Genomic DNA, 57671 nt, shown 5'->3' on the forward strand with positions numbered 1-57671 from the left:
ATCTCCTCTTTCTACTGTTTGAACTGTAGAGACTGATTCTTTTACAGCTTGGTTATCTTGTTCTAAACCTTGTTTAGTAGCAAGGATGTTTTCATTGATAGCTTTTGAGATTTGACCAAACTCATCATTAGTTTTTATATTAATAGTAGAGACATTCTTTGTTTTATGATTGATGAAATCAAAGAATGAGTTAAGACCAGTTTGGATGGTGGTGAGTGGGGAGAGATAACGAGAAATCACCAAATAAAGCAAAGAGAAAATTACCACGATCATAATACAAGAAACGACAATTTGAAGGTAAGTCATCTTATGAATCGGATCTTTTACTATGCTTGAAGGTTCTCCTATGCAAATCGTAGAGTCTTTGTATTTTGCACATATAGCAAATCTTTCGCTATTATCTCTTTCTCTTAAATATTCAAAAGGTTCAAAATCTGCTTTTTGCTTAGACAAGGCCGCAATTTGAGCGATGCTATAACCCTCTTTCAGCTGCTCTTTATCAGTTGCGACAAAAATCTTACCGTTTTTATCAAAAGCAAAAGTTCTTCCTGGATTTACTTCATATTCTTTCTGCAAATCTTTAGTAAGAATATCTATAGCCAAAACACCTATAAATTTACCATCTTTATAAAGAGCTTTAGAGTAAGTAAAGCAAGGAAGATTAGATGTAACATCAATATAAGAAGGAGAAATATATACTTCTTTAGTTTTTAGAGCTCCTTGATAATAATCTCTTGTTCTTGCATCATAATTATCTGCTTTGCCATAAATTCCAAAGTCTAATCCTTTAGCATCTGAATCAGTATCGGATACTACTAATTCTCCATTAGGTTGAGCAATATAAACCGCTAAAAATCCTCCAGCATCTCTTAAAACTTTAAGATCTTCACCTATATTATCCATCAAAGCTTGCTGGGAGCTAAGTTTGTCATAAGGCAAACTTAAAATATTTTTGCTATAACTTTCTACAGCCTCTATATTTTTTTCCTCAAATGATGAAACAGAAGTTTTAGCTACCTTAATATAGTTAGTTTCAGCCTCAATAACTTCAGTATAGATCAAATCTTTTAAAAAGAAATAATTAATAACTCCTAATGCAATAAGTCCAATCATAGTGATCAAACCAGCTATAGAAGAAACTTTAAATTTTAAATTATTCATACAAACTAATCCCCTTCTTTAATTATTTTCGATAGTAAATTACATAATATTAAAATACCTTCTTAGTAAATATTATACTAAATTTAAACTTAATTTCAGTATAATAAAACCTACTCGATCAAACCAATAAGGTCATTTTATGAAAAAAATATTTCTTTTATTTGTTGTTTTGGGTTTTTTTAGTTTTATAGAAGCTACAAATTTACATAAAAAAAATAATTCAGATACTATTTCTTTAGTTAGCGTAAGTATAGCTCCACAAGCTTTTTTTGTGGAAAAAATCGCAGGAGATACACTTAAAGTCAATGTTATTTTACCTTCCAATGCTAATGAACATCATTTTGAATTCAAACCGAGTATTATGAAAAAACTAGAAAAAAGTGATATTTATTTCACTATAGGTTTGGAATTTGAAAAAGTTTTTTTGAATAAATTTCACCATAATTTTCCTAAATTAGAAATTGTCAATATGCAAAAAAATATATCTTTACTAGATTTTAAAGACTCTCATCATCGTAATCAAAAAGATCCACACACTTGGCTAGATCCGATACTAGTACAGACTATGGCTGTAAATATATACAATACACTAATTAAAAAATATCCTAAAAATAAGGATCTTTATAAAAAAAATTTGGATCAATTTTTAGCAGAACTTGATAGTCTTAATTTGCAAATTTCATCAAAACTTGAAAAATTGAAACAAAGAGAATTTGTAGTTTATCATCCCTCTTGGGCATATTTTTCCAAACGTTACCATTTAACTCAAATTCCTGTAGAAATTCTAGGCAAGGAACCAAAAATCAAAGATTTGCAAAAACTCATTACTCTAGTAAAAGAAAAAAATATCAAAATTATCTTTGTTCAAAATGGTTTTCCCGAAAAAGCGGCAAAAACTTTAGCACGCGAATGTGATGCAAAAATTTTTGAAATCAATCATCTTTCAAAAGATTGGGAAAATGAGCTTTTACGTATTAGTGATGCTTTAAAAGCAAAATAAGAAAAGGTGATTTGTGGAATTTTTTTGCATTAGAAATCTTAATTATTCTTATAACCAAGAATATGTTTTAAAAAACATCAATTTAAGTTATGATAATAAAGATTTTTTATCTATAATAGGTCCAAATGGAGCTGGAAAATCTACACTTGTAAAGCTAATTTTGGGACTTTTAAATTCTAAAAATGCTATCTGCTTTAGTGGAATTAAAAGAAATGAAATCGGCTATGTACCTCAGCATACTTTAGCAAATCCAAATTTTTTTCCTAGAGTTATCGATATAGTTCTTATGGGGCTTGTTAATAAAAAAATATTTGGTTTTTATAGTAAAAATGATAAAGAAAAAGCAATGATGGCTTTGAAAAATGTCAAGATGCAAGATTTTTGGGATAAAAAAGTCAATGAATTAAGCGGAGGGCAAAGACAACGTGTATTTATAGCAAGAGCTTTGGTGGATGAGTGTAAAATGCTTATTTTAGATGAACCTACTGCAAGCGTTGATAGCAAATCGGCAATTCAAATTTTTGAACTTTTAACTTCTTTACACGAAAAAGGTATAGGGATTTTGTTAGTTTGTCACGATATCAACCTAGTGCTAACTTTTAGCGATAAAATCGCACACCTTAATAAAGAACTTTTCTTGCACTCAAATCAAAAAGAAAAAGAAAAAAGCGATTTTTTAAAACATTTATACGAAAATCACTCTCATTTTTGCGATGTAGAAATGAGCTTAAATTCATGCTTATGTGATACAAATTGTTACTATAAGGAAAGTTGCCAAAATAAAGAAAATTGCTTAAAAAAGGAAAGTGATGTTTGAAATTTTTCATTTTACCATTTTTCAAAATGCTCTTTTTGCGGCAATTTTAGTCAGTATTGCCTGTGGGATTATAGGAACTTTGATTATGATCAATCGACTTTTTTCAATGGCTGGAGGCATTACGCATGGAGCTTTTGGGGGTATAGGGATTGCTTTTTATTTTTCCTTGCCTATTTTACTTAGCACAAGCATTTTTACTCTGATTTTAGCTTTTATCGTTGCCTTTTTAGTTAAACATTACGAGCACAGAAGCGATAGTATCATCGCTGTAATTTGGGCTTTTGGTATGGCGATTGGTATCATACTTATAGATTTAAGTCCTGGATACAATACCGATCTTATGGCTTATCTTTTTGGAAATATTTTAGCGGTTGAAAATCAAGATTTGTATTTAATGGGCTTAGTTGATGGAGTAGCGATTGTCTTAATGCTTTTATTTTATAGACAATTTGAAGCTATAAGTTTTGATAATGAATTTGCAAAAGTGCGTGGGATCAATACAATTTTTTTTCATTATCTTTTGATCGCACTGATGGCATTTTGTATCGTCATTTCTATCCGTCTTGTGGGACTTATCCTTATTATGGCTTTGCTTAGTATTCCTAGTTTTATCGCTGAAAATTTTAGCAAAAAACTTGGTTTTATAATGATTTTATCAAGCTTTTTAAGTGTAATTTTTTGCTTAGGAGGGCTTTTGCTGAGTTATTATTTCGATCTTTCTAGTGGAGCTTGTATTATTATCGTTGCTTGTTTTGGTTTTTTAATCAATTTAGGCGTGAAAATCGTTTGTAAAAGGTAAAGGTGCAAATAAGATTTTTAACTTTATACGACCTTCTAAGAAATTTAAAAAATCACTCGCTTTGAAAAAATACTCATCCTTTTTGCTTTTCTCTTTTAATTCTAAAGTCCTTCCACACAAAGGATAAATAAGCCAAACCTCTTTTACCTTGAATTTAGCGGCATATGCAAACATTTGATAAAGATCGCTTTGTGAAATAGAATATTGTTTTTTATCATTACTATCGCTTAAAATTTTCCATTTGGTATCTGCGATTATATGATCTTGGATATAAAGATCTGGTTTAAGCAAAAAACAATCTTCGCTGTTATTTTTATTCATTAGAAATTTAGTTTTATCTTGAGTCTTAATCTTAACTTGCTCATTGGCTATTTTAAACATATGAGCTACATAATCTTCAAAAAGTTTTTCCATAGGAAAAAGCAAAGCAAAGGCTTCATTGCTTCCTTTATAAGGAGTAAAAGTTTCTTTTTGTAAAAAAATCCTACACCAAGAAAGCAAAGTTTCATAATAATCAAAATGTCTTGAAATTTTATACTCAAAATCTTTTTTATAGTTTTTAGATAATTGCACCTCATCAAGCATTTGCAAGGATTTTGTGACTTTAAATTTATGTATAGTTGTTTTAGATTTTAAAAACTCAAGTGTAGATTTGATCAAACGATTTGGCGGAATATCTAAAATAAACTCATCACTTTCTGTAAAAAATCTTTCTTTATGGATAAGATTGTGTTTTAAATTTTCGCTAAAAAGCAATTTTCCCTTTAAAAAAAGCCCTATTATCTTCTATACTCACATAATCTTTTTTAATCCTTTTTTAAAAATCAAATCCAATTCTTCTAAAAACATAGAAATAAAAATTTCAAATAAAGGCATTTTAGAAGTTTTCAAAGATGAAATATGACTTTAAAATAATAATTTTACTTTTGTTTGCATTTAATCAAATCAATAAATTCTTCATAACTATCTAAAGGCATTATATCAATACTATAAATTAAATTATCTATTTTATTAATAATTACACTATCAAAACCTAAAATTTGAAGCTTATTATAAGTAGCCAATTCCCCTTCTTTTAGTTGCAAAGTGGTTCTTAAAAGCCAATTTGCAAGTGCTTTATTGGGATTACTCATTAAAGCTTTTGAATTTTGCTGACAAAGCTTTACATTTAATTTCTCGTTATTTGGAGTTGTAAGCGTAAAAGGACTATCTCTATCAGGAAAGAAATTTGGACATAGTTTATGAATTTCTGCAGGTATTTTTACATAAATTTCGCTAATGTCTCTTAATCTTCCGCTTGCATTCCATTGATTTAATCCACTTTTTTGCGGAATATATTTTTCTTCTTTTTGAAAACTATAAAGTGGTAAAATTACATAATCAACACCAGCAACTTTAGATTTTACTTTATTCTTATTTAAAATATCGTCTTTTAATGAAAGTAAAATATCAAAAGGATCATCTAAAATTTCTATTTTAAGCTCATTATAATTTTCATCTATATAGAATTTTCTTTGCAAAACACTTTTAGAATAATTAAAATAATATTCATTAATACCATCCGTAAAAGAAAGGCTGGATTTTGAATTTTTTAATATTTTAATTTTATCTAAGTTTATTTTTTCATAATCACTTTGAAAAAATATAAATCTATCTTTACGCCTTGCTATAATATGATAAAATGCTTTATTGATACCATAAAGACTATTTGCCAAATCTATTCTTTGATTTCTATATTTTGCGAGTTCTAAAACAAGCTCTTTCAAGTCTTTTATATTTTTTAAATTTGATGATAATTTATTAAATTCTGCGATTTTTTCTATACTATTATTTTTTTCACAAATAAAAGTTTTAAGCCCGATTCCTATATCATTAATCTGTGCATCATAAGCTGTATCCGAACGACTTAAATTTTTAGCATTAAAACAGCTACAAAATAAATTTTCCATTATTCTATAATGTAAAAATGGTATTTCATTTTCACTAAAAAGCTTAGAAAGGGAACCTAAAATACCCAATAAGTTAGCATAGTTTAACTTTTTTTCTTTATCTAATGAATAAAAATCTATCACTATAAAACCTTAAGAATTTGCTTTGCTATGCGTTTTACTAATGGCAATGTAATTGAATTTCCAGCTTGCATATATAGTTTTGAAAATGCTATATTTGGTAATTTTAAAGTATTGTCATAACCTTGAAAATTAAAACATTCTCTAGGTGTCAATTTTCGTATCCCAAAATCATCTAAAATCAAAGGAACATTATGGCCACCTGTCCCCATATTTGCAGTTAAAGTCGGACAAAGATTTGATTTGTTTTCACGGACATAAATACGTCTTAATTGATAAATCGTATCTTTTTTTAAAATTTCTTTTTTTAATTGTTTATAATACTGACTTTTATTATTATAATAAAATTTATCATCTTGCTTACTATGCTCTAAACAATCTTTAATTGTTTTTGTTAATTTAATAGGTTTTGGAAAAGAAAAGTCATTATAATTTTTAACTTTATTTTTATTAAAAGCAACTATAAAAATTCTTTCTCTATTTTGTGGTATATTTGCGTGGGTAGAAGAATTTAAAACTTCACTAAAAACATAATAACCTAATTTCTCTAAGGAAGTTTGAATGGTTAAAAATGTTTGTCCTTTATTGTGAGACTTTAAATTTTTTACATTTTCTAAAAAAATTACCTTTGGCATATGCTTTTTAACTATATTTGCGATTTCAAAAAATAAAATCCCTCTACTATCATCAAAACCTTTTCTAAGACCTGCTATACTAAAAGCTTGACAAGGAAAGCCTCCACACAAAATATCAAATTTAGCAGGAATTTTATCCTGAACTTCTTTTTGTGTTATATCGCCAAATAATGGAGTGTTTGGATGATTTAAAAGATAGGTTTTTTGTGCATTTTGCTCAATCTCACTGGCAAAAACACATTCAAGTTCCTTAAAAGCAAAATGAAACCCACCTATACCTGCAAAAAGATCAACAAAACTTGCCATTTCACCACTCCACAAAGGTTCTAGCTTTTTTTATATCATTAAATTTAAGAGTAATTTTTTTATTGTCTAAGGTTTGTAAATTTATATTTTCATTTTCAACGCTAAGAATTTTTGCCTCGATCTTTTCTTTTTCATTGGTTGTGATTTTTACAAGCTCATTGATACTTTTTTCAAAATGCTCTATTTTACTAAGCTTTCTTTCAAGTCCACAGCTTGAAACTTCTAAAAAATACTCTCCACTTACAGGCGGTTCCACATCAAAAATAGGCGATAAAATCTCACTAAGCCTAGCACAATCATCCAAATTTATCCCCGCTCTTTCGCCTTTTTCATTTAAAGGATTCATCACATAAATTCGGTAAATTTTTTTTCCATTTTCACTGACTAATTCACTATCATAAAGCTCTAAATTTGCTTCTTTGCACAAAGCCTCAAGATTCATTTTTTTCCTTTTTTATCTTTTCAAAAAGTGCTTCCATGTGATTTTGATACTCGAGTCTATCATCAAATTTAAAATGAAAATTTGGACAGCGATACCAACCTTGCTCACTCATACAATAATTTTGCAAAGCCCTTGATGCTTTTTTTAAAGTGTTAAGAATTTTTTCTTGCTCGTGGGTATTAAAAAACATCTTATCAAGATACACAAAAGCATCGTATCTGCCTTTTTTACATTCCACATCCACAACGCAAAGATTTTTTAAATTCTCATCATCCAAATTTGCTAAAGCTTCAGGGATAAGCTCTTTTAAAATGCTTTCTGTGCGTAATTTTTTAATCTCGGCTGGATTCATAGACTTACTTTTTCTTCAACTTCTTTATAACTTTCTATATAATCACCCACTCTCATATCATCACACCCTTGTATGCCAACGCCACACTCATAACCTTTTGCAACCTCTTTGACGTCATCTTTAAAACGTTTTAAAGAACTCACGCTTCCTTCAAAAACCACAACGCCTTCTCGTATGAGACGAATTTTAGCTCCTCTGTTGATCACGCCTTCTGTAACCATACAACCCGCAATTTGACCCAATTTTGGCACATTAATCACTTGTCTGATTTCAGCTTGACCCAATTGCTCTTCAGAAATTATAGGGCTCATCATACCACCAAGCAAGGCTTTAACATCATCTAAAAGATTATAAATAACATTATAGGTTTTTATTTCCACACCCTTGTCTTTAGCGCGTTCTTTAATCTCTCCTGTTGGACGTATATTAAAACCAAGCACGATAGAATTTTCACTCGCACTAGCAAGTTCAATATCACTTTGTGTGATTCCACCTACCCCGCTATGGATGATATCAACTTTAATTTCATCATTTCTTAATTTTTCCAAACTTGCTTTTAAAGCTTCAAGCGTTCCTTGAACATCTGCTTTTAATATAACTGGTAAAGCTTTGATATTGCCTTCTTTGATCTTAGCTCCAAGCTCATCAATGCTGACTTTTGTAGATTTGCTAAGCTCTTTTTGGCGATTGTATTCGTAACGTTTAGCCGCATACTCTCTTGCTTCTTTATCAGTTTTAACAGCGATTAAAATTTCACCTGACTGTGCCACTTCACTTAAACCAACTATCACTCCACATTCACCTGGCTTGATCTCTTTAAGTGCTTTACCTTGATCATCACTCATAGCCTTTATTTTTCCATAAGAAACACCCGCTACAACCGTATCGCCTACTTTTAAAGTTCCATTTTGCACTATCACAGTAGCAACAGCACCACGGCCTTTTTGTATGGAAGATTCTATAATACTTGCCTTTGCATAATTTTTAGGATTTGCCTTGAGCTCCAAAATATCAGCTTGCAAAAGCACGATTTCAAGTAAATCTTCTATACCCATCCCCGTTTTAGCAGACACACCTACAAATTCATAACTTCCGCCCCAATCTACTGGCATGATATCAAGTTCGGCAAGTTGTGTTTTTACCATATCAGGATTTGCGCCCTCTTTGTCCATCTTATTAATCGCTATAATAATAGGCACATTAGCAGCTTTTGCATGATTGATCGCTTCTTTTGTTTGAGGTTTAACCCCATCATCAGCAGCCACAACGATAATAACGATATCGGTGATACTCGCACCCCTTGCACGCATTGCTGTAAAAGCTTCGTGGCCTGGAGTATCGATAAATGTTATTTTACGATCATTTTTTTCCACCATATAAGCGCCTACATGCTGAGTAATTCCTCCTGCTTCACCACTCGCAACACGAGATTTTCTAATAAAATCTAGCAATGAAGTTTTACCATGATCAACATGTCCCATTATCGTAATAACAGGAGCCCTAGTAATCAAATCTTTTTCATCATCTTGCGTTTCATAATCTTTTACATAATCAAATTCTTCTGCCTCATCAGTGATTGTAATTTCTATACCAAATTCAGAACCTAAAATCTCAATAGCATCTTCATCTAAAAAATCATTCTTGGTTGTCATCATACCGAGCATAAAAAGCTTTGAAATCACTTCGCTTGTGCTTTTGCCTATTTTATCAGCAAATTCATACACTCTAATTTCTTTAGGAATTTCAACATTTGTAATGGCTTCATTTTCTTTTTTTTCTACTTTTTTAGGTGGTTTTTTGCGACTTCTTCTTTGAATTCCGCCTTCAGCAAAATTGACAGAATTTCCAACAGCTTGGCGTAAAAAATTGGGTTGTTTTTTGATGGCATTATTTGGCTTTTCTTCAACTTTAACACTAAAATCAGGTAAAACAACCTCATCTTCATCGTCTAAAGAAATTTCAGCAAAATCTTGATTTCCTAAAAGATCCATTTTTTGAGTATTTTCTTTTTTTGTGGCGACAAAAGGTTTTTTATCTTTTTTCTTTTTCTTTAAACTCTCATCTGCATTTGAAAATATAGTTTTTAAACTTATATGCTCTTCGCTCGCAGGAGTGGTGATTTTTACCTCTTCTTTTTCTTTCTTTGCACATTCTTCTTCATCTTTTTTCTTTTTGACAATTACAAGACCTCTTTTTTTTGCTAAAGTGGCACTAGCCAAACTTTCTTGTAAATTTTCTTTTGGTTCTTCTTTTAAATCTTCTGAATTAGATTTTGAAGATTTTGATTTTTCTTGTGGTTTTTTCGAGGATTTTTTTTCTGTTTGTGTTTTTTTTACTTCTTGAGTTTTTTCTTCTTTGGGTTTTGTTTTTGTTTTTTTTGCAGGAGTTGATTTTATATTTTTTTTAAAAGCCTCTGGAATTACTTTAGTTTGTATATATTCATAAATTCCTGCAGCAACTTCTAGTTCTACAGCACTTGATGCAGTTTTAACACTCAATCCCAATTCGTTCGCCTTCGCGATAATTTCCTTGCTATCATATCCTAATTCTTTTGCTATCTCATAAATCCTAATTTTTGCCATTTAAAATTATCTCCTTTATATTCTGCTGAGTGGTTTTTATATTTAATTTTTTACATACTTTTAAAAAAATTGCTTGAAAATTTTTATCCTCAATTAAAAGACACTGATCACACACATAAATACTACGACCGCGATTTAAATTTAAGTGTAATTCCTTTTGAAAAATCCTTAATCTGTGTAATTCCTTTTGAAATAAACGACTCTTACAAATCACACACATTCTTACAGGTTTATGTTTAAAATTATATCTTTTTTTTTCATTTTTTAGCAAATTTCAAAGCCTTTATTATCAAATTCTAAAGATAAAATTTTAAAATCCTTAAATTTTTGCTCAAGTTGTTGTTTCAAATATTTCGCGTCCTCTTTATAAACAAGATTAAAAAAACTTGTTCCTGAGCCTGAAAGAGTGCTCATTAAGGCCTTATTTTCTAAAGCACATTTTTGTACTTCAAAAAGCTCGGGTAAATTTTTCATCCTACGAGTTTGATGAATGAGATCTTTACTTGCTATAGTCAATAAATCATATTTTTTTTCTAAAAAACAAGCTGTAAGAAAAGAAGAATGAGATAAATTGAAAACACATTCTTTTAAGCTCAAATTTATAGGCAAAGCTGCACGGCTTTGATTTGTGCTCATAGGCACATTTGGAATAACGACTACAGCACTTAAACTTTCATCTATAGATTTTTTAATACTAAAAACATTTTCATTTTCGACAACAGAAACCACAAATCCACCTAAAGTTGCTGGCGCTATATTATCTGGATGGTTTTCGTATTTTAACGCTTCATTTAAAATTTTTTGTTTTTCAACTTTAAAACCAGTCATTTCAAAAGCTGCTCCTATAGCTCCAACAATTACCGATGAAGAGCTTCCAAGTCCTCTAGATAAGGGGATTTTATTTTCAAAGATAAAACGAAAAGTATCTTTTTTTCCGCTTAATCTTTGATAAACTTCATTAAAAATACTCACAAAAACATTATTTTTTTTAAGACTTAAACTCTCGCTGCCTTCACCATAAATACTAATACTAAAAAAATTTGATTTTTCAATTATAGTGCTGTTAAAAAGCCCTATGCTTAAACCAAGACAATCAAATCCTGGTCCTAAATTTGCAGTTGTTGCAGGTACTAAAATTTTCAATATTTTTTCCTAAAATATAAATATTAAATTGCAGATAAAAAATAAAAAGGTAGATTATCATTTTTTTTATTAAGTTTGCTTAAATTTAAAGGTAAGCTAAACTCCCCTGCAGTCGCTTTTTCCAAAACTATTCCATCTATTTTTTTTACAAAACACACATCTTTATGAGCACTAATAGGCTGATTATTATTCAATTCAAAGGCGCTAACCGCAAATAGTGGTATATTTTTAACTATACTTAAAGTGCTCAAACTCACATAAGAAATTTTAATCCCCATAAAAGAACCTGGGCCATTAGCATAAATGAGTTCATTAAAAGTAAAATTTTCTAACAATTCTTGTAAAATTCTGGGTACAAATTCACTTGCTTTTTCGGGACTTATTATACTTTTAGCAAGAACATCATTTTCATAAATACCAAGCATTAAAGGCTTGGATAAGGTATTTAATAAAAGAGAAGTTTTTATGCAAAAACCTTTTCATAAACTTTCTCATTTGCTTTTTCAAGAGTGACTATTTCATAAGATTCTTTATCTTTGAGCACTTCTTTTGTAAGCAAATGATTTAAATGATGACTTCCAGCAAAAGATATGTAATCTCCAAAAACCCTATATCCAAGCAAAGTTAAATCTCCAATTGCATCTAAAATTTTATGCCTTACAAATTCGTCTTTAAAGCGTAATCCCTCTGGATTTAAAATACGATTTTCATCTACAACTATAGTATTTTCCAAACTACCGCCAAGTGCTAAATTTTTATCCCTAAGCATTTGTACATCTTTTAAAAATCCAAAAGTCCTTGCTCTTGCAATATTTTCTATATAATTTTTTTTGCTGAATTCAAAATTATAAGTTTGTTCTCCTATAACCGCATTATCAAATTTGATCGTGTAATTAATGCGAGGTTCTTTGGTTGGTATCAAGCGAACAAATTTGTTACCATCTCTTATTTCTATTGGTTTTTTAATCACCATAATTTTTTTAGGTGTATCAAGCTCTTTAATTCCTGCTTCATCAAGCATCATACAAAAACTAATACTTGATCCATCCATAACAGGAGCTTCATTTGCATTTAAAACTATACGTATGTTATCAATCCCATAAGCATTAATTGCACTCATTAAGTGCTCTATCGTAGAAATAAAACCTCGATCATCACCCAAAACCGTTGCCATTTGAGTATTGATTACATTCTCAGGAATAGCCCTATAGCTCACATTTAAATCACTTCTAAAAAACACTATGCCGCTATCTACCTCTAAAGGCTCAAGAGTAATTTCAATAGGTTCGCCTTTGTGTAGTCCTATTCCTACACCTTTGACTGCTTTTGCTAAAGTTAATTGTTTCATTATTTTTGTCCTAAAATTATTTTTTTACCATCATCTAAAATTTTATAAATATTATTCTCAATCCACTTCCTATCTTGCCATTGTTCTGGACGTGTTTCAACTCCTTGGACTAAAACTCCAAAATGCAAATGATCGCCCAAAGCTAAACCACTTGTTCCCGTTCTTGCTATAATACTTTGCTTGGCTAATTCTTCACCTACGTCAACATTTTTGGAAGAACAATGCCCATAAAGACTATAAACACCAAAGCCATGATAGATAATTAAATTTAGCCCATAAATTCCATTTTTCTGTGCAAACACAACTTTGCCAGAATTATTACTAACAATTGGAGCTTCTCTAACACTAGCCAAATCTATACCCATATGATAAGAATCGCTAACAAATTGCCCATTATAAGAATAATATCTATGATCAGCAAAATCGCCTACTTTCATAGCATTTTTGAGTGGTAAAAATAAATTAATATTAAAATTCTCTAATTTAGCTTCAGGAATTTCTGAAGTGATTTGATGTATGAGAATTTCATTGTCATTTCTAAGAGTTTCATTAACAAATTTAAACTTTTCAAAACGTGTAAAATTATTATCTTTCGGAGCATATTCTTGAGCTAAATTTTCAATTTTACCATCTAAAAATTTATCTGTAAGATTAATATTAGAAACGCGATATTTATGATTTAAAAAATAATACCTTATACGTTCTTTAGAAGCATTTCCTGCTTTATCTTTAGCTACGATATAAGCACGAAATTCTTCATCTTTTGCATCCCAAGCAATAATTGCTGCATAATAACCTTTTTTTATATAAGGCGTAGCTTTGAAGATTCTTTCTTTATTTGTTTCTATATAAACTTGATCCAAATTAGCATCCTGTGCAGAAAACACAACAGCCGCAGCTCCTCCTTGTTCAATTTGATAAGAATTGCTCAAAACGTTAATTTTTGGGGAAGCATCATCAATAATAACTGCAACTTGCTTTTTTGTTTCATTTTGGGTCAAAAAATTCCAAAAATTATTATTGTTTGCGGAAATTTCCATAATAAAAGATTTCATCTTTTCTTCAAATTTAGGCAAAGCAACTTGTAAAGTAATGTTGCTTAAATTTTGAATTTTTTCATTTGCTATAACAATTCCCTTATCATTAAAATCTTTTCGTAAAATTATTTGAACATTTTTAATAGGATATTTAGAGTCTTTTATATGCACTGAAATTGGTTTTTCAAGATTAGTATAAATTATATTGGGTACAAAAACTTGGGGTAAGTCTTGTTTAAATATAACTTCTTTTTTTATAATAAAAAAAACTGCTAAAACAGCAACAATTAAAAAATACAGATAAAATGTTTTCTTCTTTCTTTTTATCATAGATTTTCTTCCTAAAGAATTTCCTAAAATTCTATATCAATATAGTAAATATTAATCAATATTTTTGCTTACATTAATATTTTCCAAAGTTATTTTTAATAAATTACAATTCATGTTAAAAATTTAAAAAACACGATAATAAACAAAAAATTTCACCGAAAGAAATTATGGATTTTTGTTAAATTTTTTTTGCTATTATTGCAAGTTTTAAATAAAAAGCTTATTTTTAGGTAAAAATTAATGAAGAAAATTATCAGCATTTGCATTTTAGCTACATTTAGCAATGCAATAATTATAAAAGAAATTAAATTTAGCGGTTTAAACCATCTTTCAAACACAACCGCTATTAATCTCACTGGTCTTAAAATTGGCGAAGAATTAAATCTTTCTAAAATCAATAATGCCATACTTAATCTTTATAGACAAAATTATTTTGATGATATTGCAGTAGAAGAACATAATGGTGTTCTAGATATTATAGTTACTGAAAAACCAAGTATTGCTAAAGTAACCATTACAGGCATTGCCTCTAATGATCGCAAACAAGTTGAAAATATTTTAGGTATTAAACGTGGAAATCTATTTGATGAATCAAGTGCTAAGGATGCTTGCAAAAAAATTAAAGATTATTACGAAGCAAAAAGTTATTTTGATACCATTGTTGAATATAAAACTAAAAGCTTGGACAATACTGATGGTTTGGAACTTGAATTTATAGTCAATCGTGGAGAAAATATTATTATTAATAATGTATATTTAAGTGGTGCTAAAAAACTATCTTATTCTGATATAGAACCTGCAGTAGTTAATAAAGAAAAAGAATTTATGGGTTGGTTATGGGGAAGAAATGATGGTAAGCTAAAAATCTTTGAATTAAACAACGATAGTGCAAGAATTAGTGATGAATATATGAAAAAAGGTTATTTAGATATAAAAATATCTTCTCCTTATTTAAAAACTTATACAGATACCTATCAAGCTAATTTAACTTATTTTATAAAAGAAGGAAAACCTTATAAAATTAAAAATATTACTATAGAAAATCCTTTATTTGAGGAAAAACAGAACTTAAAAACAGTTAAAGATCTGCGCTCTAGTGTTGGCAAGATTATCAATATCGAAGATGTTAGAAAAGATGTAAAAACCTTAGAAACGCAAAGTGCTGATTTGGGTTATGCCTTTGTTGAAGTTTATCCAGATATCCAAAAAAACGATGAAACCCATGAAGTTACAATTAATTTTAAAGTTATTCCTCATAAAAAAGTTTATATTAGAAATGTGATTATTGCAAATAATTCTCGCACAGTCGATCGCGTTATACGTAGAGAATTATATGTCACTGAGGGTAATTTATACAATCGTACAGATTTGACTGAATCAAAAAACGCTCTAAAAAGAACTTCTTATTTTGATGATGTAGATATTAAAGAAAAAAAAGTTGATGATACTCATATTGATCTTATTGTTGATGTTAAAGAAGCATCTACGGGTGCAATATCTGGAGGTATAGGATATGGATCAAGCGATGGACTACTTTTAAATGCTTCGCTTTCTGATACAAATATTTTTGGTTCAGGAATTAAAAGTTCAGTTAGTTTAGATAAAAGCGATGATACCCTATCTGGAAGAATCAGCCTTATTAATCCTAGAATACTTGATAGTCATTATAGTCTTGGAGGAACTCTTTATTCTAATGATTATGAATGGGATAATTACTCAGAAAAAAATTATGGATTTGATATTACACTTGGACGTCAATTTGCAAGATATTTTAATGCAAGTTTAACTTATAACTTAGAGCAAAGTGATATATATTACCTTAGTCCCACGCTTATAAGAACAGGTTATGATCTTGGTAAAAGTATCAAAAGTTCAATTACCCCTATGATATCATTCAATAATACGGACGATTATTATTTACCTAGATCTGGAATTATTGCTTCAACAGGTCTTGAGTATGCTGGACTTGGAGGAGATCAAAAGTTTTTATCTTCAAGTTCAAAATTTAATTTTTATCAAGGTTTACAAGATTATATAGGATTTGATTTAATTTATCGCTACAAAGCAAGTTTTTATAAAGTTTGGAATGAGGGATATTTGCCAATCAATCAAAGAATTTATTTGGGCGGTATTCGTTCAATTCGTGGTTTTGAAAGCAGAACGGTTACTCCTAAAAATGAGTGGGGAGATGAAGTTGGTGGAACTATAGCTTTTGCAAATTCAGCAGAACTTAGCTTTCCATTAATCAATAGAATTAAACTTCGCGGAAGTATATTTTTTGATTATGGCATGATAGGACGCAAAAATTTGGATGAAATTAAAAGAATGAGTACAGGAGTCGGTCTAGAATGGATTACCCCTATAGGACCTTTACAACTTATTTTCGCTAAGCCGCTTAATAAGAAAAAAGGTGATGATACCAATACTTTTGAATTCAATCTTGGAACACGCTTTTAATGAAAAATTTTTTAGACGCTTGTCTTAATGCAAATTTAGAAATAGATAGGTATCTAAAAAATATACCACAAAATGATTTTAATTTATATTCTAAAAATGGTTATAATGACAATAAAGGCTACGAGTTTGATTTAAAATGTGAGCAAATTTTTGTAAAACACCTAAGCTCTTTTGGACAAATTTTTTCTGAAGAAAGTGGCTTAATAGGAGAAAACAATTCTTGTAAAATTATTCTTGATCCTCTAGATGGAAGTTCTAATTTTATATCAAAAATTCCTTTTTATGGTACTTCAGTGGCTCTTATAAAAGATAATGAGCCTCAAAGTGCTTTTATTTGTAATTTGGCTAGTAATGAAATTTTAGCCTTTGATGAAAATAAAGCTTTAAAAGCCAATCTTTCTAATCCTATTTATTCTCCAATTTTACCTAACCAATTTTCTCAAGTTGGTATTATAGAAAAAATAACACTTTGTCCAAATATTCTTGATTTTCTGTCAAAAAATAAATTAAAATTTAGATCTTTAGGTGCAACAGCGCTTAGCCTTGCTTATGCTTATTATTTTAATTTTGTTCTTATTTTAGGCAAAACTCGAACTTTTGATACTGCAGGTGCATCAATGCTTTGCAAAAATTTATATTTAGAAAAAAATGAAAAATTCTTTCTTGTAAGCAAAGATAAGAAAATTTTTGATATAATTTTGAAATTTTTAGATTCGATATGGATAATTTGAATGAATTTTACAGATATTTTTTCAAAAATTAGACGACAACAACCTAGCACAAAAGAAGCACCCGAGCATTGGGTAAAATGCCAAAGTTGCCATGCTCTAATGTATTATAAGGAAATAGAATCTCGTTTTAATGTATGCCCTAAATGCTCTTATCATATGAGAATTACTCCTATGGATAGAATTAAACTCTTAAGCGATGAAAATAGCTTTGTAGAACTTGATGCCAATCTAGAGGCTGTCGATCCTCTTAAATTTGTTGATAGTAAATCCTATAAAAAAAGATTAAGCGAGAATCAAAGCAAAACAGGTAGAAAATCTTCTGTTATTAGTGGAGAATGTACCATTGATAAGTTAAAAATTCAACTCGTTGTATTTGATTTTTCTTTTATGGGAGGTTCCTTAGGATCTGTAGAAGGAGAAAAAATAGTTCGTGCTATACAAAGAGCTATTAGTAATAAAAATCCTTTAGTGATTGTCAGTGCAAGCGGGGGTGCTAGAATGCAAGAAAGTACTTATTCTTTAATGCAGATGAGTAAAACAAGCACTGCTTTAAAACTTTTAAGCAAAGAAAAAATCCCATATATTAGCGTTTTAACTGATCCTACACTAGGAGGCGTAAGCGCATCTTTTGCTTGGCTTGGAGATTTAGTAATTGCCGAACCAGGAGCTTTGGTAGGTTTTGCAGGACAAAGAGTAATCAAACAGACCATAGGTGCTGATTTGCCACAAGGTTTTCAAAAAGCGGAGTTTTTACTAGAGCATGGTCTTATAGATGCAATAGTAGAACGATCAGAAATGAAAAAATACCTTAGTGATACGCTAAGATTTTTTTGTGGAAACTAACTTGCAAATTAATATTTTTTACATTCAAAAAAACAATGAATTTGAAATTTTAGATCAAAAATATATCAAACTTATATCCAAATTTGCCAACATTAAAGAATATAATCTTTTTAATAAAAAAATTGCAAATGCACAAAATCTTGATAATCCAGAACTGGCAAAAAAAAGCTATGAAGAAGTATTTAATGCGCATAAAAGGGGGTTTAATATAGTTCTTGATGAAAGAGGTAAAGAGCTTACAAGCTTAGAATTTGCTAAAATTATTCAAGATAAATTTGAACTAAGCTTTTTTATAGGTGGAGCTTATGGATTAAGGGAAGAATTTACAAAAAAAATGAATTTTAGCTTTTCTTTAAGCAAACTCACCTTAGCACATTATTTTGTCAAAACCTTACTTTTAGAGCAAATTTATCGTGCTTTTTGCATTAACTCCAATCACCCTTATCATAAATAGGAATAAATTAATGAAAAAAAATGATTTAAGTTTTTTTAAAGATAATCTAGAACAAAGAAAAAAAACCATTGAAGAAAACTTGAAAAGTAACTCTAAAGAAATTGAGGCTTTACACAATAGTGCTCCTAGCGATAGTGTCGATTTTTCTATTATAGAGACTAATTCACAAATTGACTTTACTATTAGTGCTAACTTAAAGCAAGAATTAAAAGACATTGAAGCTTCTTTAAATAAAATTAAAGATAAAACTTATGGAATTTGCGAATCTTGCGATGAAGAAATTTCTATTGAAAGACTCAAAATAAAACCTCATGCAAAATATTGTGTTGCCTGTCGAGAAAATTTAGAAAAAAAGGAAAAGCTATGAAGATTAAGTTATTTTTAAGTGCTAGTCTTGTTTATACTCTTGTAATTTTTGCATTTGCTTGGTATTTAAAACTTGGTAGTTATGCTCTAAATTTTAGTACTTATAATTTTGAACTTCCTATAATGATTTGGCTGATTTTACCCTTATTTCCTTTGATATTTTTTGCTATATTTCATATGCTATTTTATCATTTTTTACTCACTCTTAAGTTTAAACATTTTTTTAAAGATGCCTCTAAATTTGAAACCTATACACAAGATTTGCTTTTGGAAAAAGAGTCCGATATAAGTTTTTACACTAAAGAATTTAGAAAAGTGGCACAACTTGCAAAAACTTTAAAAAATCATGAAAAAATTCCAAATGAAACTAAGATCAATGAAATTTTAGATCTAATAGATGGTATAAACAGAGAAGAATATTTAAATATTCGAAAATTTAAACTTTCAAATGATAATATCTTATTTTTAGAAAACGAAAAAAATCATATAAAAAATGATATAGATTATGCCTATTCTCGAGTTAAACATCTTGATGAAATCAAAGATGAATTTGAAGAATTAGCTTTTGAAACCCTTTTAAAAAAAGGCAATTATGAACAAATTAAAAATGTAAAAATTCCTAAAAACCCTCACCAAATTCTAAACCTTATTAAACGTTTTCAAGAAGGAAATTTAGAACTTAGTGTTGCTGAATTTGAAGTTTTATTAACTCACTCTTCTTTGAATGAAAAAGAGTATTTAAATATCGCGAAAATGAGCACTAAATTCTTTAATCCAGATGCTATTTTAGGAATTTTTTCTAAAATCAAAAATGAGAAAAATGAAGCCTTAAGAGCATATCTATATTTACTTGCTGAATTTGAACTTTTAGATGAACTAAGAGAACAAATTAGAAAAGATGAAAAAAAATTTAGTGATTTTAAAGCCTTTTTAATCCTTAAAGAAAATAACATCAAATTTGATTTAAATAATCTTATACAATGATAGATTTTACCAATAAACCCTTATTTTTAGCCCCAATGGCAGGTTTTTCAGACTTGCCATTTAGAAACGTAGTTAAAAAATTTGGAGCTGATGTTACCATAAGTGAGATGATAAGTTCCAATGCTCTTGTTTATGAAAGCTCTAAAACTTTACATATGCTAGAACGTTCCGAACTTGAAAAACCCTATATTGTACAAATTGCTGGAGGCGATAAAGAAGTGCTTAAAAAAGCCGTTGAAATACTCAATCAAATGGATTTTGTAGATGGAATTGATTTTAACTGCGGCTGTCCTGTTAATAAAGTAGTTAAACAATATGCAGGAAGTGCTTTACTAAATGATTTAGAGCTTTTTAAAACTTTAGTGGAAGTGATCAAACAAACCAATAAAAAAAGATTGACAAGCGTCAAATTTAGACTAGGATTTAATGAAAAATATCCTGAAAAAATGGCTAAAATTTGTGAAGATTTAGGCGTTGATTTTGTAAGCATTCATGGACGAACAAGAAAACAACTTTATAGCGGAAAGTCTGATTATGACTCTATAGCCGTTGCTAAAATGAGTGTAAAAATTCCTGTTATTGCTAATGGAGATATCAATGCAAACAATGCTGATGAAGTTTATAATATCACTAAATGCGATGGATTGATGATAGGAAGAGCAAGTATAGGTAATCCTTGGATCTTTTATGAAATAAAACAAAATAAAAAAGTTGAAGAGAGCTTAAAAAAAGAAATTATATTAACCCATTTTGAAGAAATGCTAAAGCATTATCAAAATCAAGCCGTAAGTATATTTCGTAAACATTTGCATGAGTATTCTAAAGGACACAAAGAAGCTTCAGCTTTTAGAGATGAAATCAATCGCATCAATGATACAAAAGAAATGAGAAAAAAAATAGAATCATTTTTCTAATCATTTTAAATTTGAAGTTTTTAAAAGATTAAAAACTTCAATAAATTTTTTACTGACATCCCTCGCATTCTATACTACGATCGGCCACATTTACTTTTTCACTATTAGGGCTTTCACTTCTTAAATAATATGTAGATTTAACCCCAAGCTCCCAAGCAAGTTGATATATTTCATTAAGATAGCCTCCGCTTGCTTTATCTAGCGATAAAAAGATATTTAAACTTTGTCCTTGATCAATCCACTTTCCACGTATAGCAGCTGCTTTGACTAAAATTCTTTGATCAAGCTCATAAGCTGGAGTGTAATATTCCCAAGTTTCAAGACTTAAATTTGGAACAACAACTGGTATCATACCGCTTAAGTTTTGCTCAAACCATTTTCTTTTATAGACGGGCTCTATAGTTTGAGTGGTTCCTACTAAAATAGATATAGAAGACGTAGGAGCAATAGCCATTAAATAACCATTTCTCATACCGTCTTTTTTTACTTTTTCTCTAAGCTTATCCCAATCACATTCGCTTTGATTAAACAAACCTTCTCTTAAAGTTAAAGCTTTAGCTTGTTCGCTAGCAACATCGATAGGAAAAATTCCTTTACTCCAATTTGATCCTTTAAAATCAGGATAAGATCCTTTTTCTATAGACAAATTTGAACTTGCATTGATCGCTTCAAAACTAATTTTCTCCATAATTCTATCTATTTTCTCAAAATGCTCTTCACTTCCCCAACGAATTCTTGCTTCAGCAAGCATTTGAGCTTCGCCCATAATTCCAAGTCCTATAGCACGAGATCTTAAATTAGTATCTTTTACTTTTCTATGAGGATAAAAATTCAAATCAATCACATTATCAAGCATACGAATCGCAGTAGGGACAACGCGTTCTATATCTTCTTTAGAATATACTTTACTTAAATTGATGCTTGCTAAATTACACACGGCAGTCTTGCCATCATTTTTATATTTTTCAACTATATAAACCTTATTGCCATTGATGCTATCTAAAGTTGAAATTTTCTTTGCCGATTTTTCATAACCACCATCTATAATAACACGTTCTTCTTCATCAAAATGTCTCTCATCGCCATTTTCAAAGACAACTTTTACCTGATAATAATTAGGATCGGTGTTTTGAAAAATTTCGGTACACAAATTTGAACTTCTAATAATTCCAGAATGTGCATTTGGATTAGCTCTATTAGCCGTATCTTTAAAACATAAAAACGGCAAACCTGTTTCAAAATAATTAAGTAATATTTTTTTCCAAAGCTCCTTAGCTTCTACAATTTCTTTAACTATATTTTCATCTTTTTCATATTCTTCATAGCGTTTTTCAAAATCTTCTCCATACAAATCACATAAATCAGCCGTATCAGCAGGATCAAAAAGCGTCCATTTATCATTAGATCTAACCCTTTTCATAAAAAGATCATTAATCCATAAAGCAGGAAAAAGCTCGTGTGCTCTACGTCTTTCTTCTCCTGAATTTTTACGCAAATCAATAAAATCACTTATATCCATATGCCAAGGCTCTATATAAACAGCAATAGCACCTTTTCTGGTTCCAAGTTGATCAACTGCCACAGCAATATCATTTGTAATTTTTAAAAAAGGAATGATGCCTCCGGCTGCATTTTTATGTCCGTCTATGCTTCCACCCATAGCACGAACTTTAGACCAATCCCAACCTATGCCGCCACCGAATTTTGATAAAAGTGCCATTTCTTGATAAGAATCAAAAATTCCTTCGATATTATCAGGGGTGCTTCCTATATAACAAGAACTGAGTTGATGTCTAGTGGTTCTAGCATTTGAAAGAGTTGGAGTTGCAAGCATAACTTCAAATTTAGAGATCAAATCATAAAATTTCTTAGCCCATTCTTGAGGATTAAATTCATTTTGTGCCAAAAACATAGCTATGGCCATAAACATTTGCTGTGGAAGTTCTATAGGCATACCCTTACTATCTTTAATCAAATAGCGATCATATAAGGTTTTAACACCCAAATAAGTAAATTGCATATCACGCCCTGGTTTAATATAATCGTTTAGATCATCTAAATCATACTTCTCTTTTAAACCAAGCAAAATCCTTCCTTCTCTTTCCCCTCTTTCGAAATAATCACGTAAATGATTATAACGATTCATTCCATTAACTTTTTTATATAAATCAAACAAGAAAAGTCTGGCCGCAACAAAAGTCCAATTTGGACAATCAATATCTATCTTATCTACAGCTGTTTTAATAAGAGTTTTTTGAATTTCTTCGGTTGAAATTTCATCTCTAAATTGAATTTTTGCGTCAAGCTCTAATTCGCTTAAACTCACACCTTCCAAATCTCTCACAGCATCAGAGGTACATTTTTTTATCTTAGAGATATCTAATTCTTCTGTGCGACCATTTCTTTTTATAACTTTCATTATTCTTCCTTGTTTAATTTATTTAAATGTTCTTGCAAAAATAGCATCAATATTTTTTGTATAGTAATTATAATCAAAGCATTTGCGTATGTCTTCTTCGCTTAAACTTTTTCTTAAATCTTCATCATTTAAAAGCGCGATTAAAAACAAACTTTCATTTTTCTCATTAATCGCTTCTTTGCCATTTTGCAAATCAGACCACACTTTCATAGCATTTCTTTGAACAATTTTATAAGCTTCCTCTCGACTAATTCCCTTAAAAGGAAGTTCTAGTAAAACACGTTGCGAAAAGACAAGCCCTCCAGTAAGGTTTAAATTTTTCATCATATTTTCTGGATAAACCAAAAGGTTTTCGATCAAATTTGTAAGACGTGCGAGCATAAAATCTGCTGTTATAAAAGCATCAGGTAAAATAAATCTTTCTACGCTTGAATGAGAAATATCTCTTTCGTGCCAAAGTGCAACATTTTCCAATGCTGGAGTAACAAAAGATCGAAGAATTCTACAAAGTCCTGTTATATTTTCACTCAAAACCGGATTTCTTTTATGCGGCATTGCTGAACTTCCTTTTTGTCCCACGCTAAAAAATTCTTCAGCCTCATAAACTTCCGTTCTTTGAAAATGTCTTATAGCTACAGCGATTTGCTCACAAGATGAAGCTAAAATTGCAATTGCTGAAATCACTTGCGCATAACGATCTCTTTGGATAACTTGATTGGAAACTGGAGCGGGTTTAAGATCTAAATTTTTACAAACTTCTTCTTCAAATTCTAAAGGGGCGTGAGCAAAATTTCCCATTGCACCACTGATTTTTCCATAACTAATCACTTCTTTAGCATGCATTATAAGATCTTTAGCGTGTAAAATTTCATCATACCAAATTGCCATAACCAAACCAAAAGTTATGGGTTCTCCATGAATTCCATGACTTCTTCCAACCATAAGGGTATTTTTATGCTCCATAGCACGCTTTTTTATCGCTTCTAAAAGTAATAAAATATCCTCTAAAATAAGTTCTAAGCTTTCTTTAATTTGTAAAGCAACCGCAGTATCAATACAATCAGAACTCGTCATAGCATAATGTACAAAACGACTTTCTTCACCCAAACTCTCACTTACGCTTGTAAGAAAAGCAATAACATCATGCTTGGTTGTTTTTTCAATTTCATCAATTCTATCAATGTCAAATTTTGCATTTTTTAAAATTTTTTCACAATCACTATTATTAATAAGACCTAATTTATTCCAAGCTTTTATAGCGGCTAATTCTACTTTAAGCCAAGCATCATATTTGGCTTTAATATCCCATTTTTTAGCCATGATTTCTCTGCTATATCTTACAACCATAGTTTTACAACCTTTTTTAGTTATAATTTTAAAAAAGAAATTGAGATTTTATCCAAAAAATTCTAAGAAAGAAGTTAAAGTGCCTTATACAAAAATAAAACTTTCAAACAATGGGAAAAAGGCATTTCAAGTCCTTATGGAAGCCTTAAAAATTCCTATAAGTGAAGCGCAGAAATTAATCGACAAAAAAAGACTTTTTTGTGATGGAATTTTAGTCCAAGAAAAAAATAAAATTTTAAATGGAATTATAGAACTGATCGTTTACGAAAATCGTCCAAAAGGGGTGGAAATTGTATTTGAAAATGAAGATTTTGCAGTACTTGAGAAACCAAGCGGCATCCTTAGCCATCCTAATGGAAGACATTGTCAATATAGTTTAAGCGATGAAATTTGGCATCTATGGGGCAAACAAGCCTGTGTAGCGCATCGTCTAGATAAAGAAACGAGCGGGCTAATACTTGTTGCAAAAAATAAACAAACTCAAATTGAATTTAAAACTATGTTCGAAAAAAGACAAATACAAAAAGAATATATAGCCCTAGTTAAAGGACAAATTAAAACAAATTTTAAAATTGATGCAAGTATAGCTTTAGTCAATAATTATAATGATATTAAAACCAGAATGCAAATTTGTGAAAAAGGCAAAAAGGCTTTAACCGAATTTGAAATTTTAAAATCATACCCCAAAGACAACTGCACACTTTTACTTTGCAAACCCTTAACAGGAAGACAACATCAAATAAGAATTCACTTACACCATGCAAAATATCCCATATTGGGCGATCCACTTTATGGGCTAGAAAAGACACAAATTGAAGCCATTTTAGATGGAAAAATGAACCCTGAAGAGAGAATTAAAATAACAGGAGCAAAACGCTTGTGTTTACACGCACAAACATTAAAATTTAATTTTAAAAATAATAAATTTATTATTTGCTCTAATGCTAAAATTGAAAACGAGTTCTTTAAAAGCATAAAAATAACAATTTAATATATTTTATAACAATAAAATATATATTAAACCAAAAAACAAACTTGAAATTTATTATTAATTAATATTTTTTACAATATGATTTAAATATGTAAAAAATTTTTAAAAATTTAAGGAAATTTGGGCAATGAAAATATTTTATATAATATTATTTTTAACAACAACAACATTTGCAATTGATATGATTACTCCTATTCCGGATAGTCTGCCTTATGATAAAGCTAAAGCAAGTCTTGGGAAAAAATTATATATGGATACCTCACTATCAAAAGATGGAAAAGTATCTTGCAACACTTGTCATAATATCAATACCTATGGAGTAGATAATACACCCTTTTCAATCGGAGTAAACAAACAATTAGATACTCCTTTTAACACGCCGACAACTTTTAATTCTGTATTTAACTTTGTCCAGTTTTGGAATGGACGTGCTCAAAATCTTGCAGAACAGATAAAAGGGCCGCTCTTTAATCCAAAAGAGCTAGGTTTAACTCCAGAAATTCTTTTGCAAAAAATTAATAATAATCCCGATTATGTAAAAAGTTTTGATGATATCTATGGTGAAATTAACGTAGATAATATAGCCGATGCCATTGCTGAGTTTGAAAAGACTCTAATCACCCCAAATTCTCCTTTTGATAGATATTTAAAAGGAGACAAGAATGCAATTTCAGAAAAAGCAAAAAGAGGCTATGAAGAATTTAAAGCACAAGGCTGCATTTCTTGTCATCAAGGACAAAACATAGGTGGAAATATGTTTCAAAAAATAGGGATTTTTCAAGAATTCCCTGATCAAAACGATTTAGGACGCTATGAAATCACTAAACAAGAATCTGATAAAATGGTATTTAAAGTGCCAAGTCTTAGAAACATAGCAAAAACAGCTCCTTATTATCACGATGGTAGTGTGCCAACATTGGATGCTTGTGTGCAATTTATGGCTTATTATCAACTTGGAAAATTTTTAAGTCAGGAAACTGTAGATAATATAGTAGCCTTTTTAGAAAGCCTCACAGGAGAATATCATGACAACATCCAATAAAAAAATTTCTTTTTTATATCAATTTATTTTCTTAGCAATTTGCACCCTAATTGCTATTTTTATTCTCTTAGGAATTATTTTTAATAATTATACCTCAAGTAAAAACTCTAAAGAAATTGTCAATACTTTACAAATGCTTCAAATTTTTAATACACGTATTGATAAAGTGTTTCAAAATGGTTTTAATTTTATAAATTACGACGAAAGTATTGTAGCTATTAAAGAAATGAAAGATTTGTTTAAAAAGCTTGAAGAATTAGGCATTAATGATTCCAAAGCTAAAATGATTTTTGAAGAGAAACTAAAACAATTGGATCAATTTAAATCCGCAAATTCTATTGCAGTTAATTCAAAATTTTATCTTTTTGAACTAGCAAAAGACTACTTTAACGAAACAGAAAATAATTTTAATAAAAAAGATTCTCAAAATTTTAAAACAATCAATTCCATTCTTAGGATTATCGCCACAGAAAATGTCTTAGAAAAAACTACACTTAGACATTTAGACTCTCTTATTAAAAATTTGCTAACAATGGAAAATGATGATACCTTAAAGCTTTTCTCAACTCATTATAAAATGATTTTAAAACAAATTGAAATCATGCAAAACAATTCTAGTATTTATACGGATGCTACTTTAAATAAAGAACTTGAAAATTTAAATCAAATCACTCAATTAAGTATAGACAAAACAAACATTCAAAAACTTTATGTAGCTATTGGAGTTTTTTCAGCAGTTTTTGTTTTATTAATTATGTTTATCATCATCACCTTAAAAAAGATTGTTATTCCTGTAAGGATGTTAGAAAAATTAAGTATAAATTTGGCAGGACAAGAGGCGAATTTATCTTCTCGCTTAAATATAGATCCAAAAAGTGAATTAGGAAAAAGTGCTGCTCATATTAATACTTTTATTTCTGTAGTTCAAAATTCTGTACTTGAAGCTATTGAAAATGCAGAAGCTAATCATAAAAATTCAGAACAATTAAAAAATAATGCCAATACTCTTGAAGAAAGCTCAAATTCTCAAAATAGCCAAATTGAAAACGTTAAAGAAATCACTAATGTTTTAGATAGCCATATAACATTGACTGGTAATTTAGCTCAAGAAAGCGTTGATAATATGCAAGATATGCATTTGTTAATGGATAAAGTTGGAGATACTTTAACTCAGCTTGTTGATCTTATCAATGAAAACAACGAAAAAGAGCAAAATGTTGTTGTCAATATGGATAATTTAACCCAAAGTGCAGATAATATTATAGAGATCACAAATTCTGTTAGAGATATAGCAGATCAAACCAATTTGCTTGCCCTTAATGCAGCCGTTGAAGCAGCAAGAGCTGGAGAACATGGTAGAGGGTTTGCAGTTGTAGCTGATGAAGTTGGAAAGCTTGCTGATAAAACAGGGAAATCACTTTTAACGATCAATACTACAGTCAATACTATTGTGCAACAAATTAATGATAACAAGTCTTTAATGGATCTTATTAATCAATCCATGCAAGAAACTTCCGAAAAAACAAACAACCTTCAACAAGAACTTATCAATTCTATGCAAAAATTAGAAAGTTCTATACAGTCTACTCAAGTAATGAAAGATAAAAGTATAGAAGTACAAGAAAAAATGGTTACTTTAAGAACGAGCATTGATGAGGTAAATGAGCTTGCAAATCTTATTAAAAATCTTTCTTGCGAAATCAACAATATCTCTAGTAATGTATTTGAAGGAGCTTCTAAACTTTCAAAAAAATTAAATAATTTTAAATAAAAATCCGTATTTAATAAATATAGATTTTTATTTTATTTTTATTTTATTAAGAATATAATTTGGTAACTTTAAATACTAAGGAGTTATTATGGAATTTTTAGAGCTTTTGCTAATTTTAGTTGCCTTAATACTCATCATAAAAAAACCAGAAAAAGAAAATCTTGCTTTTGGTTTAGTGATGGTTGCTTGGCTTATGATGATTATTTTCTACGTTGGTCACAAATCAACCGGACTTCTAACAATAATGAATTTGTAAAAAGGAATTAAAAATGAATGAAATTAATAAAGCAAAAAATTTTTATACCTTAATGTGTCTCGCAGGGTTTTTGATCATACTCTTGCCTGTAGGAACTGCAAATGTTATTTTTGGTTATTTCCTAGGAGATAGTCCTTGCGTGCTTTGCTGGGGACAAAGAGAAGCAATGATTTTCATAGGTGTAATGGCACTTTTCATTGTACGCTATGGTATGAAAGGTAAATATCTAGCTGCCCTTTTAATTATGACTGCAGCAGGTCTTTATCAGTCTTTTGCCCACTTTGGAAATCACGCTATGGAAGACTTAGACCAAGGCTTTGGCTTGCCTGTTTTTGGAATTCACACCTATTTTTGGGCTGAAGTAGTATTTTGGGCAGTTGTATTACTTTTGGGCTTAATTTTTATTTTTGCTCCTAAATTCAGTGCTTTTGATAAAGAATTAAATGGAGAGAAATTTAGAAAATACACAAGTTTTTCTCTTGCTGCAGTAGTAATCAGTGCCATTATTGTGGCTTCAAATGTTTTCCAAGCTTTTGTAGGAACTGGCGTATTTCCTTATGTAGGACAAGGCGATCCAGTAAGATTTAGTTTAAATCCAAAATATATTATTTGGAGCACAGGTAGTTGGCAAGGTTTATGGCAAAATATATCTTTCTTGGGCAAACGCGATGTTAAAGCTCCTGATTATGCTTTCGCACCAGCAAGTGCGAAACTTGGAATTCAATTTGACAATGATGTAAATAATTCTCCATTTGCAAAAATTGATCAAGGGCTTAAAATTACAAATGAAGAAAGTATTAAGTTTGACAAAGCCATCAATACACTTGATTTTATTAATAATGAATTTGTAGCCAGTTCTAAATGGGATGTTTATTTCTTAGATAATAATTTCACAACAAAAGATAGCTTCGAACTTGACCCATATTTTTCAGCAAGTATTGATCCTATTGTGGGAATAATACCTTATATGAATGATAAATTTATCCTTATGGGTTCAAATAAATCATTCTTAAGATTTAAGAAAAATCCAAGTGCAAACGAAGCTTTACAATACGCTGATTTTGTAAAAGGAGCCAATCATTTTGAGGGTCAAGGAAAAGGTTTAGGTCGTGGAAGATTAAGCACGATAAGATCTAGATTTAATCACGTAGCAAGTATGACTACAGATGATAAGTATTTTTATCTTGCAACAGTTCCAAATAATAAGGATGCTAAAACTTTTGTAATCTCTAAATATTCTTTAAAAGATCTTGTTTTATCCGGAGAATTTACACCAAAAGCAAACCTTAAAGAAGGAAAAACTTTGGGCGATCTTTATATTACTTCAATGACTGAAAAAGATGGACTAATTTATGCCCTAAGTAAAAACCACAATGTTATAGCCGTGATTGATCCAGCTAAAGAAGAAGTAGTAAAAACTCTATCATTCCCAAGCTCTATAACTAATGCAAGAAGTATTTTCTTTAAAGATGGAAAAATCAATATTCTTTCTTATCAAGATGGAACAAATAAACTTTTCACTTTAAATTAACACTTAAGTCCTAGCTTAAACTAGGACTTTTGCATTTTTAAAAGCCTAAATCCAAAATTATCCTCATATTCTTCTATTACCTGAAAACCGAATTTCTGATAAAAATTTTAAAGCTTTTTTATTTGAATTTTGTTTAATTCTTTACAATATCTAATCATTTTTATACTTGATCTTATCCTTAATTCCTGCTTTTTTAAAACCTTTTAAACGAAGTAAGCAACTATCGCATTCTCCACAAGCTTCATCATTGCTTTCATAGCAAGACCAAGTAAGCTCTAGTGGAACATTTTCTTTTAAAGCTAATTCGACAATTTGTCCTTTATTGAGATCAATAAGTGGTGTTTTTAGCGAAACTTTAAAATTTTTACTCGTTCCATTATTGATAAAACTCTCTGCTTTTTCTATAAACTCATGGGTACAATCAGGATAACCACTGCCATCTTCTTCCACAACACCTATAAAAATACTTTCACAATTTTCTTTTTCAGCCAAAGATCCCGCTATACTTAAAAAAATTCCATTACGAAAAGGAACATAAGTTATAGGCGGATTATCATTGTTTAAATCAAGTTCATTTTTGGGTATGATTAACTCTTTATCTGTTAAAGCATTTCCCCCTATAGTTTTGATAAAACTTACATCTAAAATATATTTTTTTTCAATCTTTAAAGCTTGGCAAATTTTTTCAAAACATTCTCTTTCTTTTTTTTGAGTGCGTTGTTCGTAATCAAAATGCAAAGCCACAATCTCATAACCTTCTTTTTTAGCCAAATAAGCACATAAAGTACTGTCCATTCCTCCGCTGATTATACAAAGTGCTTTTTTACTCATTTTTATCCTTAATTTGTTATAATTTTTGTAATTTTAACGAATTTTTAATCTAAAAATATAAAAAGGCAATTTTATGATAAACATAAAACTTATAGAACACATTTTTAAAGCCGCTTCAATCAGTCGCTGGAATGATTATCCAAGAATGGCAAATTTAGTTGAACTTGATAAACAAGCACATAAATTTATCATTGCTTATTTTATTGCCAAAATGGAAAAAGATATTGATATGAAAATGATTATAGAAGGGGGTATTTTTGAATTTTTAAGTCGTGTCGTAGTGACTGATATACGCCCTGATGTTTATCATGAGATTGTGCGTCAAAAAAAAGATGAAGTCAATGCGTGGGTTTTAAGTAAAATCGAGCCCATGATAGAAGATATAGAAGATGGAGATTTTCTTAAGCGTTTTGAAGAATATCTTAACAATAATAATTCCCATATCAAAGAAAGACTTATTCTAAAAGCAGCTTCTTATTTCGCCACAAGATGGGAATTTAACATAGTTTATCAAACCTCAGCTTTTCTAAATGATATTGATGATATTAAAAATAAAGTCGAAGAAGAATTGGAAGATTATTATGAATTAATAGGAGCTAGAAAAATTGCTTTAAATCAAAAAATAGCGAAAATAATCGATCTTAGCGGAAGATTACGCTTTCAAAAACGTTGGGCGCAAACTCCAAGAATTCCAGAAACTGCAGTGCTTGGGCATATGTTAGTGGTTGCAATTTTAGGTTATTTTTACTCACTAAAAATCAAAGCTTGCGATAAAAGATTGGAAAATAATTTTTATTGTGCTTTATTTCACGACTTGCCAGAAAGCCTTACTAGGGATATTATCAGTCCTGTTAAGTATGGCATAGAAGGACTTCACACTATTATTAATGATTATGAAATGAAACTAATCAATGAAAAAATTCTTCCTTTTGTACCTGAAAATTTAAGAGCGGAATTTTCTTTTATACTAGGTATTAGAGAAGGGAGGGTTGGAGAACCTAATTTTGTAAAAAACGAATTTGAAAATCGCACCTATAAAAATAAAAAAATAGAACTTTGTAGTGGAAGCTTGAGTTCTTTTAATGAAAATGATTTTGGTGCAATTGATGGAAAAGCTTTAAAATACTGCGATAAACTCGCTGCTTTTATAGAAGCGGGACTTAGCATAAGCTATGGTGTTAAATCCAAAGAGCTTGAAGGTGGTTTTTTAGGGATGTATGAATTTTTTGAAAAAAACCGCACTATAGATGGAGTCAATTTTTTCGAAATATGCACAAAACTTAAAGAATATTTTAAAATATAATTTTTCATAACAAAAATTTATTTATTTTTTTGATATAAAAAATTAATACAGTATAATCAAATTAACATTTTGATAATAAGAAGAGATTTGTTATAGAAAAGAATAAAAGATATATACCCTAGTATTTTTTATAGGAATTTTAACAGCTATTTTTGATGTGATTGTAAAATGAGTATAAGACATTCCTTTTCCTCCAAGAAATCCTAATGTATTTTGACCAATAGATGCATTAGAACAACACAACTCCGCCTAAAATTTTTTAGAGCAATTAGGATTGGATTATACATTTTCAGGTATGCAAATGCCTTTGTCGATTTTTACGTGCATGTGGGATTTTTTATTGTATTTGCAATCGCATATTGCATGATAGCTGAAAAATGACATGAGATAACAATGTGTTAAAGAGCTATTTTTGGTTTTTTTATTTATCTTTTTAATCATGCAATCGTTAGGCCTTTAATTGCAGAGGTTCCACCGCTTTCAGAAATTCCACTAGATGAACATTTATTTGAAATTTTCGGTCATATAGTTTGGCTTTGGGGTATGGAAATTGTCCGTCGTGATATAAGAAATCGTATCACAAAAGAGATTGAAAAATAAACACATAGTATCTTTTAATAGATGCTATCAATTCTTTCAAAATTTTATTCTTAAAATATATTTTTTAATATTAATAACTTTATAATAAAAATTATTAATTGACAAAAATATTTTTTTGTAATACAATATCTTATTAACATACTTATAAGGAGATCAAATGAGACAGTATGAAACTTACAAATGTTCAAAATGTGGCAACGAAGTAGAAGTTCAAGTTGCAGGTGGAGGAAAACTTAGTTGTTGTGGTGAAGAAATGCAATGTATAACCACAGATTTAACAGCTGTAAATCTTATGAAGGCTTTTGCAGGAGAATCTATGGCTAGAAATAAATACGATTTATTTGCGGATGTTGCTGAAGAAGAAGGGTGGCATGCAGTTGCTAGACATTTTAGAGAAGCTGCAGAAAATGAAAAGTGGCATGCAAGAGCCGAATTTAAAGCTTATCATGAAATCGTAGATGGCAAACCTTTAGAAGCAACAACAAAAAATCTTGTAAGTGCAGCAGAAGGTGAAAATTACGAACACACAACTATGTATCCAAATTTTGCAAAAATCGCAGAAGATGAAGGTAAAAAAGCTATAGCAAGATTGTTTACTGCTATTGGAAAGGTAGAAATCGAACACGAAAGAGAATATTTAGCCCTTAAAAAAATGCTTGAAGAAGAAGAATTCTTTAATAGCGAAGAAGAAGATTTATGGGTTTGCGAAGTTTGCGGACATATCCATCGTGGTAAAAAAGCTCCTGCAGCTTGTCCTTTATGTAAAGCTCCAAGAGAATATTTTAAAAGAGAATTTTTGGGCTAATAAGACAAGCCTTATATCAAGGCTTGTAAAATCCAGTTTTATAAAATAAGCTAAAATATTTCTATGAAACTTTTATTTTCAGAAAATGAACTTTTACCCCAATATGATGAAAATTTAATCGGTATTGATGAAGCGGGACGCGGGGCTTTAGCAGGTCCTATGATGATGGCAGCTTGTAAGCTTAATAAAAAAATAGATGGACTTTGCGATTCTAAAAAACTCAGCGAAAAAAAACGCGAAGAACTTTATGAGATTATCATACAAAATTCAAATTATCTCATCTTAGCTTTTTCATCTGAACAAATCGACACCCTAGGGCTTAGCGCCTGTTTAAAAACAGGTTTAATGCTTATAAAAAGGCATTTTAAGACACACTCTCATTTTTTATATGATGGCAATACCAACTTTGGAATTAATGGCATTAAAACCCTAGTTAAAGCAGACGCTAAAATTTTACAAGTGAGTGCAGCTAGCATACTTGCAAAAGTAGGCAAAGATAGAGTTATGAATTTTTTGGCTAAAGAATTCCCTTGTTATGAATTTGAAAAAAATAAAGCCTATGGAACCAAAACCCATAGAGAATTAATAGCCAAATTTGGAACTTGCAAGTTGCACAGAAAAAGTTTTAAACTCTTGTAATCAATACAAATTTAATTTTTCCTTTAATTTATCTATCATCAATCTTTCTCTTGCATCTAAAAACTCATTAAAATTTTCCAAAGACAAATCAACATCTGGTATTAAATGTTTTTCTAGAAATGCTTTTCTGTCATCCTTGCAATTTTCATCCACCCACTGCTTTAAAGGTTTATCTTTTTTGGACTTGTTTTCATTTTTATCAAGCATTTGTAAATTTAGCAAAGAATCATAAGTTGGAAAATCCCAATAATCCTCATTTTTTTCTTTACAAATTTTTTTATATTTGACATAAGCAGATTCTGGATGTAAATGATCTTTGTCAAAATCATTATTTTTGTAATCTAAATTTGGATAAAGTAAAGCTAATACAGCAAATGCCTCTGGACTATTTTTACGACATATCAATACATTATCTTTTAAAAAATCGTCATCTATTTTTTGAATATATTTTGCCTCTTTTTCAATTTCTTGCAGTGGAAATAACTCTGTCTCTCTGTCAAAAAATACTTCATTTTGTTTAAAGTCTTTAATAAAAGCTTTACGCATATTGGTCAAAACGGTATCTCCACTTCTACCAAATGGTTTAAGAATAATAACTCTAAGTAACCATTTTTTTATCAATTCTCTATTTTCCTGACATCCTACAGATTCAACAATATTATTAGTTAAATTTTTATGATAAATAAAATATAAAATAGGTAAAACTGCATTATTTGATGATAGTGTTTTTGCTTCAAATCCAAAATTTCTAAGCAATTTAAAGGTTTCAATAAAAGCATTTTTTATATTTTCCCATTTAGTTTCTATAAATTCTATAAAATTTTTGTCAAAACTATTGATTTGAAATTTAATATTTTGATGAAATAAATACAAAAATCCTTTAAGGATTAAGTCTTTAGAAATTTTAAAATTTTCATTAATTTTATCTACAAGATTATTTATTTCTGTTCTTGCATCAATTTTATTCCAATTGGCAATAGCAATACTAAATAAAATATCAGAATAATCAAGCGACCTTCCGTTTGAGTTGATTCTGATGAAAATATTAACTGCTTTATTTGGATTTTTTTCTTCTTCTAAATAAAAATTAATTAAAGCTTTTTCAAATATCTTTTGATGCAATGAATCCAATATTTCTTCTTCGTTTTCACTTAAATTGAATTCTTTTGCTATTTTCTTTACTCTACTCGAATCATATTGATATAAATACCGACATTTAAACCATTTTTGCTGATATTTATCTATATAAATATCTTGTTCCTTTGTCTCCGCTTTATCAAGCCATAAAAATTCATATTCAACATTTTCATTCTCCGGTTGTTTGCTTTGAGTAAGATTAAAATAAAAATCACAAATTTTAAAATATTTATCATTATTTTCCCATTTATGATGGCTTCTATGTATGTTAATGTCCAAATAATGCAAGATATAAAGAAGTGAGACGTTGTTGCCCATCTAAAACAGCATAAAAATCTTTATGATTTGAAGTATTAAAATAATCATTGTGCGTATGATATCTTTCACGATAATACTCTAAAAATCTATAAAATTTCCAAGCTGTTTTACTCTCATCTTTGACCTGCCAAAAAAGCATAGAACTTATAGGATAACCTCTCATTAACGAATCAAACAATTCTTCAATCTGCCAAGGTTTCCATACATATTCTCTTTGAAAAGCTGGAAGCAAATATTCATTATTTTTAATTCTTTGCATTGCTTCATTGATTGTTATTGCTGGTTGAAATCCTGCCATATTGTACTCCTTTTTATCCTTGTGTGATTTTCAAAAAAGCTGCTAAATCTGGATCTTTTTCATGCTTGCAAATTTCAAGCATTTTTAACATCTTTTCGTAATCTCTTGGCATCACTTTAAAAAAATCCTTCTTATCAAATTTATCTAATATATCCTTAGCTTTTTTAGACTCAGTATAGAAAATATGCTTTTCTATCATTGCCTTTAATTCTTTCACATCTTTAACGTTTAAATCTTTAATATCCACAAGCTCCGTATTAACATGAACTTCATTGTGTCTTCCTAGTATATAAGCAACGCCCCCACTCATTCCAGCTGCAAAATTAGCACCCACATCACCAAGCACAACTACAACTCCACCTGTCATATACTCGCATCCATGAATTCCCATCCCTAAAACCACAGCTTTAGCACCTGAATTTCTCACACAAAATCTCTCTCCAGCTATGCCATCAAGATACACTTCACCTTCAGTTGCGCCATACAAACAAGCATTTCCTGCGATGATATTTTCTTCGGGTGAAAAAGTCGCCTCATCTGAAATTTTAGCGATGATTTTTCCTCCACTTAAACCCTTACCTAAATAATCATTACTATCCCCGATGATCTCAAGCTTAATCCCTTTGATCAAAAAAGCTCCAAAACTATTTCCAGCATTTCCTATAGCTTTGATATAGATATTATCCCCATTTAAAGCATTTTTGCCATAAGTTTTTAAAATTTCACTTGAAAGCATAGTAGCAAAAGTCCTGCTTTGATTACCCACTTCTAAAGAAAGTTTGATCGGTTCTTTTATAGCATTTTTACAAAGTGGAAGTAAAATTCTATAATCAATCGTTTTTTCAAGTTTATTATCTTTATAATCTTTAAAATGCACTGCAGTTTTATTGTAAGTCGGTAAAGATTTTAAAATTTTATCCAAATTAAGCTTTCCTATCTTAGCTTGTGCATTTTTTTGATAAAGTTTATCCACACGACCTATCATATCATCTAAGCGTTCAAAACCTAATTTAGCCATATACTCTCTTAATTCTTCAGCTATAAAATACATAAAATTTACAACCTCATCCACCTTACCTTTAAAATTCTTTCTAAGCTTTGCATTTTGAGTGGCGATTCCAGTTGGACAAGTATTAAGATGACAAACTTTATTCATGCTACAACCCATTACAATCATAACTGCTGTTGCAAATCCAAATTCTTCAGCCCCTAAAAGTGCCGCTATAGCTAAATCTCTTCCTGTCATAAGCTTACCATCAACTCCTAATTTTATCCTATCTCTAAGCCTATTTAAAATAAGGGTTTGATGGGTTTCAGCTAAACCTAATTCCCAAGGAATTCCAGCGTGCGAAATAGAAGTTCTAGCACTCGCTCCTGTTCCTCCATCATAACCTGAAACGAGAATGGAATTAGCACCCGATTTTGCAACACCAGCAGCAACAGTTCCTATACCATTTGCGCTGACGAGTTTTACTGAAATTTTCGCGTCTTTGTTTGCATTTTTCAAATCATAAACAAGTTGAGCCAAATCTTCAATAGAATAAATATCATGATGTGGCGGCGGAGAAATAAGCGTAACAGCCGGAGTAGAATGTCTAGCTTTAGCGATCCAAGGATAAACCTTAAAACCTAGCAATTGTCCCCCTTCTCCTGGTTTTGCACCTTGGGCAACTTTGATTTGGATCTCTTTTGCGTGGATTAAATAGTTTAAATCCACCCCAAAACGGCCACTTGCAACTTGTTTTATGGCAGAATTTTTATCATTTTCATAGCGTTCTTCATCTTCCCCACCCTCACCTGAATTTGACTTTGCACCTATTTTATTCATTACCATAGCCAAGTACTCGTGTGCTTCTTTAGAAATTGAACCATAACTCATAGCTCCTGTTTTAAAACGTTTTACTATGCTTTCTATATTTTCTACTTTATCTATGCTGATAGCTTCACTAAAATCAAATTCCATTAAAGAACGTAAAGTAATTTGTTTTTTATCGATCAAAGAAGAGTATTTTTTAAAAATTTTATAATCATTATTTTGACACGCTTTTTGAAGATTAAAAACTACCATAGGATCGATTAAATGCTCTTCTTCAAAATTTAAAATTTCATTTTTAAAAGCATTTTGGTGTAAATTAATAAGTTCTTTTTCAAAATCGTGTAAGCTAATACCCCCTATGCGTGAAGCAGTAGAGGTAAAATATTTATCAATCATTTTAGAATTTAATCCCAAACATTCAAAAAGCGCTGAACCATTATAACTTTGCAAAGTAGAAACACCCATTTTAGAAGCAATTTTTACTATGCCATTAGAACTTGCGTGGATAAAATTTTCCACCGCTTTTTCATAGCTTAAATTGATTTCTTTATTTTTAATAAATTGATGAATACTTTCATAAACCAAATAAGGATTAATTACCGTAGCACCATAACCTAAAAGACAAGCAAAATGATGAATTTCTCTTGGTTCTGCACTTTCTATGATAATACTTGTACGTGTTCTTAAATTTTTTCTAACCAAATAATTATGCACTCCAGCAACTGCAAGCAAAGCAGGGATATAAGCATTTTTTTCATCCACTCCTTTATCACTTAAGATAACAATAGATACTCCTTTTTTTATTTCTTTTTCTATTTCTATAAAAAGATTATCCAAAGCTTTTTCTAAAGTTGTTTTAGAATGATCATAAAGTATAGAAAATTCTTTTACTTTGAAATTTTTTAAAGATCTAACCTCAAACAATTCTTCATTGCTGATAATTGGTAAAGAAATTTTTACACGTTTTGCGTTATTTTCATCAGGCTTTAATAAATTTCCTTCACAACCTAAATAAATTCTCGTTGAAGTTACAATTTCTTCTCGTATAGAATCAAGCGGAGGATTAGTCACTTGCGCACAAAGTTGTTTAAAATAATTATATAAAGGTTGATAATTTGTAGATAAAGCGGCCAAAGGTGTATCAACTCCTGTAGAAACAATTGCTTCTTTGCCGTTTTGTGCCATAGCTTTAACGCTCATCATAAGCTCATCTTCACTCCAAGCAAAAACTCTTTGAAGTTTTAAAATTTCATCTTGTTTTAAAAATATATGCTTATAAGCTCCACTGTGTTGTTTTTCAAGATCAATGAGATTTTTAAGCCATTTTTTATAAGGTTTAGCATTGGAATAATGTTCTTTTATCTCATCATCAGCAACTACTCTACCCCTTGCAGTATCAACTAACAAAAGTTTTCCTGGCTCTAAACGCTTTTTAGCTTTGATGTTTTTTTCATCGACTTTTAAAGCTCCTGTTTCACTAGAAAGTATCAACATATCATCTTTTGTAAGATAATACCTTGAAGGACGAAAACCATTTCTATCTAAGCTCGCCCCCATAATCACACCATCGGTAAAAACAATCGCCGCAGGTCCATCCCAAGGCTCCATTAACAAAGAATGATATTCATAAAATGCACGTTTATGCCTTTGCATATTTTCATTTTTATGCCAAGGTTCAGGCACCATCATCATAAAAGCTTCTTCTAAAGTTCTGCCATTTAAAGCTAAAAATTCTAAAGTATTATCAAACATGGCAGAATCACTGCTTTCTTTAGCAATGATCGGAAAAATTTCATCTAAATTTTCAAAATAATCACTTTGCATTAAATTTTGTCTTGATCTAATACCATCAACATTGCCTCGTATGGTATTGATCTCACCATTATGCACCATATAACGATTTGGATGTGCTCTTTCCCAGCTTGGAAAGGTATTGGTAGAAAAACGAGAATGCACTAAAGCTATGGCTGATTTCATATTGACATCTTTAAAATCGAGATAAAAATCACTCAATTGTGTAGAAAGTAACATTCCTTTATAAACAATAGTTCTAGAAGAAAAGCTAGAAAAATAAAATTTAGGTACATTTAAAGCCCTTTTTTCTATAAGACGACGACAACTATAAAGCACTCTTTCAAATTCAATTCCTGCATTGATTTCATCAGGCTTTTTCACAAAGGCTTGTAAAAAATAAGGCATAGCCCTTAAAGCACTCTCTCCTATATCACTAGGATTAAAAGGAACTTCTCTAAAACCTAAAAATTCAAGATTTTTATCTTTTAAACCTTGTAAAAATATAGCCTTAGCTTCCTCTTTAGCCTCTAAATTAGGAGATAAAAACATTTGTGCAACAGCATAATCGCCTTTTTTTGGAAGTTCAAAGCCTAATTCTTGAGTTTTAAAAAAATCGTGCGGAATTTGGATTAAAATTCCAGCTCCATCTCCTGAATTTTCTTCAGCCCCAAAACCTCCTCTGTGCTCAAGATTCATCAAAATTTCTAAAGCATTACAAATAACTTTATAAGAAGCAATACCGCGTATATTAGCAACAGCGGCAATCCCACAAGCATCATGCTCATTTTTAGAATCATAAAGTCCTATGCTTTGATTTTTTTCTAAAATATCCTCTAAATTCATTTTTACTCCTTATAAGTTAATTTTCACTCTTATAAGGATTATAACATAAATAAGAATACAAACTAGATGCTACAAAAACATAGCGATAATACTTCCTAAAATCAGTAAAGGGCCATTATAAAAAATAAAAGTTGGCACACAAGTATCTTTAATGTGATCGTGTTGTTTATCAGCATTTAATCCGACCGTTGTTCCCATCGTAGTTTCGCTAGCAGGACTTCCAGCATCCCCTAAAGCTCCAGCTACACCTAAAATAAAAATTGTCAAAGGGATACTAAAACCAAGCTCTATGCAAATAGGACAAAAAAGCGTAGCTATGATAGGAATAGTCCCGAAAGAAGTTCCTATGCCCATAGTAATAATAAGCCCAATTAAAAGCATTAAAAAAATAGCTAAAAATTTACTTTCTTTTATCCACGGGATAACAAAATCAACAAGTTCTTTTACAGCTCCACCGTGTCTTAAAACCTCTCCATAACCTGCTGCTACAAGAATAACAAAGGCAATAAAACCCATTGTTTTAAGTCCATCGTCAAAAATTTCATTGATATTACGATACTCTACCCCTCCTAAAACCACCATCAAAATAAAGCCTAAAAGTCCAGATAAAGGTAAATTCATGGTAATAATTTGCAAAACTAAAGTCAAGATCAATCCAGCCAAAACTCCCCACTCTTTACGTGTCATTTTTAAATTTTCTAAGTCGATTTTAGCAAGTTCTATTTCTTTATATTCTTTTGGTTTGCGATAAAAAACAAAAATCGCTAAAAAAAGCCCAGTAATCATACAAATAGCCGCAAAATACATTGTATTAGTAACATCATTTAAACTTACATTGATACCATTTTTTTCAAGATTATCTCTTAAAAGATCTTGAAAAGTCAAACCAAAACCAACAGGTAATACCATATAAGGGGTTGTAAGACCAAAAGTTAAAGCACAAGCAACCGCTCTGCGATCTATTTTTAAGCGATTAAATAAACTTAAAAGTGGCGGTATAAGTAAAGGAATGAAAGCCACGTGAATGGGAATTAAATTTTGAGAAAAACAAGAAATTATAGCAATGGATAAAATCAATAAATATTTTTTGTGAGAAATAAAATGGCTTACTATTTTAATCAAATACGCTGTTAAGTGAGTGCGAGAAATGGATGCAGCGATCGCACCTAAAATGATATAACTCAAAGCTGTTTTTAAATTTCCTTGCATGCCATCGATCAAAATATCCATACTTTGTGTTAATGGCATATGATCTAGCATTCCTGCTACAAGAGCTGAAATTAAAAGGCTTAAAAGCACGTTAAAACGAAATAGACAAAGTAAGCTCATTATAAAAACGCTTACTATAACAGGATTTGTAAGTAAGGTCAATTTTTTTCCTTATTTAAGATAATTTTAAAGATTATAAAATAATTTTAGTTAAAATGCGATAAAATCTTGATACTGTTAACATAAACTATAATTTAGCAATATTATTTAATCATTTTTTTTAATTAAAAACATTAATATTATAAATTATTTAAATTATTTAAATTATAATATAATTTCGTATTTTAAAACAAAAAGGAAACCTAATGAAAAAAACTGAAAATAAAGAAAACAGAAGAGATTTTCTAAAAAATTTAGGAATTGGCCTATTGGGCATAAGTGCATTGTCTAATTTTTCTTTTGAAAATTTCTTAGGTAGTAAAGCCTTAGCAAAAGAATTGCCTAATTTCAAAATCGAAGGAAAAAAAGATTTGATCTATCATGGTGATAGACCAATGACTGCAGAAACAGAAATTTATGCTTTAGATAGCGATTTTACCAAGCCTGAAAATTTCTTTGTTAGAAATAATGGGGTTCCACCTACCCTAGAAACGATCAAAGCAAGATTAAAAAAAGGTTGGACTTTAGAAATCGGTGGTGAAAGCGTTGTAAATTCTAAAACTTATACTTTAGATGAATTAAAAAAGAAATTCAAAACTTATACTTATGCTTTAACTGTTGAGTGTGGCGGAAATGGAAGAGCTGAAGTTTTACCAAGCACTAAAGGAACTCAATGGGGTTATGGTGCTGTGGCTTGTGGTAGATGGACTGGAGTAAGATTAAAAGACATTTTAGAAGACTGCGGTCTTAAAAAAGACGCTGTTTATATTGGATATTATGGTATCGATACTAAATTAAATGGTGAAGAAAGTTCTCCTATTAGCCGTGGAGTTCCTATTTCTAAAGCTTTACAAGATGAAACTTTAGTAGCTTGGGCTTATGAAGGAAAAGATATTCCGCTATACAATGGTTATCCTTTACGTTTAGTTTGTGGAGGTTATCCTGCAAGTACAAGTGGAAAATGGCTAAGCAAAATCGTTGTAAGAAATAAAGTTCATGATGGTGAAAAAATGCAAGGATCTTATAGAGTGCCTGTAACTCCTGTTAAACCAGGTGATTTTAGTTACAAAGGCGAAACAAAAATTATAGAATCAATGCCAGTTAGATCTGTAATCACAAATGTTAAAAATGGCACTAAAGTAAAAGTTGGTAAAAAATTCGAAGTAAGAGGAAAAGCTTGGGCTGGAGAATTATTTGTAAAAGATGTTTATGTAAGTTGCGATTATGGTGTTACTTGGACTAAAGCAAAAGTAGAAAAACCACTCAATCGTTTAGCATGGCAAAAATGGAGCACTCAAGTTTCTATTCCTACAAAAGGATATTATGAAATTTGGGCAAGAGCAGTTGATAGCGAAAACAAAAGCCAACCTATGGTTTTAGCTCAGTGGAATCCAGGGGGATACATCAATAATGCTTGTCATAGAGTGAATGTATATGGAGTTTGATTATGTTTAAAAAAATTTTATTTTTACTCACTTTAAGCTTGAGTTTTTCTCTTGCTCAAGATTATAAAATCAATCCTGAAACAGGTTTGATCATCGATCCTGATTCCCCTTTAGTAGAAGCTAATTGTCTTGCTTGTCATAATTCAGGACTGATCACAAATATGCACGCTAACAAACAAGCTTGGTTAGCTGCTATTAGATGGATGCAAGCAGAAGAAGGACTTTGGCAAATACCTGCTGAAGATGAAGAAAAGATTTTAAATTATCTTGAAAAATATTACGGGGAACAATACAACACTAGAAGAAGAGTTCCTTTAGCTGTTCTTTTAGAAAAGAAATAATCTTAATTTTATCAAAAAAAGTGAATTTCTTTTTTTGATAAAAATCTTTAAATAATTTTTTTATCTTTCAAATATTTTTGCATTTTTTCATCGTTATAAATTTCATCATAGAATTTATATCCTATTCTTTCAATATCTGATATATTGATATCTTTGTTTAGATTTTGTATAAATTCATTAAAATCTTTATTTTTATTTACCAATAAATCTAAAGTAATAAGTTTTAAATTTGATTTTTCTCTAGCTTTAATGATGATTTTAGAATCATTAATATCTTTAACATCAAGCTTGATAAATCCGATTCCAAAAGCATTGTTTAATCTCCAAAGCTCTTTCATAATCTCATCATCAAATTCCAAAGCAACCAAATAACCTTCATTTGCCCAGCTAGAATTACTCACGGCTTGAAAATAACTTTGCCTTAAATTTGAAAAATCAAGTTTTATTTTAAGTTCAAAACTATAAATTTTATAAGAAATTTGATTTAAATTCTTGCAAAGTTTAAAAGTTTCATCTTCATAATCTTTAAAAGGAAAATGCACGCCTACTATATCAGGATGGATCCATTCATTTTCACCGCTTTTTCCTTTATGGGACTTTTCATGAAAAATAGTCTTAGAATAAAGATTAAAATCAGGACTTTCAAATAAAAACTTAACCACTAAAGGATGCAAATCTCTTTCTTTAAATTTACTTTCTTCTTTTTGAATTTCTATATTTTTTGATTTTGCAAGATTGAGTTCATTTTCTCTTTCTTTTAGCCAAAATTTCGTCGGATTTTTAGAAACAACTAAAAATAAAGAGTCTTTGCCATTTAAATTAACATAAATTTTAGCAGCTAAACTTGCAACTGGCGTTTTAGTTAAAGTTCCATTTTGATAACTTTGGAGTTTTTTATCAAAGTTTTTATTTAAAGCGTATTGCCAAATTTCATTCGCACTTAAAGGAATTTTTCATTCTCTTTTAAAACTTCTATAATCAAATCTAAAAAGCTGTATTTTTTCATCAAATTATCTTTAAATCGGTTTTAAAATAAAGAAGAAAAAATCTTCTTTATTTGATCACACATCTAAATGTTTCACATCCTTAGCGTGCGCTTGAATATAATCGCGTCTTGGCTCTACCTCATCACCCATGAAAAGATTAAAGGTATCATTAGCACTTTGTGCGTCTTCTATGGTGATTTTAAGAAGTCTTCTTATACTTGGATCCATAGTAGTTTCCCAAAGTTGTTCAGGATTCATTTCACCTAAACCTTTATAACGCTGGATATAAGCTCCTTTTTTAGCATTTCTTTCAACTTCATCTAAAATTTCTAAGATATCTTTTTCAAAAGCTAAATCACGTTCTTTAATTTTACTAAAAATATAATTTGCTTCTTCATAAAGTGGATGTGAAAACAAATCATCATTGATGATTAGCTCTTCTAAACCATTTTCAGTTTGCACATAAATGCGAATTTCATTTTCATTGATATAATGATTTAAGATATTGTGTCCTTCTTTTTCTAAAAATGCTTTTACAATTTCAAAAAGTTTTTCATTATTTTCTTTGATAAAATCCGGATTTTCTATAAGATAACGGATTACAGAAATGACATTAAAACGTTTCTTTAGATCATTTAAAACTGATCTATAAGCAGCAACAATTTTTAAAAAGTCTTTAAGATCATTTAATCCTATACCTTCATAATTAGAACTTTCAATTCCCGTTTCGATCAAATAGTCATTCAAAGCTTTTTCATCTTTAAGATAAATTTCCTTTTTTTGTCCTTTTTTATAACGATAAAGTGGTGGTTGAGCAAGATAAATATGTCCATTAGCCACAAGTTCATTCATAAAACGGAAGAAGAAAGTCAAAAGTAAGGTTTGTATGTGCGATCCATCTACATCCGCATCCGTCATAATGATAATTTTATGGTATCTTAATTTTGAAATATCAAAATCATCTCCTATACCGCAACCAAAAGCAGTGATCATATTTTGGATTTGTTCGGATTTTAAAATTTTATCCAGTCTTGCTTTTTCAACATTGAGAATTTTACCACGTAAAGGTAAGATTGCTTGAAAAGATCTTTCACGTCCTTGTTTAGCAGAGCCACCCGCAGAATCCCCTTCCACAAGATAAATTTCACTTTCACTTGGATCTTTACTTTGACAATCAGCCAATTTTCCTGGTAAAGTTCCAACACTTAAACTTTCTTTTTTACGGGTTAATTCTCTAGCTTTTTTAGCTGCTTCTCTACCACGTGCAGCCATCAAAGCTTTATTCATAATCGCTTTTGCTTCGATAGGATTTTCTTCAAAATATTTAGTCAAATACTCAAAACTAGCTTTTGAAACGATAGGACGCACATAAGAAGATCCTAATTTTCCTTTAGTTTGTCCTTCAAATTGTGGTTCAGGCACCTTAACACTTACAACAGCGATCAAACCTTCCCTTACATCTTCGCCCGTGATTTTATTGTCTTTTTCTCTAGCACTAGCGTTAGCTTCGATATAATTACTGATCACACGAGTTAAGCCCATTCTAAAACCTGCTTCGTGAGTTCCGCCATCTGGAGTTTTGATATTATTTACAAAAGAGAGTAAATTTTCACTATAAGTATCATTATAAAGCAAAGCCACTTCTACATTGACATCTTCTTCATCTACGCTAAAGAAAATCGGTTTTGTTAAAGCTTCTTTTTTATTCATATCGCTTACAAATTGTGAAATTCCACCTTCAAAATGAAAACTTTCACTTCTGCCTACACGATTATCTTTAAAATTAATCGTGATTTTTGGATTTAAATACGCAAGTTCTCTAAATCTTTTTGCCAAAATTTCATAATCAAATTCAGTCACTTCAAAAATGGTATTATCAGGCCAAAATTCAATTGTCGTTCCTGTTTTTTCACTTTTTCCTATTATGCTAAATTCGCTTGTAACCTTGCCTTCTGAAAATTCTTGACGGTAAATTTCTCCATTTCTTTCAACCGTAGCTACAAGTTTTTTAGAAAGTGCATTGACAACAGAAACCCCAACTCCGTGCAAACCACCTGAAACTTTATAAGTATCTTTGTCAAATTTCCCACCTGCGTGAAGAACGGTTAAAACAACGGTTAAAGTAGGCATATTTTCAGTTGGATGCATATCTACAGGAATACCACGTCCATTATCACTTACGATACAACTTCCTTCAGTGGTAATTTCTACATCTATAATATCACAATGCCCAGCCATAGCTTCATCAATAGAATTATCTACTACTTCATAAATCATGTGATGAAGTCCGCCTATATTGGTATCTCCTATATACATACCAGGGCGTTTTCTAACAGCTTCTAAGCCTTTTAAAACTTTAATATTACTTCCGCCGTAATTTTCTTGCATATCTTTCCTTATTTTTATATTTTAAAAAAATTTTACAAAATCATAGGCATAATAACCATAGACAAGCCTTGAGATCTTACAACAAAGGCCAAATTAGATTCATTAACATCTAAAGTAAATTTCTCTTCTTCTATAGAGGTTAAGAAATCAAGTAGATGTTTTATTTTTATAGTTAAGTTAAATTCTTCACTCACATTTGTTTGAATTTCAAGTTCAGTTTTTGCTTCCATATTATCTAAGCTTATACCTTCAAAGATAATTTTGTCTTTATTAAAATGAAGTTTCATTTTTTCAGTTACAACACTGATTTTTCTAAGACTATCTATGAAATTTTCAGTTGAAAATTCAAGACTTTGTTTGAATTCTTTAGGAATAACTTTTTCATAATCTGGGAATTTATCGTTGATAAGTTTAGTAAAGAATTCAAAATTGTCATTTTTAGCGATAAGCATATTTTGATCATAATAAATTTCTATTTTTTCATAAAAAAGTTTTTGCATTTCCATAATGGCTTTTTTAGGGATACTAATAGAAAATTCTTGAGGGTTTGTTTTTTCAAGAGTATAAACAGCAAGGCGTCTAGTATCAGTTCCAACAAAATTGATTTTGTCTGTTTTTATATCTAAAAATGCACCATTTAAAGAGTATTTTGGGTTATTTGTATCGATGCTTGGTAAGATTTTTTTAAGAGAACGACTTAAATCACTTGAATCAATATCAAATTGATTTTTTCCTTCGGTTTTTGGAAAATTAGGAAAATCTTCATAATTAAACATAGGCAATTTATATTTGGTTCTTTTTTGTCTGATAAATAAGAAATTATCTATAGTTTCTAAAACTACTTCTTCATTATTTAAACTTTTAACAACATCAGCTATACTTTTTGCATTTGCTGTTGCAAAGCCACTATCTTCAACGCGAATTTTTCTGATTTTATAATTAATGCCTATTTCAAAATCACTTGCTTTTATGATGAGTTTATCTTCTTCAGCTTGAAAAAGTAGATGTGAAGTGATTGTGCTAGCATCTTTTTTTTCTACATAGGCATTACATAAAAGTATTGCTGATTCAAGAGTATTTTTGTTGATACTGAGTTTCATTTTTTCTCCTTGCTTTTATTTAATTTTAAATTCGTTGTAATAATAAGTCTGTTGAAATTGTGAAATTTTTTAGAAAAAAATCATTAAATTTGTATTTTACCATACTTTGCTTAATTCTATTTTTTTCACATACCCTTTTTATTTTTTTCACATTTTTTCACTTAAATTTGACTTTTAGCTAAAATTTTATTCTTTAATTCTTCAATTTTTATTTTAATTTCATTATTTTCTTCCATTAATTCTTTTATTTTTTTCACACTATGTGAAATGGCTGTATGATCTTTCATCATAAAAAAATTAGCCAATTGTGAAAAAGTAAGGCTAGTAAGTTCCCTCGATAGGTAAATTGCTATACGTCTAGCTGTAACTACATTTTGCGTTTTTTTATTTGATTTCACATCACTTGGCTTGATGTTAAATTCTTTACAAACTAAGGTTAAAATATCTTCTATGCTGATATTTTCTTTTTTTTCTTTGATGTGATCTTTCATCACGCTTTTTGCAAGCTCGAGTGTGATTTCTTGTCCGACTATATTTGCATAAGCATTTAAACTGATGATAATCCCTTCAATTTCTCGTATATTGTCCCCTAAAGAAGTGGCAATATAGTTTATGATATCACTAGAAAGATTGATATCGTTAAATTCGCATTTTTTTCTTATGATTGCTATTTTAGTATCAAGTTGAGGTGGTGTGATATCTGCGATAATTCCATGAGAAAAACGGCTTTTTAAACGTTCTGTAATGCCCTTTAGCAAATTAGGCGGATTATCTGAAGTCATAATGATTTGCCCATCGTTGTTTTTGATTTCATTAAATATAAAGAAAAATTCTTCCTGAATTTTATCCGTTTTTCCTAAAAACTGCACATCGTCTATGAGTAAAACATCACAGTTTCTATATTTATCGTGAAATTTATCTAAGGAGCCATTTTTTAGATTTGAGGTGAATTCATTGACAAAATTTTCACTTGTAGCGTAGATCACTTTTTTACCCATTTCTAAACTTGCATTACCTACAGCTTGGAGTAAATGCGTTTTACCAAGCCCTGTAGAGCCATAGACAAATATAGGATTATAGAGCTTTCCAAGTTTATCTTTATGTGCAACAGCTCTACAAGCTCCATAAGCGTATTTGTTAGAATCTCCTACTACAAAACTTTCAAAAGTAAAAGAAGGATTTAAAATCGTGCTTTGTGCTTTTATATTTGCTATATCTATTTTTATAGTACTTTTTGTATGTTTTTGATTTTGTGCTTGTATTTTGATATTAGCTTTTATTCCACTTTGCACTTCATAAAAATGTGAAATTTGATGTGCATATTTTGTTTGTATGAATTTAGCGATGAGTTCATTAGGAGCGTTAAAAACTAAAAGATCGGCTTTGCTTTGTTTTTCATTGAATTTTAAAGTAGATATATAATTTTCGTATTCGTTTTCACTTAACTCTTTTTTTAAATTTTGGAGTATATCATTTGGGCTCATCATCTCTCTTTAATTTTAAATGTATAAATTTTATCTTAAATTTTATAAAAAAAGGTTAAAATCTATTTTATTTTAAAGGCAAAAATTGAAAATTTTAGGGATTGATCCAGGTTCAAGAAATTGTGGTTATGCTATCATAGAGGCAAATAAAAACAAAACTATTCTCATAGAAGCAGGGCTTATTAAGATCAAGCCTAGCACCTTGCAGTATCAAATTACCGAGCTTTGTGAGGGTTTAGATCTTATTTTTAAAGCACATCATTTTGATGAGGTGGCTATAGAAGATATCTTTTTTGCTTATAATCCAAAAACCGTTTTAAAACTCGCACAATTTCGCGGGGCTTTGAGTTTAAAAATTTTACAAATTCACGGTGACTTTGCAGAGTACACTCCTTTACAAGTTAAAAAAGCCGTTACAGGAAAAGCAAAAGCGACAAAAGAACAGGTTGCTTTTATGGTAAAAAGACTTTTAGGACTTAGTAAAGAAATCAAACCTTTAGATATCACAGATGCTATAGCAGTTGCTTTAACTCACGCAGCGAATTTAAGAGTAAGAGTATAATTACGCTTAAATTCATACCATATTATTTATAGACTTCTATATTAAAATATAAAAATCTTAGAAATTTTTACTAAAAAACAAAATTTTTATCAAAAAATTTAAAAAGTTGGAACAGAACTTGCTTATAAAATTGCATAAACGCAAATGCGTTAAAAAAGCAATATTTTATAAAGGATTTAATTATGATGAGATCACTTTGGTCCGGAGTAAGCGGACTTCAAGCACATCAAGTAGCTATGGACGTTGAGGGTAATAATATTTCTAACGTTAATACTACAGGTTTTAAGTATTCTCGTGCCGATTTTGGAACGATGTTTAGTCAAACAGTTAAAATTGCTACAACACCAACTGATGGTAGAGGCGGACAAAATCCACTTCAAATTGGACTAGGTGTTTCTGTAAGTTCAACCACAAGAATTCATTCTCAAGGATCAGTTCAAACTACAGATAAAAATACCGACGTTGCGATCAATGGAGATGGCTTTTTTATGGTAAGTGATGATGGTGGTTTGACAAATTACCTTACAAGAAGCGGGGATTTTAAACTTGATTCTCATGGAAACTTTGTTAATAATGCAGGTTATATTGTCCAAGGTTGGAATATAGACTGGAGTACTCAAAGTATAGATTCTTCAAGAAGTCCGCAAAATATTTTTATCGATCCAGGTATGCATATCCCTGCAGCACAATCAACTGAAGTGGCTATCAAAGCAAATCTTAATAGTGGTCTTAGCATAGGAACAGCAAGCAGACCATTGTATTCTTTAGATTCTATCCATGGATATAACAAAAAAACAGGTGAAACCAAAGATGAAAACGATACAGGCACAACTCAGTTTTATACCACTTCAAAAAATGCTATCGATGTAACTGAAAAAGGGGTTGATTGTGCTTCTTTATTTAATGCAAGTGGAACAGGTCTAAATTTAAGAGATGGTCAAGGGATTTGGGTATCTTATGCGGATGCTAAATATGAAACTAATAAAGCAGGTATGAGTGCTTTTGATGAAAATAATCATACAAATCAGACGGCAGCTTTTTGGGGAAATACAGATAATAAAGTTCATTTAAGTATAGTTTTAAATGGAGTAAAAATTGAAAATGAATCTATAGGAAGTATCGATGAAGCGGTAGCTTATATTAATTCTTTTACTGTTCCTAACGATAGCAGACCAGGAACAGGAGTTAAAGCTGTAAAAAGTAAAGATGGTAGCGGTATAGAATTTGTTAATGACAATTCAAACGGCACTACTGACAATATGAAAAATATCAATCTAACCGTTAATAAAGAAAACACAGCTGGTGAAATTTGGACTGCAACTTGGACAGATGGAGCAGATGGAGCAGAAGGTAATTTTACATTTAAAAGTAATAAAACTGATGATAAAACCTTATGGACTGCAGAAACAGTAGCAGGAACAAATATAACAAAAGGTGGAGATACTAAAAAACAAGTTATCACTGCTCATAAGTATATCTATAGTTCTTCAGCTCAAGATCTTCCTCCTATGTATAATCCTGATGGTGGAAATGGATATAAACCTGGAGCTGCTAATCAAGCTCCAACCGATCCTGCTTCTAAAAATTATTATAATGCTGTGCATGATGGAGCTTTGCTTAATACTGATGAAAGGGTATTTCATTCTACTGAAGATTTAAGAGAACTTTTGCAAAGAGATGCAAGATATGGGGTTGATTATGATGGAAGTGGAGATTTTGCGGCATCTGATGTTAATGAAGGCGTTAAAGTAGTAGTCAATGATTCTGGTGCTTTTTCTATCACAAATCCTAATGAAACTAGCCAAAGTCCAAATTTATCAGCAGGTGGCCCAACTTTAGATTTTACCGCTCATAATATGAGTTTTAATGTAACTTCTTATACAGATAGTTTAGGTAAGGTAAGCACTAATGATGCTTTTACTAAGATCTTTAAAGGTCTTGATGGAGTTTTCCCTGCAGGAAACCAAGTAAAACAAAGCGAACTTTTAAAACTAAGTTCTTTTTCAGCTGGACTTGAAATTTATGACTCTTTAGGATCTAAACATACCTTAGAAGTGCAATTTGTAAAACAAAGCACCACTCAAGATGGAGGTAATGAATGGCAAATGATCATCCGTGTTCCAGAACCTGCCGAGATCAACACTACAGGTGAAGGTCCTAGTAACATCGTTGTAGGAACTGCAAGATTTAACAATGATGGATCTTTATCTTCTTATAATCCAAGAACGTTAAATTTCTCACCAAACAATGGTGCAGCACCAAATCAACAAATCAAACTCAGCTTTGGAACAAGCGGAAGTAATGACGGCCTTGTAAGCTCAAACTCTGCTTCAGCTTTAACAAGTCAAGCAACTGATGGTTATACTTCAGGAAACTTAAAACCTGATGCACTTCGTGTAGATGATAAAGGAAATATTTTAGGTGAATTTACAAACGGTATGACTTTTGCTGTAGCAAAAATGGCTATGGCTTCTGTGGCAAATAACTCAGGTCTTGAAGAAATCGGCGGAAACCTTTATAAGGTAACTGCAAATAGTGGGGATATCGTAGTAGGTGAAGCTGGAACAGGTGGTCGCGGTGATATGAAAACTTCAGCTCTTGAAATGTCAAACGTGGATTTGAGTCGTTCTTTAACAGAACTTATCATCATCCAAAGAGGTTATCAAGCAAACTCTAAAACGATTTCAACTAGTGATCAAATGCTTCAAACTTTGATTCAGTTGAAACAATAATTTTTATGATCTTTTTAATTCTTTATAAATTTTCCCACTTTTTGTGGGAAAACTCGCTTATGAGAGCAAATCTTGCTTTACAAGTCTATTTTGGTAGATTTGTAATACTGGATTAGACTTGACTGCCTTCAAGATTATTGCTAACTCGCTCTTTTTTGAGTGAGTTGCAATTAATTTTGAAAATTATCAAATTTAGAATTTATCTTTTTTAGAATTTATTCTTAAAAACTATCCTTACTTAATACAAGTTAAGATTTTAAATTTTTGCAAGAATGAAATTTGCTATAATTTGAATTTTTAATTTATCACAAGGAAAAATAAATGCGTTATGGCGAAAAAGAAATCAAAGAATTTAATGTAGATAATATGGAAATTTGGCCTAATGATGCTAAAAATGACTATATCATAAAGATCACTTTACCTGAATTCATGTGCTGTTGTCCTAGGAGTGGTTATCCTGATTTTGCGACAATATATCTTGAGTATATGCCAGATAAATTTGTGGTAGAACTTAAGGCTATAAAACTTTATATCAATACTTTCATGCATAGAAATGTTTCACATGAAGCAAGTATCAATGAAATTTACAGCACCTTAAAAGACAAACTCAAGCCAAAATGGATCAAAGTTGTAGGGGATTTCAATCCACGCGGAAATGTGCATACAGTTATAGAATGTCGCAGTGATATGGTGGTGCCTAAAAATGAGTAAAATATTCACAATTCTTAGCAAAAACTAAAAATTTGTGTTTAAAAATTATGATATTAAATATTAAAATTATATAATTAATATAATCTAAAATATTGTTTAGATTATAATATTAAATATTTTAAAGGAAAAAATATGAAAAAGACATTATTAAGCGTAGCTGTTGGCACTTGTTTATTTACAAATTTGGCTTTAGCTGATGAAAATTCAGGCTTTTTTATGGGAATGGATGCGGCTTGGATACATACTCAAGTAAAAGGGGATCTCAAGCACAATAAAACGGGTTTAACTTTTAATGGAGATGTGTCAGGTAATCTTCCAGCTTTTGGTTTAAGAGCAGGCTATCGTTTCAATGAATCACATAGAATTTATGCCGCTTATAATTATTCTGATGAATTTAATGATTTGATTAAAACTCCAAGAATTCAAATAGAGGGTGATTTTACTACACATAAGTTTTTATTGGGTTATGATTTTACTCCAAAACTTTTTGAAAAAACAAGAGCGGTTTTGGGTGTATATTCTGGATATGCAAAAACCAATATTGATCTTAAAACAACATTTTTATCTTTATCTCAAGACTTTGATGGTTTTGTTTATGGAGCTAAAATCGGTGCTATATACGAGCTAACTCCACGTAATGAAATAGAATTGGGTTTTAAAGCAGAACAAATAAACTATAATTCTAGAAATTTTCATACAAGTAAAATCGGATCCAATTTTTATGATCCTACACAAAGAAATTACGGGATATATTTAGGTTATGCCTATAAATTCTAAGCGAAAAAATGTCGCTTTTTTAGGTGCCGGATCTATAGCAAATAAGATCGCACCTATGTTAAAACAAGCAGGATTTCACCCTTATGCGGTGGGATCCTTAAGCCGTGCGAAGGATTTTGCCTTGATGCACGGTTTTGAAAAATTTTATACAAATTATGAAGAATTACTCAAAGATCAAAATATCGATCTTGTTTATATCAATACTCCGCATTCTTTGCACTATGAGCATATAAAACTTTGCCTTGAAAATCATAAAAATGTTCTTTGTGAAAAATCTTTTACCTTAAATTTCAAACAGGCTAAAGAGCTTGTGGAATTAGCAAGAGCTAAAAATTTACTTTTGGCTGAAGCTATTTGGACACGTTATATGCCTTATATAGACATAATCAAAGATCTTTTAGCTAAAGATTTGATCGGTGAAATAGTCAGTATAGAGGCAAATTTAGCTTACAATGTCAAACATAAAAACCGCATAACAAGTTTAGAGCTTGGAGGCGGTGCCTTACTCGATGTAGGAGTTTATACGCTTAATTTCGCACTTAGTTTTTTAAAAGATGAAATTAAAAATGTGATCGCAACTTGTAAAAAAATGCCTAGCGGTGTGGATGAAAGTAATGGGATTATTTTGGAATTTGACACAGGTGCTTTTGCTTTTTTAAATTCAAGCGTAACTGCTATAAGTGATAGAAAAGGCGTTATAAATGGAACGAAAGGTTATATTTGTGTCGATAATATCAACAATCCTAGTCTTATAAAAGTTTATGATAAGGAAAGAAAGTTGATAAAAGATTGTGTAGTGCCGACTCAAATCAATGGCTTTGAGTATGAATTTCAAGCCTGTTTTAAAGCTTTAGAGCAAAATAAAATAGAATGCGATGCAATGAATCATGAAGAAATCTTAAAAATGATGAATTTGATGGATAGAGTGCGTGAAAAAATGGGTGTGAAATTTACCAGTGAGTGATCAACCACCACCAATAAAATATTTTTCTACATCATCAAGCAATTTTTCACAAATTCTTGATTCTGTACTTTTTTCAACAACGAGATTGATATAAGTCTTTGTATCTCTAAAACTTCCAGCTGATTTTGAATTTTCGCGAGTGAGTTTTTGATTGTCTTTTGTGTATTCTATAACGATATTAAATTTAAGCGCAGCACTCGCTTCGCCTAAATTGGTTTTAATCAAAACATTCATTTGGGAAGCTTTGGTTAGAGTTGCTTGAGTTTTATTGATAATCTCTTTAAAGCGTTGGCAAGAACGAACCAAAGAAGAGATGAATTTATTATCAAGCCCTTCATAAGCAACTTTGAGTTTATTTTTGATATCTTTAGTGCTTTCTTTTTCAGGAGCGACAAAAACCATATAAAAACCATTTTTAATTTGAACATTGTCGCTTTTTGCATCACGTCCGCTAGACATTACCTTGACATAAATTGCATTATCAAGATAGACACGATCGATCATAGGACCATAAATTTCATATTCTTTTTTACGAACGATAACTTCTCTTGCTAGAACATTGAGCTTGACATTAGCTTCATGGATTATTGGTTCCATTTCTTTTTTGATTTCAAGTAATTCTTTTAACATAAAAAAAATCCTTCTTTTGTTAAATACTTCTATAACTGATTTTGAAATATTCCTAAAAATATCAAAATATTAAAAAGTTTTGTATTAATTATATCACATTTATTTTTACGAACTAATTTACTATATCGTTTTTATGAGAATTTATTTTATACCTAGAAAAGCTTGTAAAGGTTAAAATTATAAAAAATGGTGGCTCCGATTGGACTTGAACCAACGACCACTACCATGTCAAGGTAGTGCTCTACCAACTGAGCTACGGAACCAATGGTGGAGCATAGCGGGTTCGAACCGCTGACCCCAACGCTGCCAGCGTTGTGCTCTCCCAGCTGAGCTAATGCCCCTTAAAAATTTGAATTATAATAAAATATTACTTTTTTTTGCCTGAAAATTTAAGTGAAAATTAAATTTTTATGATTTTTATCGGATTAAGATTTCTTTTTGGTTTAATTCTAATTGTTTAGAATAATAGAAATATTTTACCAAAACCAGTAATATTTGGCAGACAGGAAGGGATTCGAACCCTCGAAAGCTTGCACTTTACACGCGTTCCAGGCGTGCTCCTTCAACCGCTCGGACACCTGTCTAAAAGCGTTATTATAGCTAAAATTTTCTATGATAAAGAAAAATTTTAGAAAAAAAAGTTATAATTTTGACTTAAAAACTTTTGTCAGGGTAGCTCAGCTGGTTAGAGCGCTGGTCTCATAAGCCGGAGGTCGGGAGTTCAAGTCTCCCCCTTGACACCATTTAAATCTACATTTATACAATCATGTGTGATTTTTTTAGGATTTTGGTAATTTTTTGTTTGCAATGTTTTATAAATATTGATTCATTTTATATAGTTTTGCTTGTTTTTAGATAATTTATACTAAAAAATACCCAATGGAAAAAAATATCATTTTAGAAAATAATTTATATTTAGAAAAATTTTTCTCACATTTAAAAATAGATAAAGAATTGGTTTATAAAATCATTTGTGAAAATACAAAAACTTTTATTTATCAAACTCCGCATAAAATAAAACAAGTTAAAGATTGTAAATATAAAAATAAAACGATTTATGAGTACAAACTAAAACTGCCTAAGCAAGCTTATCGTTTGGCGTATATTTTTGATGGAGATGATATTAGGATTTTTTATATTTCCAAGACTTTGATTAAGGCTGATTTTACAAAAGAAATAGCAAAAGTAGTGTAATGATACAAAATAAAGATTTTATTCAAATTTGTTTTAAAAATTTAAAGCAAATTGATCCCTTGGATATTTTAATTTTTCAAACTTCAAAAAAAGACAGAGCTATAAAAGTTCAAAAAATATCAGATGAAAGATTCAATGTTTTTGAGGAAGGTTTCTTTTGTAAAGAATTTTTAAATTTGGATGATAAAGAACTCAAAAAAATTCTAAAGCAACTTCAAAAAATAGAATTTCCAAGATCGAATCAACTTTGGCTGAAAATAGTTAAAAATAAATAATAAACATATAATTATAATTAAGGCTATTTAAATTTTTAGATATTAAAACAATTTTGTTTTTATATCAAGAATAATAAGCTTATTTTGAATTTGATTTATCTTTAAAAATCACCCAAGCCATTCCAAAAAAACCAACAATTACAACAATAGATACAAAAATAATTTCAAAAATATCTAAACTTGTCAAGATGTTTTTATCCTTT

The 57671-nt window shown here is 30.2% G+C and carries 47 protein-coding genes, 4 tRNA genes and 4 pseudogenes (1 of these 55 running past the window's edge); 29 read left to right on the forward strand and 26 right to left on the reverse strand.

What is annotated here, in order from left to right; translation table 11 throughout:
* Positions 1 to 1161: PDC sensor domain-containing protein (locus tag CQA69_RS03625; RefSeq protein WP_212741624.1), on the reverse strand; the 1161-nt coding region annotated here is incomplete at its 3' end.
* Between the two features lie 139 nt (positions 1162 to 1300).
* On the opposite strand from CQA69_RS03625, the gene CQA69_RS03630 reads away from it, so the two are divergent.
* Genes CQA69_RS03630 through CQA69_RS03640 form a run of 3 tightly spaced genes read left to right on the forward strand, consistent with a single transcriptional unit; the run spans position 1301 to position 3777 of the window.
* On the forward strand, positions 1301 to 2161 hold the full coding sequence (locus CQA69_RS03630; RefSeq protein ID WP_137620473.1) for a metal ABC transporter solute-binding protein, Zn/Mn family: 861 nt from the start codon (positions 1301 to 1303) through the stop codon (positions 2159 to 2161).
* A gap of 13 nt (positions 2162 to 2174) precedes the next feature.
* Entirely contained in the window at positions 2175 to 2978 is an 804-nt protein-coding gene (locus CQA69_RS03635) for a metal ABC transporter ATP-binding protein (RefSeq protein ID WP_137620474.1), read from the forward strand.
* Positions 2971 to 3777 carry a metal ABC transporter permease gene (locus tag CQA69_RS03640; protein WP_137620475.1) on the forward strand — a complete coding sequence of 269 codons (807 nt, stop codon included), beginning with the start codon at positions 2971 to 2973 and terminating at the stop codon, positions 3775 to 3777. Before CQA69_RS03635 ends, CQA69_RS03640 begins: the two co-directional genes overlap by 8 nt.
* On the opposite strand, the pseudogene CQA69_RS08930 reads toward CQA69_RS03640, so the two are convergent.
* The 10 genes and pseudogenes from CQA69_RS08930 to pgp6 all read right to left on the reverse strand — a co-directional run bounded on the left by CQA69_RS08930 (position 3748) and on the right by pgp6 (position 14021).
* Positions 3748 to 4668, reverse strand: a pseudogene (locus tag CQA69_RS08930) (5-methylcytosine restriction system specificity protein McrC). The gene CQA69_RS03640 and the pseudogene CQA69_RS08930 sit on opposite strands and share 30 nt — an antisense overlap.
* A 29-nt stretch (positions 4669 to 4697) precedes the next feature.
* A complete protein-coding gene (locus CQA69_RS08935; RefSeq protein ID WP_171000309.1) occupies positions 4698 to 5849 on the reverse strand; it encodes a phospholipase D-like domain-containing protein in 1152 nt (383 codons plus the stop codon).
* Positions 5849 to 6787, reverse strand: a complete 939-nt coding sequence (gene dcm, locus CQA69_RS03650; RefSeq protein WP_137620476.1) for a DNA (cytosine-5-)-methyltransferase — start codon at positions 6785 to 6787, stop codon at positions 5849 to 5851. The genes CQA69_RS08935 and dcm overlap by 1 nt, the downstream gene beginning before the upstream one ends.
* A 1-nt stretch (position 6788) precedes the next feature.
* Entirely contained in the window at positions 6789 to 7229 is a 441-nt protein-coding gene (rimP, locus tag CQA69_RS03655; RefSeq protein ID WP_137620477.1) for a ribosome maturation factor RimP, read from the reverse strand.
* A complete protein-coding gene (gene rbfA, locus CQA69_RS03660; RefSeq protein WP_137620478.1) occupies positions 7219 to 7581 on the reverse strand; it encodes a 30S ribosome-binding factor RbfA in 363 nt (120 codons plus the stop codon). Before rbfA ends, rimP begins: the two co-directional genes overlap by 11 nt.
* Positions 7578 to 10163, reverse strand: coding sequence for a translation initiation factor IF-2 (gene infB / locus CQA69_RS03665; protein WP_137620479.1), 2586 nt, complete (start codon positions 10161 to 10163; stop codon positions 7578 to 7580). The genes rbfA and infB overlap by 4 nt, the downstream gene beginning before the upstream one ends.
* 264 nt (positions 10164 to 10427) lie before the next feature.
* On the reverse strand, positions 10428 to 11306 hold the full coding sequence (gene thrB / locus CQA69_RS03675; protein WP_137620481.1) for a homoserine kinase: 879 nt from the start codon (positions 11304 to 11306) through the stop codon (positions 10428 to 10430).
* A 23-nt stretch (positions 11307 to 11329) separates the two neighbouring features.
* A complete protein-coding gene (locus CQA69_RS03680) occupies positions 11330 to 11731 on the reverse strand; it encodes a tRNA threonylcarbamoyladenosine biosynthesis protein TsaB (protein ID WP_137620482.1) in 402 nt (133 codons plus the stop codon).
* 38 nt (positions 11732 to 11769) lie between these two features.
* On the reverse strand, positions 11770 to 12654 hold the full coding sequence (lpxC, locus tag CQA69_RS03685) for a UDP-3-O-acyl-N-acetylglucosamine deacetylase (protein ID WP_137620483.1): 885 nt from the start codon (positions 12652 to 12654) through the stop codon (positions 11770 to 11772).
* Positions 12654 to 14021 carry a peptidoglycan metallopeptidase Pgp6 gene (gene pgp6, locus CQA69_RS03690; RefSeq protein WP_137620484.1) on the reverse strand — a complete coding sequence of 456 codons (1368 nt, stop codon included), beginning with the start codon at positions 14019 to 14021 and terminating at the stop codon, positions 12654 to 12656. The genes lpxC and pgp6 overlap by 1 nt, the downstream gene beginning before the upstream one ends.
* Positions 14022 to 14261: 240 nt before the next feature.
* Between pgp6 and bamA the strand changes: the two genes are divergently transcribed.
* Genes bamA through CQA69_RS03725 form a run of 7 tightly spaced genes read left to right on the forward strand, consistent with a single transcriptional unit; the run spans position 14262 to position 20770 of the window.
* On the forward strand, positions 14262 to 16478 hold the full coding sequence (bamA, locus tag CQA69_RS03695) for an outer membrane protein assembly factor BamA (protein ID WP_137620485.1): 2217 nt from the start codon (positions 14262 to 14264) through the stop codon (positions 16476 to 16478).
* Complete coding sequence (locus CQA69_RS03700) at positions 16478 to 17209, forward strand: inositol monophosphatase family protein (RefSeq protein WP_137620486.1); 732 nt, start codon at positions 16478 to 16480, stop codon at positions 17207 to 17209. The genes bamA and CQA69_RS03700 overlap by 1 nt, the downstream gene beginning before the upstream one ends.
* Entirely contained in the window at positions 17210 to 18052 is an 843-nt protein-coding gene (gene accD / locus CQA69_RS03705) for an acetyl-CoA carboxylase, carboxyltransferase subunit beta (RefSeq protein ID WP_137620487.1), read from the forward strand. It begins immediately after the preceding gene.
* A gap of 1 nt (position 18053) precedes the next feature.
* Positions 18054 to 18506 carry a 23S rRNA (pseudouridine(1915)-N(3))-methyltransferase RlmH gene (locus tag CQA69_RS03710; protein WP_171000311.1) on the forward strand — a complete coding sequence of 151 codons (453 nt, stop codon included), beginning with the start codon at positions 18054 to 18056 and terminating at the stop codon, positions 18504 to 18506.
* A 10-nt stretch (positions 18507 to 18516) separates the two neighbouring features.
* Positions 18517 to 18873 carry an RNA polymerase-binding protein DksA gene (dksA, locus tag CQA69_RS03715; RefSeq protein WP_137620489.1) on the forward strand — a complete coding sequence of 119 codons (357 nt, stop codon included), beginning with the start codon at positions 18517 to 18519 and terminating at the stop codon, positions 18871 to 18873.
* Positions 18870 to 19856: a hypothetical protein gene (locus CQA69_RS03720; RefSeq protein ID WP_137620490.1), complete on the forward strand. Its 987-nt coding sequence runs from the start codon at positions 18870 to 18872 to the stop codon at positions 19854 to 19856. Before dksA ends, CQA69_RS03720 begins: the two co-directional genes overlap by 4 nt.
* On the forward strand, positions 19853 to 20770 hold the full coding sequence (locus CQA69_RS03725) for a tRNA dihydrouridine synthase (RefSeq protein ID WP_137620491.1): 918 nt from the start codon (positions 19853 to 19855) through the stop codon (positions 20768 to 20770). The genes CQA69_RS03720 and CQA69_RS03725 overlap by 4 nt, the downstream gene beginning before the upstream one ends.
* Before the next feature lie 49 nt (positions 20771 to 20819).
* On the opposite strand, the gene CQA69_RS03730 is transcribed toward CQA69_RS03725, so the two are convergent.
* Both CQA69_RS03730 and purB read right to left on the reverse strand, forming a co-directional pair.
* Entirely contained in the window at positions 20820 to 23189 is a 2370-nt protein-coding gene (locus tag CQA69_RS03730; RefSeq protein WP_137620492.1) for a ribonucleoside-diphosphate reductase subunit alpha, read from the reverse strand.
* A gap of 18 nt (positions 23190 to 23207) precedes the next feature.
* Positions 23208 to 24536, reverse strand: coding sequence for an adenylosuccinate lyase (gene purB / locus CQA69_RS03735; protein WP_137620493.1), 1329 nt, complete (start codon positions 24534 to 24536; stop codon positions 23208 to 23210).
* A gap of 79 nt (positions 24537 to 24615) precedes the next feature.
* Here purB and CQA69_RS03740 point away from each other — a divergent pair, with 79 nt between their 5' ends.
* The 5 genes from CQA69_RS03740 (at position 24616) to dsbI (ending at position 30127) form a co-directional block, all read left to right on the forward strand.
* Positions 24616 to 25527: an RluA family pseudouridine synthase gene (locus tag CQA69_RS03740; RefSeq protein WP_137620567.1), complete on the forward strand. Its 912-nt coding sequence runs from the start codon at positions 24616 to 24618 to the stop codon at positions 25525 to 25527.
* Positions 25528 to 25654: 127 nt separating this feature from the next.
* Positions 25655 to 26569, forward strand: coding sequence for a cytochrome-c peroxidase (locus tag CQA69_RS03745; RefSeq protein WP_137620494.1), 915 nt, complete (start codon positions 25655 to 25657; stop codon positions 26567 to 26569).
* Positions 26553 to 28340 (forward strand): methyl-accepting chemotaxis protein, encoded by a 1788-nt coding sequence (locus CQA69_RS09460; protein ID WP_137620495.1) that lies wholly within the window; start codon positions 26553 to 26555, stop codon positions 28338 to 28340. The genes CQA69_RS03745 and CQA69_RS09460 overlap by 17 nt, the downstream gene beginning before the upstream one ends.
* A gap of 88 nt (positions 28341 to 28428) precedes the next feature.
* A complete protein-coding gene (gene dba / locus CQA69_RS03755; protein ID WP_137620496.1) occupies positions 28429 to 28596 on the forward strand; it encodes a disulfide bond formation protein Dba in 168 nt (55 codons plus the stop codon).
* A 13-nt stretch (positions 28597 to 28609) separates the two neighbouring features.
* A complete protein-coding gene (dsbI, locus tag CQA69_RS03760; protein ID WP_137620497.1) occupies positions 28610 to 30127 on the forward strand; it encodes a disulfide bond formation protein DsbI in 1518 nt (505 codons plus the stop codon).
* Between the two features lie 150 nt (positions 30128 to 30277).
* On the opposite strand, the gene queC is transcribed toward dsbI, so the two are convergent.
* The gene (queC, locus tag CQA69_RS03765) at positions 30278 to 30958 is read right to left on the reverse strand and encodes a 7-cyano-7-deazaguanine synthase QueC (RefSeq protein WP_137620498.1); all 681 of its coding nucleotides are present in this window, start codon (positions 30956 to 30958) and stop codon (positions 30278 to 30280) included.
* Between the two features lie 73 nt (positions 30959 to 31031).
* Here queC and CQA69_RS03770 point away from each other — a divergent pair, with 73 nt between their 5' ends.
* The 4 genes and pseudogenes from CQA69_RS03770 (at position 31032) to CQA69_RS03785 (ending at position 34305) form a co-directional block, all read left to right on the forward strand.
* The gene (locus tag CQA69_RS03770) at positions 31032 to 32261 is read left to right on the forward strand and encodes an HD domain-containing protein (RefSeq protein ID WP_137620499.1); all 1230 of its coding nucleotides are present in this window, start codon (positions 31032 to 31034) and stop codon (positions 32259 to 32261) included.
* Between the two features lie 109 nt (positions 32262 to 32370).
* Positions 32371 to 32861: pseudogene (locus CQA69_RS03775) on the forward strand (DUF1440 domain-containing protein).
* A gap of 157 nt (positions 32862 to 33018) precedes the next feature.
* On the forward strand, positions 33019 to 33666 hold the full coding sequence (locus CQA69_RS03780; RefSeq protein ID WP_137620500.1) for a ferritin family protein: 648 nt from the start codon (positions 33019 to 33021) through the stop codon (positions 33664 to 33666).
* Positions 33667 to 33729: 63 nt separating this feature from the next.
* On the forward strand, positions 33730 to 34305 hold the full coding sequence (locus CQA69_RS03785) for a ribonuclease HII (protein ID WP_137620501.1): 576 nt from the start codon (positions 33730 to 33732) through the stop codon (positions 34303 to 34305).
* On the opposite strand, the pseudogene CQA69_RS03790 reads toward CQA69_RS03785, so the two are convergent.
* The 3 genes and pseudogenes from CQA69_RS03790 to CQA69_RS03800 form a co-directional block, all read right to left on the reverse strand.
* Positions 34306 to 36058, reverse strand: a pseudogene (locus tag CQA69_RS03790) (DUF262 domain-containing protein).
* Between the two features lie 13 nt (positions 36059 to 36071).
* Positions 36072 to 40511, reverse strand: coding sequence for a glutamate synthase large subunit (gene gltB, locus CQA69_RS03795; protein ID WP_137620502.1), 4440 nt, complete (start codon positions 40509 to 40511; stop codon positions 36072 to 36074).
* A 69-nt stretch (positions 40512 to 40580) separates the two neighbouring features.
* A complete protein-coding gene (locus CQA69_RS03800; RefSeq protein WP_137620503.1) occupies positions 40581 to 41882 on the reverse strand; it encodes a Na+/H+ antiporter family protein in 1302 nt (433 codons plus the stop codon).
* 203 nt (positions 41883 to 42085) lie between these two features.
* Between CQA69_RS03800 and sorA the strand changes: the two genes are divergently transcribed.
* Positions 42086 to 43324, forward strand: coding sequence for a sulfite:cytochrome c oxidoreductase molybdopterin oxidoreductase subunit (gene sorA, locus CQA69_RS03805; RefSeq protein WP_137620504.1), 1239 nt, complete (start codon positions 42086 to 42088; stop codon positions 43322 to 43324).
* Positions 43325 to 43326: 2 nt separating this feature from the next.
* Complete coding sequence (gene sorB, locus CQA69_RS03810; protein ID WP_137620505.1) at positions 43327 to 43665, forward strand: sulfite:cytochrome c oxidoreductase monoheme cytochrome C subunit; 339 nt, start codon at positions 43327 to 43329, stop codon at positions 43663 to 43665.
* Positions 43666 to 43712: 47 nt separating this feature from the next.
* Here sorB and CQA69_RS03815 read toward each other — a convergent pair.
* From CQA69_RS03815 to dnaA, 4 genes and pseudogenes are all read right to left on the reverse strand, one after another.
* Positions 43713 to 44674, reverse strand: a pseudogene (locus tag CQA69_RS03815) (HTH domain-containing protein).
* A 52-nt stretch (positions 44675 to 44726) separates the two neighbouring features.
* Positions 44727 to 47039: a DNA topoisomerase (ATP-hydrolyzing) subunit B gene (gene gyrB, locus CQA69_RS03820; protein ID WP_137620506.1), complete on the reverse strand. Its 2313-nt coding sequence runs from the start codon at positions 47037 to 47039 to the stop codon at positions 44727 to 44729.
* 32 nt (positions 47040 to 47071) lie between these two features.
* A complete protein-coding gene (gene dnaN / locus CQA69_RS03825; RefSeq protein WP_137620507.1) occupies positions 47072 to 48139 on the reverse strand; it encodes a DNA polymerase III subunit beta in 1068 nt (355 codons plus the stop codon).
* A 161-nt stretch (positions 48140 to 48300) separates the two neighbouring features.
* Positions 48301 to 49623: a chromosomal replication initiator protein DnaA gene (gene dnaA, locus CQA69_RS03830; protein WP_137620508.1), complete on the reverse strand. Its 1323-nt coding sequence runs from the start codon at positions 49621 to 49623 to the stop codon at positions 48301 to 48303.
* A gap of 85 nt (positions 49624 to 49708) precedes the next feature.
* Here dnaA and ruvC point away from each other — a divergent pair, with 85 nt between their 5' ends.
* The 5 genes from ruvC (at position 49709) to CQA69_RS03855 (ending at position 55369) form a co-directional block, all read left to right on the forward strand.
* On the forward strand, positions 49709 to 50185 hold the full coding sequence (gene ruvC, locus CQA69_RS03835; protein ID WP_137620509.1) for a crossover junction endodeoxyribonuclease RuvC: 477 nt from the start codon (positions 49709 to 49711) through the stop codon (positions 50183 to 50185).
* A gap of 182 nt (positions 50186 to 50367) precedes the next feature.
* The gene (gene flgE, locus CQA69_RS03840) at positions 50368 to 52917 is read left to right on the forward strand and encodes a flagellar hook protein FlgE (protein WP_137620510.1); all 2550 of its coding nucleotides are present in this window, start codon (positions 50368 to 50370) and stop codon (positions 52915 to 52917) included.
* Between the two features lie 321 nt (positions 52918 to 53238).
* Positions 53239 to 53628: a preQ(1) synthase gene (gene queF / locus CQA69_RS03845; RefSeq protein ID WP_137620511.1), complete on the forward strand. Its 390-nt coding sequence runs from the start codon at positions 53239 to 53241 to the stop codon at positions 53626 to 53628.
* A gap of 132 nt (positions 53629 to 53760) precedes the next feature.
* Positions 53761 to 54405, forward strand: coding sequence for an outer membrane beta-barrel protein (locus CQA69_RS03850; protein ID WP_137620512.1), 645 nt, complete (start codon positions 53761 to 53763; stop codon positions 54403 to 54405).
* Positions 54389 to 55369 (forward strand): Gfo/Idh/MocA family protein, encoded by a 981-nt coding sequence (locus tag CQA69_RS03855; RefSeq protein WP_137620513.1) that lies wholly within the window; start codon positions 54389 to 54391, stop codon positions 55367 to 55369. Before CQA69_RS03850 ends, CQA69_RS03855 begins: the two co-directional genes overlap by 17 nt.
* On the opposite strand, the gene CQA69_RS03860 is transcribed toward CQA69_RS03855, so the two are convergent.
* From CQA69_RS03860 to CQA69_RS03875, 4 genes are all read right to left on the reverse strand, one after another.
* A complete protein-coding gene (locus CQA69_RS03860; protein WP_137620514.1) occupies positions 55370 to 55999 on the reverse strand; it encodes a hypothetical protein in 630 nt (209 codons plus the stop codon).
* Between the two features lie 187 nt (positions 56000 to 56186).
* Positions 56187 to 56262: transfer RNA gene (locus CQA69_RS03865), tRNA-Val, on the reverse strand.
* A gap of 2 nt (positions 56263 to 56264) precedes the next feature.
* Positions 56265 to 56340, reverse strand: a tRNA-Ala gene (locus CQA69_RS03870).
* Positions 56341 to 56495: 155 nt separating this feature from the next.
* Positions 56496 to 56583 (reverse strand) — tRNA-Ser (locus CQA69_RS03875).
* 82 nt (positions 56584 to 56665) lie between these two features.
* Between CQA69_RS03875 and CQA69_RS03880 the strand changes: the two genes are divergently transcribed.
* The 3 genes from CQA69_RS03880 (at position 56666) to CQA69_RS03890 (ending at position 57468) form a co-directional block, all read left to right on the forward strand.
* Positions 56666 to 56742 (forward strand) — tRNA-Met (locus CQA69_RS03880).
* Positions 56743 to 56878: 136 nt separating this feature from the next.
* A complete protein-coding gene (locus CQA69_RS03885; RefSeq protein ID WP_137620515.1) occupies positions 56879 to 57193 on the forward strand; it encodes a hypothetical protein in 315 nt (104 codons plus the stop codon).
* Positions 57193 to 57468, forward strand: a complete 276-nt coding sequence (locus tag CQA69_RS03890) for a hypothetical protein (RefSeq protein ID WP_212741625.1) — start codon at positions 57193 to 57195, stop codon at positions 57466 to 57468. The genes CQA69_RS03885 and CQA69_RS03890 overlap by 1 nt, the downstream gene beginning before the upstream one ends.
* Before the next feature lie 183 nt (positions 57469 to 57651).
* Here CQA69_RS03890 and rlmN read toward each other — a convergent pair whose 3' ends face one another.
* Positions 57652 to 57671, reverse strand: partial view of a 23S rRNA (adenine(2503)-C(2))-methyltransferase RlmN gene (rlmN, locus tag CQA69_RS03895; RefSeq protein ID WP_137620516.1) — the end only. Its footprint extends 1051 nt past the window's final position; 20 of the gene's 1071 nt are visible here — the last part of the coding sequence; its start codon lies off the right edge, out of view — the gene reads right to left on this strand; its stop codon occupies positions 57652 to 57654.

This window comes from Campylobacter estrildidarum (assembly GCF_005406205.1).
Classification (GTDB): Bacteria; Campylobacterota; Campylobacteria; order Campylobacterales; family Campylobacteraceae; genus Campylobacter_D; species Campylobacter_D estrildidarum.

What these genes read in the sequence shown, in the direction of transcription:
- CQA69_RS03630 (WP_137620473.1), top strand. Translation starts at nt 1,301, where the DNA reads ATGAAAAAAATATTTCTTTTATTTGTTGTTTTGGGTTTTTTTAGTTTT.
- CQA69_RS03640 (WP_137620475.1), top strand. Translation starts at nt 2,971, where the DNA reads ATGTTTGAAATTTTTCATTTTACCATTTTTCAAAATGCTCTTTTTGCG.
- dcm (WP_137620476.1), bottom strand. Translation starts at nt 6,787, where the DNA reads ATGGCAAGTTTTGTTGATCTTTTTGCAGGTATAGGTGGGTTTCATTTT.
- rimP (WP_137620477.1), bottom strand. Translation starts at nt 7,229, where the DNA reads ATGAATCTTGAGGCTTTGTGCAAAGAAGCAAATTTAGAGCTTTATGAT.
- rbfA (WP_137620478.1), bottom strand. Translation starts at nt 7,581, where the DNA reads ATGAATCCAGCCGAGATTAAAAAATTACGCACAGAAAGCATTTTAAAA.
- infB (WP_137620479.1), bottom strand. Translation starts at nt 10,163, where the DNA reads ATGGCAAAAATTAGGATTTATGAGATAGCAAAAGAATTAGGATATGAT.
- CQA69_RS03680 (WP_137620482.1), bottom strand. Translation starts at nt 11,731, where the DNA reads ATGCTTGGTATTTATGAAAATGATGTTCTTGCTAAAAGTATAATAAGT.
- lpxC (WP_137620483.1), bottom strand. Translation starts at nt 12,654, where the DNA reads ATGAAACAATTAACTTTAGCAAAAGCAGTCAAAGGTGTAGGAATAGGA.
- pgp6 (WP_137620484.1), bottom strand. Translation starts at nt 14,021, where the DNA reads ATGATAAAAAGAAAGAAGAAAACATTTTATCTGTATTTTTTAATTGTT.
- bamA (WP_137620485.1), top strand. Translation starts at nt 14,262, where the DNA reads ATGAAGAAAATTATCAGCATTTGCATTTTAGCTACATTTAGCAATGCA.
- CQA69_RS03700 (WP_137620486.1), top strand. Translation starts at nt 16,478, where the DNA reads ATGAAAAATTTTTTAGACGCTTGTCTTAATGCAAATTTAGAAATAGAT.
- accD (WP_137620487.1), top strand. Translation starts at nt 17,210, where the DNA reads ATGAATTTTACAGATATTTTTTCAAAAATTAGACGACAACAACCTAGC.
- dksA (WP_137620489.1), top strand. Translation starts at nt 18,517, where the DNA reads ATGAAAAAAAATGATTTAAGTTTTTTTAAAGATAATCTAGAACAAAGA.
- CQA69_RS03720 (WP_137620490.1), top strand. Translation starts at nt 18,870, where the DNA reads ATGAAGATTAAGTTATTTTTAAGTGCTAGTCTTGTTTATACTCTTGTA.
- CQA69_RS03725 (WP_137620491.1), top strand. Translation starts at nt 19,853, where the DNA reads ATGATAGATTTTACCAATAAACCCTTATTTTTAGCCCCAATGGCAGGT.
- CQA69_RS03730 (WP_137620492.1), bottom strand. Translation starts at nt 23,189, where the DNA reads ATGAAAGTTATAAAAAGAAATGGTCGCACAGAAGAATTAGATATCTCT.
- purB (WP_137620493.1), bottom strand. Translation starts at nt 24,536, where the DNA reads ATGGTTGTAAGATATAGCAGAGAAATCATGGCTAAAAAATGGGATATT.
- CQA69_RS03745 (WP_137620494.1), top strand. Translation starts at nt 25,655, where the DNA reads ATGAAAATATTTTATATAATATTATTTTTAACAACAACAACATTTGCA.
- CQA69_RS09460 (WP_137620495.1), top strand. Translation starts at nt 26,553, where the DNA reads ATGACAACATCCAATAAAAAAATTTCTTTTTTATATCAATTTATTTTC.
- dba (WP_137620496.1), top strand. Translation starts at nt 28,429, where the DNA reads ATGGAATTTTTAGAGCTTTTGCTAATTTTAGTTGCCTTAATACTCATC.
- dsbI (WP_137620497.1), top strand. Translation starts at nt 28,610, where the DNA reads ATGAATGAAATTAATAAAGCAAAAAATTTTTATACCTTAATGTGTCTC.
- queC (WP_137620498.1), bottom strand. Translation starts at nt 30,958, where the DNA reads ATGAGTAAAAAAGCACTTTGTATAATCAGCGGAGGAATGGACAGTACT.
- CQA69_RS03770 (WP_137620499.1), top strand. Translation starts at nt 31,032, where the DNA reads ATGATAAACATAAAACTTATAGAACACATTTTTAAAGCCGCTTCAATC.
- CQA69_RS03780 (WP_137620500.1), top strand. Translation starts at nt 33,019, where the DNA reads ATGAGACAGTATGAAACTTACAAATGTTCAAAATGTGGCAACGAAGTA.
- CQA69_RS03785 (WP_137620501.1), top strand. Translation starts at nt 33,730, where the DNA reads ATGAAACTTTTATTTTCAGAAAATGAACTTTTACCCCAATATGATGAA.
- gltB (WP_137620502.1), bottom strand. Translation starts at nt 40,511, where the DNA reads ATGAATTTAGAGGATATTTTAGAAAAAAATCAAAGCATAGGACTTTAT.
- sorA (WP_137620504.1), top strand. Translation starts at nt 42,086, where the DNA reads ATGAAAAAAACTGAAAATAAAGAAAACAGAAGAGATTTTCTAAAAAAT.
- sorB (WP_137620505.1), top strand. Translation starts at nt 43,327, where the DNA reads ATGTTTAAAAAAATTTTATTTTTACTCACTTTAAGCTTGAGTTTTTCT.
- gyrB (WP_137620506.1), bottom strand. Translation starts at nt 47,039, where the DNA reads ATGCAAGAAAATTACGGCGGAAGTAATATTAAAGTTTTAAAAGGCTTA.
- dnaN (WP_137620507.1), bottom strand. Translation starts at nt 48,139, where the DNA reads ATGAAACTCAGTATCAACAAAAATACTCTTGAATCAGCAATACTTTTA.
- dnaA (WP_137620508.1), bottom strand. Translation starts at nt 49,623, where the DNA reads ATGAGCCCAAATGATATACTCCAAAATTTAAAAAAAGAGTTAAGTGAA.
- flgE (WP_137620510.1), top strand. Translation starts at nt 50,368, where the DNA reads ATGATGAGATCACTTTGGTCCGGAGTAAGCGGACTTCAAGCACATCAA.
- queF (WP_137620511.1), top strand. Translation starts at nt 53,239, where the DNA reads ATGCGTTATGGCGAAAAAGAAATCAAAGAATTTAATGTAGATAATATG.
- CQA69_RS03850 (WP_137620512.1), top strand. Translation starts at nt 53,761, where the DNA reads ATGAAAAAGACATTATTAAGCGTAGCTGTTGGCACTTGTTTATTTACA.
- CQA69_RS03855 (WP_137620513.1), top strand. Translation starts at nt 54,389, where the DNA reads ATGCCTATAAATTCTAAGCGAAAAAATGTCGCTTTTTTAGGTGCCGGA.
- CQA69_RS03860 (WP_137620514.1), bottom strand. Translation starts at nt 55,999, where the DNA reads ATGTTAAAAGAATTACTTGAAATCAAAAAAGAAATGGAACCAATAATC.
- CQA69_RS03885 (WP_137620515.1), top strand. Translation starts at nt 56,879, where the DNA reads ATGGAAAAAAATATCATTTTAGAAAATAATTTATATTTAGAAAAATTT.
- CQA69_RS03890 (WP_212741625.1), top strand. Translation starts at nt 57,193, where the DNA reads ATGATACAAAATAAAGATTTTATTCAAATTTGTTTTAAAAATTTAAAG.